55 protein-coding genes (2 of these 55 running past the window's edge) are annotated in these 57,671 nt (G+C 36.0%); 33 read left to right on the forward strand and 22 right to left on the reverse strand.

Features of this window, described 5'->3' with window-relative positions; all coding sequences use genetic code 11:
- Both ACFSQ0_RS09770 and ACFSQ0_RS09775 read left to right on the forward strand, forming a co-directional pair.
- Nucleotides 1–223, forward strand: partial view of a choice-of-anchor J domain-containing protein gene (locus tag ACFSQ0_RS09770; RefSeq protein WP_379047585.1) — the end only. Its footprint begins 1,418 nt before the window's first position; only the last 223 of its 1,641 coding nucleotides appear in the window; the start codon falls outside the window, past its left edge; the stop codon is at nucleotides 221–223.
- A 102-nt stretch (nucleotides 224–325) separates the two neighbouring features.
- Nucleotides 326–766, forward strand: coding sequence for a hypothetical protein (locus tag ACFSQ0_RS09775; protein WP_379047588.1), 441 nt, complete (start codon nucleotides 326–328; stop codon nucleotides 764–766).
- A 47-nt stretch (nucleotides 767–813) separates the two neighbouring features.
- Here ACFSQ0_RS09775 and ACFSQ0_RS09780 read toward each other — a convergent pair whose 3' ends face one another.
- On the reverse strand, nucleotides 814–1,899 hold the full coding sequence (locus tag ACFSQ0_RS09780) for an endonuclease/exonuclease/phosphatase family protein (RefSeq protein WP_379047591.1): 1,086 nt from the start codon (nucleotides 1,897–1,899) through the stop codon (nucleotides 814–816).
- A gap of 128 nt (nucleotides 1,900–2,027) precedes the next feature.
- Between ACFSQ0_RS09780 and ACFSQ0_RS09785 the strand changes: the two genes are divergently transcribed.
- Nucleotides 2,028–4,904: a carboxypeptidase-like regulatory domain-containing protein gene (locus ACFSQ0_RS09785; protein WP_379047594.1), complete on the forward strand. Its 2,877-nt coding sequence runs from the start codon at nucleotides 2,028–2,030 to the stop codon at nucleotides 4,902–4,904.
- A 20-nt stretch (nucleotides 4,905–4,924) separates the two neighbouring features.
- Nucleotides 4,925–6,331 carry a DUF5689 domain-containing protein gene (locus ACFSQ0_RS09790; protein ID WP_379047597.1) on the forward strand — a complete coding sequence of 469 codons (1,407 nt, stop codon included), beginning with the start codon at nucleotides 4,925–4,927 and terminating at the stop codon, nucleotides 6,329–6,331.
- A 50-nt stretch (nucleotides 6,332–6,381) separates the two neighbouring features.
- Here the strand turns inward: ACFSQ0_RS09790 and hflX are convergent, their stop codons facing one another.
- Both hflX and ACFSQ0_RS09800 read right to left on the reverse strand, forming a co-directional pair.
- Nucleotides 6,382–7,605 carry a GTPase HflX gene (gene hflX, locus ACFSQ0_RS09795; RefSeq protein ID WP_379047600.1) on the reverse strand — a complete coding sequence of 408 codons (1,224 nt, stop codon included), beginning with the start codon at nucleotides 7,603–7,605 and terminating at the stop codon, nucleotides 6,382–6,384.
- A 179-nt stretch (nucleotides 7,606–7,784) separates the two neighbouring features.
- Nucleotides 7,785–8,141 (reverse strand): toxin-antitoxin system YwqK family antitoxin, encoded by a 357-nt coding sequence (locus ACFSQ0_RS09800; RefSeq protein WP_379047602.1) that lies wholly within the window; start codon nucleotides 8,139–8,141, stop codon nucleotides 7,785–7,787.
- Nucleotides 8,142–8,352: 211 nt separating this feature from the next.
- Here ACFSQ0_RS09800 and aspS point away from each other — a divergent pair, with 211 nt between their 5' ends.
- The 8 genes from aspS (at nucleotide 8,353) to ACFSQ0_RS09840 (ending at nucleotide 16,296) form a co-directional block, all read left to right on the forward strand.
- Nucleotides 8,353–10,101: an aspartate--tRNA ligase gene (aspS, locus tag ACFSQ0_RS09805; RefSeq protein WP_379047605.1), complete on the forward strand. Its 1,749-nt coding sequence runs from the start codon at nucleotides 8,353–8,355 to the stop codon at nucleotides 10,099–10,101.
- Nucleotides 10,102–10,164: 63 nt separating this feature from the next.
- Nucleotides 10,165–11,934, forward strand: coding sequence for a chloride channel protein (locus ACFSQ0_RS09810; RefSeq protein WP_379047607.1), 1,770 nt, complete (start codon nucleotides 10,165–10,167; stop codon nucleotides 11,932–11,934).
- 7 nt (nucleotides 11,935–11,941) lie between these two features.
- Nucleotides 11,942–12,223, forward strand: coding sequence for a hypothetical protein (locus tag ACFSQ0_RS09815; protein WP_379047610.1), 282 nt, complete (start codon nucleotides 11,942–11,944; stop codon nucleotides 12,221–12,223).
- Nucleotides 12,224–12,284: 61 nt separating this feature from the next.
- On the forward strand, nucleotides 12,285–12,479 hold the full coding sequence (locus tag ACFSQ0_RS09820; protein WP_147862006.1) for a cold-shock protein: 195 nt from the start codon (nucleotides 12,285–12,287) through the stop codon (nucleotides 12,477–12,479).
- A gap of 90 nt (nucleotides 12,480–12,569) precedes the next feature.
- Complete coding sequence (locus ACFSQ0_RS09825; protein WP_147861696.1) at nucleotides 12,570–12,920, forward strand: hypothetical protein; 351 nt, start codon at nucleotides 12,570–12,572, stop codon at nucleotides 12,918–12,920.
- Nucleotide 12,921: 1 nt separating this feature from the next.
- On the forward strand, nucleotides 12,922–15,207 hold the full coding sequence (locus ACFSQ0_RS09830) for a M20/M25/M40 family metallo-hydrolase (protein WP_379047614.1): 2,286 nt from the start codon (nucleotides 12,922–12,924) through the stop codon (nucleotides 15,205–15,207).
- Between the two features lie 4 nt (nucleotides 15,208–15,211).
- Nucleotides 15,212–15,484: a hypothetical protein gene (locus ACFSQ0_RS09835; RefSeq protein WP_379047617.1), complete on the forward strand. Its 273-nt coding sequence runs from the start codon at nucleotides 15,212–15,214 to the stop codon at nucleotides 15,482–15,484.
- Nucleotides 15,481–16,296 (forward strand): SDR family NAD(P)-dependent oxidoreductase, encoded by an 816-nt coding sequence (locus tag ACFSQ0_RS09840; RefSeq protein WP_379047621.1) that lies wholly within the window; start codon nucleotides 15,481–15,483, stop codon nucleotides 16,294–16,296. The genes ACFSQ0_RS09835 and ACFSQ0_RS09840 overlap by 4 nt, the downstream gene beginning before the upstream one ends.
- 85 nt (nucleotides 16,297–16,381) lie before the next feature.
- Here the strand turns inward: ACFSQ0_RS09840 and ACFSQ0_RS09845 are convergent, their stop codons facing one another.
- From ACFSQ0_RS09845 to ACFSQ0_RS09855, 3 genes are read right to left on the reverse strand one after another with little or no spacing between them, the layout of a single operon-like run.
- Nucleotides 16,382–18,451: a M13 family metallopeptidase gene (locus ACFSQ0_RS09845; protein ID WP_379047624.1), complete on the reverse strand. Its 2,070-nt coding sequence runs from the start codon at nucleotides 18,449–18,451 to the stop codon at nucleotides 16,382–16,384.
- Between the two features lie 28 nt (nucleotides 18,452–18,479).
- A complete protein-coding gene (locus tag ACFSQ0_RS09850) occupies nucleotides 18,480–19,007 on the reverse strand; it encodes a nuclear transport factor 2 family protein (RefSeq protein ID WP_379047627.1) in 528 nt (175 codons plus the stop codon).
- A 22-nt stretch (nucleotides 19,008–19,029) separates the two neighbouring features.
- Complete coding sequence (locus ACFSQ0_RS09855; protein WP_379047630.1) at nucleotides 19,030–19,602, reverse strand: hypothetical protein; 573 nt, start codon at nucleotides 19,600–19,602, stop codon at nucleotides 19,030–19,032.
- A gap of 144 nt (nucleotides 19,603–19,746) precedes the next feature.
- Between ACFSQ0_RS09855 and ACFSQ0_RS09860 the strand changes: the two genes are divergently transcribed.
- Nucleotides 19,747–20,691, forward strand: coding sequence for an NAD-dependent epimerase/dehydratase family protein (locus ACFSQ0_RS09860; RefSeq protein ID WP_379047633.1), 945 nt, complete (start codon nucleotides 19,747–19,749; stop codon nucleotides 20,689–20,691).
- A 72-nt stretch (nucleotides 20,692–20,763) separates the two neighbouring features.
- On the opposite strand, the gene ACFSQ0_RS09865 is transcribed toward ACFSQ0_RS09860, so the two are convergent.
- The 5 genes from ACFSQ0_RS09865 to ACFSQ0_RS09885 form a co-directional block, all read right to left on the reverse strand.
- A complete protein-coding gene (locus ACFSQ0_RS09865) occupies nucleotides 20,764–21,510 on the reverse strand; it encodes a succinate dehydrogenase/fumarate reductase iron-sulfur subunit (protein ID WP_147862173.1) in 747 nt (248 codons plus the stop codon).
- Nucleotides 21,511–21,580: 70 nt separating this feature from the next.
- The gene (locus ACFSQ0_RS09870) at nucleotides 21,581–23,584 is read right to left on the reverse strand and encodes a fumarate reductase/succinate dehydrogenase flavoprotein subunit (RefSeq protein ID WP_147862174.1); all 2,004 of its coding nucleotides are present in this window, start codon (nucleotides 23,582–23,584) and stop codon (nucleotides 21,581–21,583) included.
- 12 nt (nucleotides 23,585–23,596) lie between these two features.
- Nucleotides 23,597–24,259 carry a succinate dehydrogenase cytochrome b subunit gene (locus ACFSQ0_RS09875; protein WP_147862175.1) on the reverse strand — a complete coding sequence of 221 codons (663 nt, stop codon included), beginning with the start codon at nucleotides 24,257–24,259 and terminating at the stop codon, nucleotides 23,597–23,599.
- Nucleotides 24,260–24,425: 166 nt separating this feature from the next.
- A complete protein-coding gene (locus ACFSQ0_RS09880) occupies nucleotides 24,426–25,214 on the reverse strand; it encodes a hypothetical protein (protein WP_379047638.1) in 789 nt (262 codons plus the stop codon).
- Nucleotides 25,195–25,758, reverse strand: coding sequence for a hypothetical protein (locus ACFSQ0_RS09885; protein ID WP_379047641.1), 564 nt, complete (start codon nucleotides 25,756–25,758; stop codon nucleotides 25,195–25,197). The genes ACFSQ0_RS09880 and ACFSQ0_RS09885 overlap by 20 nt, the downstream gene beginning before the upstream one ends.
- A gap of 304 nt (nucleotides 25,759–26,062) precedes the next feature.
- Between ACFSQ0_RS09885 and ACFSQ0_RS09890 the strand changes: the two genes are divergently transcribed.
- The gene (locus tag ACFSQ0_RS09890; RefSeq protein ID WP_379047644.1) at nucleotides 26,063–27,355 is read left to right on the forward strand and encodes an aminopeptidase P N-terminal domain-containing protein; all 1,293 of its coding nucleotides are present in this window, start codon (nucleotides 26,063–26,065) and stop codon (nucleotides 27,353–27,355) included.
- 77 nt (nucleotides 27,356–27,432) lie between these two features.
- Here the strand turns inward: ACFSQ0_RS09890 and ACFSQ0_RS09895 are convergent, their stop codons facing one another.
- Entirely contained in the window at nucleotides 27,433–28,983 is a 1,551-nt protein-coding gene (locus ACFSQ0_RS09895) for a serine hydrolase (RefSeq protein WP_379047647.1), read from the reverse strand.
- Between the two features lie 44 nt (nucleotides 28,984–29,027).
- Here ACFSQ0_RS09895 and ACFSQ0_RS09900 point away from each other — a divergent pair, with 44 nt between their 5' ends.
- Entirely contained in the window at nucleotides 29,028–29,813 is a 786-nt protein-coding gene (locus ACFSQ0_RS09900; protein WP_379047650.1) for an alpha/beta fold hydrolase, read from the forward strand.
- A 200-nt stretch (nucleotides 29,814–30,013) separates the two neighbouring features.
- On the opposite strand, the gene ACFSQ0_RS09905 is transcribed toward ACFSQ0_RS09900, so the two are convergent.
- Nucleotides 30,014–31,360 (reverse strand): aspartate kinase, encoded by a 1,347-nt coding sequence (locus ACFSQ0_RS09905; protein ID WP_379047653.1) that lies wholly within the window; start codon nucleotides 31,358–31,360, stop codon nucleotides 30,014–30,016.
- A 101-nt stretch (nucleotides 31,361–31,461) separates the two neighbouring features.
- Between ACFSQ0_RS09905 and ACFSQ0_RS09910 the strand changes: the two genes are divergently transcribed.
- Nucleotides 31,462–32,124 (forward strand): hypothetical protein, encoded by a 663-nt coding sequence (locus tag ACFSQ0_RS09910; protein ID WP_379047656.1) that lies wholly within the window; start codon nucleotides 31,462–31,464, stop codon nucleotides 32,122–32,124.
- 14 nt (nucleotides 32,125–32,138) lie between these two features.
- Entirely contained in the window at nucleotides 32,139–32,327 is a 189-nt protein-coding gene (locus tag ACFSQ0_RS09915) for a hypothetical protein (protein ID WP_379047658.1), read from the forward strand.
- Nucleotides 32,328–32,382: 55 nt separating this feature from the next.
- On the opposite strand, the gene thiL is transcribed toward ACFSQ0_RS09915, so the two are convergent.
- Complete coding sequence (gene thiL, locus ACFSQ0_RS09920; RefSeq protein ID WP_379047661.1) at nucleotides 32,383–33,441, reverse strand: thiamine-phosphate kinase; 1,059 nt, start codon at nucleotides 33,439–33,441, stop codon at nucleotides 32,383–32,385.
- Between the two features lie 332 nt (nucleotides 33,442–33,773).
- Here thiL and ACFSQ0_RS09925 point away from each other — a divergent pair, with 332 nt between their 5' ends.
- From ACFSQ0_RS09925 to ACFSQ0_RS09975, 11 genes are all read left to right on the forward strand, one after another.
- Complete coding sequence (locus ACFSQ0_RS09925; RefSeq protein ID WP_379047663.1) at nucleotides 33,774–34,103, forward strand: HesB/IscA family protein; 330 nt, start codon at nucleotides 33,774–33,776, stop codon at nucleotides 34,101–34,103.
- Nucleotides 34,104–34,332: 229 nt separating this feature from the next.
- On the forward strand, nucleotides 34,333–35,781 hold the full coding sequence (gene sufB, locus ACFSQ0_RS09930; RefSeq protein WP_379047666.1) for a Fe-S cluster assembly protein SufB: 1,449 nt from the start codon (nucleotides 34,333–34,335) through the stop codon (nucleotides 35,779–35,781).
- Between the two features lie 9 nt (nucleotides 35,782–35,790).
- Nucleotides 35,791–36,189: a hypothetical protein gene (locus ACFSQ0_RS09935; RefSeq protein ID WP_379047669.1), complete on the forward strand. Its 399-nt coding sequence runs from the start codon at nucleotides 35,791–35,793 to the stop codon at nucleotides 36,187–36,189.
- A gap of 1 nt (nucleotide 36,190) precedes the next feature.
- On the forward strand, nucleotides 36,191–36,946 hold the full coding sequence (sufC, locus tag ACFSQ0_RS09940; RefSeq protein ID WP_147862186.1) for a Fe-S cluster assembly ATPase SufC: 756 nt from the start codon (nucleotides 36,191–36,193) through the stop codon (nucleotides 36,944–36,946).
- Nucleotides 36,947–36,992: 46 nt separating this feature from the next.
- On the forward strand, nucleotides 36,993–38,306 hold the full coding sequence (gene sufD, locus ACFSQ0_RS09945) for a Fe-S cluster assembly protein SufD (RefSeq protein ID WP_379047672.1): 1,314 nt from the start codon (nucleotides 36,993–36,995) through the stop codon (nucleotides 38,304–38,306).
- Between the two features lie 3 nt (nucleotides 38,307–38,309).
- Entirely contained in the window at nucleotides 38,310–39,530 is a 1,221-nt protein-coding gene (locus ACFSQ0_RS09950; RefSeq protein ID WP_379047675.1) for an aminotransferase class V-fold PLP-dependent enzyme, read from the forward strand.
- Nucleotides 39,527–39,946 carry an META domain-containing protein gene (locus ACFSQ0_RS09955; RefSeq protein WP_379047678.1) on the forward strand — a complete coding sequence of 140 codons (420 nt, stop codon included), beginning with the start codon at nucleotides 39,527–39,529 and terminating at the stop codon, nucleotides 39,944–39,946. The genes ACFSQ0_RS09950 and ACFSQ0_RS09955 overlap by 4 nt, the downstream gene beginning before the upstream one ends.
- 50 nt (nucleotides 39,947–39,996) lie before the next feature.
- Entirely contained in the window at nucleotides 39,997–40,377 is a 381-nt protein-coding gene (locus tag ACFSQ0_RS09960) for a SufE family protein (RefSeq protein WP_379048821.1), read from the forward strand.
- A gap of 4 nt (nucleotides 40,378–40,381) precedes the next feature.
- Complete coding sequence (locus ACFSQ0_RS09965) at nucleotides 40,382–40,711, forward strand: SUF system Fe-S cluster assembly protein (protein ID WP_379047681.1); 330 nt, start codon at nucleotides 40,382–40,384, stop codon at nucleotides 40,709–40,711.
- A gap of 8 nt (nucleotides 40,712–40,719) precedes the next feature.
- A complete protein-coding gene (locus tag ACFSQ0_RS09970) occupies nucleotides 40,720–41,232 on the forward strand; it encodes a DUF2480 family protein (RefSeq protein ID WP_379047684.1) in 513 nt (170 codons plus the stop codon).
- A gap of 72 nt (nucleotides 41,233–41,304) precedes the next feature.
- A complete protein-coding gene (locus tag ACFSQ0_RS09975) occupies nucleotides 41,305–42,234 on the forward strand; it encodes a DUF3078 domain-containing protein (RefSeq protein WP_379047687.1) in 930 nt (309 codons plus the stop codon).
- A 72-nt stretch (nucleotides 42,235–42,306) separates the two neighbouring features.
- On the opposite strand, the gene ACFSQ0_RS09980 is transcribed toward ACFSQ0_RS09975, so the two are convergent.
- Genes ACFSQ0_RS09980 through ACFSQ0_RS09995 form a run of 4 tightly spaced genes read right to left on the reverse strand, consistent with a single transcriptional unit; the run spans nucleotide 42,307 to nucleotide 48,881 of the window.
- Complete coding sequence (locus ACFSQ0_RS09980; RefSeq protein WP_379047690.1) at nucleotides 42,307–45,759, reverse strand: efflux RND transporter permease subunit; 3,453 nt, start codon at nucleotides 45,757–45,759, stop codon at nucleotides 42,307–42,309.
- The gene (locus tag ACFSQ0_RS09985) at nucleotides 45,759–46,919 is read right to left on the reverse strand and encodes an efflux RND transporter periplasmic adaptor subunit (RefSeq protein ID WP_379047693.1); all 1,161 of its coding nucleotides are present in this window, start codon (nucleotides 46,917–46,919) and stop codon (nucleotides 45,759–45,761) included. Before ACFSQ0_RS09985 ends, ACFSQ0_RS09980 begins: the two co-directional genes overlap by 1 nt.
- 1 nt (nucleotide 46,920) lies before the next feature.
- Nucleotides 46,921–48,282: a TolC family protein gene (locus ACFSQ0_RS09990; RefSeq protein WP_379047696.1), complete on the reverse strand. Its 1,362-nt coding sequence runs from the start codon at nucleotides 48,280–48,282 to the stop codon at nucleotides 46,921–46,923.
- The gene (locus ACFSQ0_RS09995) at nucleotides 48,279–48,881 is read right to left on the reverse strand and encodes a TetR/AcrR family transcriptional regulator (protein WP_379047699.1); all 603 of its coding nucleotides are present in this window, start codon (nucleotides 48,879–48,881) and stop codon (nucleotides 48,279–48,281) included. Before ACFSQ0_RS09995 ends, ACFSQ0_RS09990 begins: the two co-directional genes overlap by 4 nt.
- 137 nt (nucleotides 48,882–49,018) lie before the next feature.
- On the opposite strand from ACFSQ0_RS09995, the gene ACFSQ0_RS10000 reads away from it, so the two are divergent.
- The 3 genes from ACFSQ0_RS10000 to odhB all read left to right on the forward strand — a co-directional run bounded on the left by ACFSQ0_RS10000 (nucleotide 49,019) and on the right by odhB (nucleotide 54,223).
- A complete protein-coding gene (locus tag ACFSQ0_RS10000) occupies nucleotides 49,019–49,993 on the forward strand; it encodes a polyprenyl synthetase family protein (RefSeq protein ID WP_379047702.1) in 975 nt (324 codons plus the stop codon).
- A 133-nt stretch (nucleotides 49,994–50,126) separates the two neighbouring features.
- Nucleotides 50,127–52,925 (forward strand): 2-oxoglutarate dehydrogenase E1 component, encoded by a 2,799-nt coding sequence (locus tag ACFSQ0_RS10005; protein ID WP_379047705.1) that lies wholly within the window; start codon nucleotides 50,127–50,129, stop codon nucleotides 52,923–52,925.
- A 32-nt stretch (nucleotides 52,926–52,957) separates the two neighbouring features.
- Nucleotides 52,958–54,223: a 2-oxoglutarate dehydrogenase complex dihydrolipoyllysine-residue succinyltransferase gene (gene odhB / locus ACFSQ0_RS10010; RefSeq protein ID WP_379047708.1), complete on the forward strand. Its 1,266-nt coding sequence runs from the start codon at nucleotides 52,958–52,960 to the stop codon at nucleotides 54,221–54,223.
- 332 nt (nucleotides 54,224–54,555) lie between these two features.
- On the opposite strand, the gene ACFSQ0_RS10015 is transcribed toward odhB, so the two are convergent.
- Nucleotides 54,556–55,188, reverse strand: a complete 633-nt coding sequence (locus ACFSQ0_RS10015; RefSeq protein WP_379047711.1) for a hypothetical protein — start codon at nucleotides 55,186–55,188, stop codon at nucleotides 54,556–54,558.
- A gap of 150 nt (nucleotides 55,189–55,338) precedes the next feature.
- Nucleotides 55,339–55,503 (reverse strand): hypothetical protein, encoded by a 165-nt coding sequence (locus tag ACFSQ0_RS10020; protein ID WP_379047714.1) that lies wholly within the window; start codon nucleotides 55,501–55,503, stop codon nucleotides 55,339–55,341.
- Here ACFSQ0_RS10020 and ACFSQ0_RS10025 point away from each other — a divergent pair.
- Nucleotides 55,502–55,735, forward strand: coding sequence for a hypothetical protein (locus ACFSQ0_RS10025; protein ID WP_379048845.1), 234 nt, complete (start codon nucleotides 55,502–55,504; stop codon nucleotides 55,733–55,735). The two genes, ACFSQ0_RS10020 and ACFSQ0_RS10025, sit on opposite strands and share 2 nt — an antisense overlap.
- Before the next feature lie 72 nt (nucleotides 55,736–55,807).
- Here the strand turns inward: ACFSQ0_RS10025 and ACFSQ0_RS10030 are convergent, their stop codons facing one another.
- Nucleotides 55,808–56,509 (reverse strand): T9SS type A sorting domain-containing protein, encoded by a 702-nt coding sequence (locus ACFSQ0_RS10030; protein WP_379047717.1) that lies wholly within the window; start codon nucleotides 56,507–56,509, stop codon nucleotides 55,808–55,810.
- An 83-nt stretch (nucleotides 56,510–56,592) separates the two neighbouring features.
- Entirely contained in the window at nucleotides 56,593–57,030 is a 438-nt protein-coding gene (locus ACFSQ0_RS10035; protein ID WP_379047720.1) for a retropepsin-like aspartic protease, read from the reverse strand.
- 76 nt (nucleotides 57,031–57,106) lie between these two features.
- Here ACFSQ0_RS10035 and ACFSQ0_RS10040 point away from each other — a divergent pair, with 76 nt between their 5' ends.
- On the forward strand, nucleotides 57,107–57,671 hold the 5' portion of the coding sequence (locus ACFSQ0_RS10040; protein ID WP_379047723.1) for a TatD family hydrolase. The gene runs 212 nt beyond the window's last position; only the first 565 of its 777 coding nucleotides appear in the window; it begins with the start codon at nucleotides 57,107–57,109; its stop codon lies beyond the right edge, outside the window.

The following is a 57,671-nucleotide window of genomic DNA, read 5'->3' on the forward strand; positions in this document are numbered from 1 at the left end:
TAGTGCAGGAAGATATAAAAACTTTGACTTAAGAGAGGGTAATAAAAACTTCTGGACCAATGATATGCTTTTAGAGGCGATAAATGTTGTTTTAAATGACATTAATCCCGACGCCGAAGAAGGTCAAAAATACGCAGTTTCTTATGCATACTACAATGGTAGCTCTGGTGTAGATACTATGTATGTAATCAAAGAAAATGGCGCTTGGGTTTTACAAGAGTAAACCTAAATTGATTTAGCCTATTTTTTTAAATCGGTTCTTTTAGCAATAAAAGAACCGATTCTTTTTTGCCTAAAATTATTCCGTATATTTACAACAAAAACAATGTACACAGGTTTATTTCATTTTCACTCTTTTTGGGCTTATTTGGTATTACTCGTAGTCGGTTTGGCAACGATAAACGCGCTAGCTGGCTATTTTACAAAACGCAGTTATTCGCCCAATGATTTTAGAATTTCTTTATTTGCGCTTATTGCATCACACATTCAATTACTCTTAGGTATTGTTTTGTTTTTTAAATCGCCCAAAATACTTTGGTTTCAAGATAACTTAGACGTGGGAACAATAATGAAAGATCCTTTATTGCGTCTTTATAATGTAGAGCATCCTACGCTTATGATTATTGCCGTTGTTTTAATTACCATGGGTTATTCGAAACATAAAAAGAAGTTATCTTCTACACCCAAATTAAAAACATTAGCTATCTTTTATACGTTAGCTTTGATAGCTATTTTACTGATGATTCCGTGGAATCAATGGTTTTAAAATAAAAAAATCCGGTTTAACCGGATTTTTTTTGCTTAAATTTCTAATTAAAGAGAAGTATCTATTTCCTTGATTAGGTAAACAAATACAGGAAAGTGATCGCTGTAACCACCAGAGAAACCTCCATTAGAGAAACTTCTAAAGGGGTATCCTTTATATTTACCGCGCGGGGTAGCTAGAAAAGGAGGATTAAAAACCCCCGCTTTGTAATATTTATAAGTGCTATAATCTTTATCTAAAAATCCGTGACTTAGTAACATTTGGTCGAATAGATCCCAGCTATCTCGATAAGCAATTGTTCCTATTCCAGATTTTTGCATGTTTTCAAATGGGTTGTAGAATTCTTTTAGCTTAGTATTTTCTTTTTCCGCTTTAGCGCCAAAATTCTCTTTAATACTTTTATTGTATGGGCCATCGTTGAAATCGCCCATGGTAATAATTTTGGCATAGGGGTCTATGGCAAGTAAAGAATCGGCTATTTTTCTGTTTAAATCGGCTGCAGCCTCTCTTAAATAACTGCTTCGTGCTTCGCCACCGCTTCGTGATGGCCAATGATTTACAATAAAGTGCATTTTGTCCCCATTCAAAAAACCGCTTACTACAAGTTGGTCTCGGGTATAAACTTTTTTATCGGGGTTGTCACTTCTAAAAACTTTTAGTTCGTGTGAAACGCTATTAGAAACTTGAAAAAGATCTTTCTGATAAATTAAACCCACATCAATCCCACGACGATCTGGCGACTCATAATGTACAATTTGGTAATTGTAAGGTAATAAATCGGGCTCATTAAGTAAGTCTATTAACACCTTTTTGTTTTCAATCTCACAAACTCCAACTACGGCTGGTGCGTTCTGAGCTACATCGCTACCAATTTGCTTGATAACAGAAGCCATATTCTTTAATTTTTTTTGATAAACGCTTTGCCTTAAGCCCTCGTCCATTTCCATGATTGGAGAATATTCATCATTTTTAGAAGGGTCGTCTTCTGCATCAAAAAGATTTTCTAGATTATAAAATGCAATGGTATTTACTTGATAGCTTTTCTTGGTATTGCTAGTGTTTGTGGTGGTTGCAGTGGGTCCACAACTGATAAGAAAGAGACCTAAAACCAATAAAAGAAACTGCTTTTTCATAATTTTTCGTATTTTAACAAATATTTAAATTTTACGTGTTACGTAGGTTATGCAAGTATTTAATGTAAATTTGCATTTGCTAAATTAGGCACAAATAGTTTAATAATTAAGAAAACTACATTAAGAAAATGAAAAAAGGATTATTTCTTTTTGCTTTAATGATTATTTCTTCTAGTCTATGGGCGCAGACCATAGTTAAGGGGAAAGTTGTTGACGCAATTACCAATGAAGAATTACCCGATGTAGAAGTAAGTGTTGAAGAAACCACACTTAGTTTAAAAACCAATGCAAAGGGAGAATTTATTTTTGACCGTTTTGATTTGCCCTTGGGCGAGCAGGTTATCTCTTTTGAAAAAGAGGGCTACATCAGTAAACGTTTTCCCGTAATCATTAATGAAAACGCTACCTTAGATCTTGAAACCATAAGTTTAAAGGTAGATGTAAATGAGGAAAATTTGCAAATAGGTGTAATTTCACTTAGCGCAAGTGAGTTAGATGAAGACGAAAGTTCAGCTTCAAACTTATCGGGACTTTTACAAGCTTCTCGAGATACTTATCTTAATGCTGCTGCTTTTGATTTTAGTGCAACCTTTTTTAGACCTAGAGGTTTTGATAATGAAAATGGTAAAGTACTAATAAATGGTATCGAAATGAACAAGCAATTTGACGGTAGACCGCAATGGTCAAGCTGGGGCGGACTGAATGATGTACAGCGAAACCAAATTTTCACCATGGGCCTAGAGGCTAATGAGTATACTTTTGGTGGTGTTGCTGGTACAACCAATATGATTATGCGCGCCTCTCAATACAGAAAAGGAGGGCGTGTTTCTTATGCTGCTTCAAACCGTTCTTACCAAGGCAGAGTAATGGCAAGCTACAGTTCTGGTCTTTTAAATAATGGTTGGTCTTATACTTTTTTAGCTTCACGCCGATTTGGTGAGGAAGGCTTTAAAGACGGTACACTTTATGATGCTAATTCATTTTTTGCTGCAGTTGAAAAACAAATTAATCCCAATCATAGCCTAAATTTAACTGCTTTTTTTACGCCTAATAGACGAGGAAAAGCAACGGCTATTACGCAAGAGGTTAAAGACCTAAAGGGTATTGAATACAATCCTTTATGGGGATATCAAGATGGAGAAATTAGAAATTCTAGAGTTAAAGAAATAGAAGAGCCAGTGGTCATGTTAAACCACTACTGGAACATTTCAGATAAATCCAAATTAAATACCAACGTGGCTTTTCAAACCGGTAAAATTGCCAACTCGAGAATTGATAACGGAGGTACGCGTATCGTCGAAAGTAGCGATGGGCAAATAAGCTATGTTGGCGGAAGCAATAACCCTACACCAGAATATTACCAAAATCTACCCAGTTATCATTTGCGTTTTCCTAACCCAGAAGCAAAAGATTATCAAGCTGCATACTTGGCTAGAGAGGCGTTTGTAAATGACGGACAGCTTAATTGGAACCGCTTATATGAGGCCAATGCCATAGCTAGAGCAAAGGGTGGAAATTCTATTTATATTATCCAAAACGACAGACAAGATGATACCCAGTTTACGGCAAATACTATTTTTACCTCAGACGTGAACCAGAATATTACTTTAAACGCCTCTTTAAATTACAGAGGTTTACTCAGTGAGAACTATGCCGAAGTTAAAGATTTATTGGGAGGTACTGGCTATTTAGATGTTGACTTCTTTGCCGAAGAGCCTCAAAATATCGAAACTTCAGGAATCAATGATTTGGCGCAAAGCGATGTTAATAATCCCAATAGAATTGCGAGAGAAGGAGACCGCTATAAATACAATTATGATATTAGAGCTAATGTAGCCACTGCATTTGCACAAGCCCAATTCAAGTACAAAAGGGTAGATGGCTATATCGCCGGAAACGTTTCAAATACAACTTACCAACGTGATGGTAAGTATAAAAACGGTTACTTTTTAGATAATAGTTTTGGCAAAAGTGAGAAATTAGATTTTACTAATTTTGGGGCAAAAGCCGGAGCTACTTATAAAGTTTCAGGTCGTCATCTAGTTAGCGCTAATACAGGATATTACACCACAGCTCCTAGTATAAGAAACTCTTTTAGCAATGCCAGACAAAATAATAATGTTGTAACAGGGCTAGAATCAGAGAAAATTACTTCAGCAGACGTGAGTTATATTTATAGAACTCCTAAAGTGAAAGCAAGATTAACTGGTTTTTACACTGGTTTTCAAGACGGTACAGATATTGGTTTTTACTTTACACAAGATCTTTCTGGTTTTGGTATAGATGAAGGGGATGCCTTTGTACAAGAGGTAGTTACCGGAATAGATAGAAGAAATATGGGGGCAGAGTTTGGTATAGAAGCCCAAGTTACCCCCACCATTAAGCTTAAGGCTGCGGGATCATACGGTCAATATGTCTATACTAATAATCCAGATCTATATTTAACCAGTGATGACTTTAATCCTGCTATGTCAAATGTAAACGAAAATGGAGAAGTACGCTTTGGTGATGGCAAGACAAATTTAAAAGACTATCACGTTGCTGGAGGACCAGAAAAAGCTTTTCAAGTAGGTTTTGAATATAGAGATCCAGACTACTGGTGGATTGGTGTAACGGCAAACTACTTTGACGATGCTTACATTGACATCTCTTCATTGAACAGATCGGCTAACTTCGATTTAGATTATGACGGCTTACCTAGAAATGACTATGATCCTGCCAAAGCAAAACAATTGCTAGCCCAAGAAAACTTTGGCGATTACACTTTAGTAAACATCGTTGGTGGTAAATCTTGGAAAATAAATCAATATTTTGTTGGTTTTTTTGCGACCATAAATAACGTTTTTGATACCGAATATAAAACGGGTGGTTTTGAGCAATCTAGAAATTCTAACTTTACCAATTTAGCCGAAGATAAAGCTCGGGAAAATGGACCAATTTTTGGTAACCGCTACTTTTTTGGTTACGGAACAACCTATTATTTAAATTTATACTTAAGATTTTAATTAGAAAATACAACACGATTATGAAAACCATACCATTCACAAAATTCTTATTCCTTTCGCTATTTTTAGCAGGATTTGCCACTTCGTGTGTGCAAGATGATGATTACGATGTGCCTAATACAGATGTTAAAGATATTGAGATTCCTGGTACAATCGTTTCTATTGAGTCTGTTCTAGGTGAGTTTGCTCAAAACGATAATGAGCAATTTACTTTTTCAGAAACCAACCAATATTTAGAAGGTTACGTGATTTCTTCAGACGAAGCAGGTAACTTTTTTAGAGAGATTATTTTACAGAACAAACCAGAAAACCCAACAGCGGGTATTAAAGTTGCTTTATTTGTAAATTCTTTATTTACCCGTTATCAAGTAGGACAGAAGATTTATGTTGGCCTTGACGGATTTACTATAGGGGTTTCTAACGGTGTGGTAACCTTAGGAGTGCCCGATGGTAATTTTATTGATGAAGCACCTGCTCAGTTTGAAAAGCAAATCATAAGAAGTACAGAAATAGCCGAAATAGTACCCTTGCCAATCAGCATTAATCAATTTTCTGATGCTTATGAGAACTTATTCATCCAATTGGATAATGTGCAGTTTTCCAAAGCACAAATAGATGCAAATTTAAGTTTTGCCTCTGAATCTGAAGATAGTTTTGATGGCGAGCGTATTCTAGAAAGTTGTACAGCAGATGCTACAACCACTTTAAGTACAAGTACTTTTGCCGATTTTAAAGGCTTAAAATTACCTAAAGGTAGTGGTACCTTAAACGGAGTGTTATCTAGGGATTATCGTGATGAAAAATATGTTATCGCTATAAATTCACCGGCAGATTATAATATGAATGCAGAACGTTGCGATCCGCTTACCTATGATTGTGGTATTGCAGCTACTCAAGGAAGTCAAAATATTTTAAATGAAGATTTTGAAGCCCAGGCTAATGGTCTTGCAAATATAAGTGGATGGGTAAACTATGCAGAAGCAGGTTCGCGTTCTTGGGAGGTTTTTACCGATAGCGAAAACGTACCCTCTATGGGTAAAGCTGTTAGAATGCAAGCATTCAACTCGGGTGACCAAAGCAATATTGCATGGTTAATTACTCCGCAAATAGACTTTGATACACAAGACAACGAAACGCTTATGTTTGATACTTCAAATAGTTTTTCAGACGATAGTAACCTAAGAGTGATGTTGTCTACCAACTGGGATGGCGACGTAAATACTATTAATGACGCCGACTGGGGCGAATTGTCTGCGGCCACCGTTGTTGATGATGGCGAATTTTACAAAAATGTAGTAAGCTCTGGGGTTGTAGATCTTTCTTGTATTGAAGGGAAAGCCTATATTGCCTTCAAATATATTGGAAGCACCCAACAAGCTCAAGACGGAACATACGAGCTAAATAACATTACGGTAGATTTTGAATAATTAAAATAGCTACAAGTAAACAATAAAAAAGCGGCCATTTGGCCGCTTTTTTATTGCTCTTCTCCAGTATAGGCATCATATTCAGGATACAAGAAATTGTTATATGGGAAGCGAGTGATATGAATTTCACGAACAGCCTCGTAGACCTTTTTTCTAAACTCCTCTATATTTTCCTTATTTATGGCCGAAATAAAGAGTACGTCATCCCCCACTTTGCTCATCCATGTTCGTTTCCATTCTGCAAGAGAATAATGAGCCTTAGTTTTTTCGGTTATTAAATCATCTTCATCAATGGTTTCTGGTTCATAGGCATCAATCTTATTAAAGACCATAATAGTAGGTTTGTCTTTGCCTTCAATCTCACTTAAAATTTGATTTACCGATTCAATATGATCCTCAAAGTTAGGATGCGATATATCGACAATATGCAATAACAAATCTGCCTCACGCACCTCGTCTAGAGTAGACTTAAAAGATTCAACCAATTGGGTGGGTAGTTTTCTTATAAATCCAACAGTATCAGTTAATAAGAAAGGAAGATTGCGTATTACTACTTTACGTACCGTAGTATCTAAAGTTGCAAACAATTTGTTCTCTGCGAAGACATCACTTTTACTAATTACATTCATTAATGTTGACTTGCCTACATTGGTATACCCAACTAAAGCAACACGAACCAGCTGTCCACGATTGCCACGTTGCACAGACATCTGTTTGTCTATGGTCTTAAGCTTGTCTTTTAATTGCGATATTTTATCGCGCACTATACGTCTATCGGTCTCTATTTCGGTTTCACCGGGTCCGCGCATTCCAATACCTCCTCGCTGTCTTTCTAAGTGTGTCCACAATCCCGCTAGTCGAGGCAACAAATATTCATATTGTGCCAATTCTACCTGCGTACGGGCATAACTGGTTTTGGCACGTTGAGCAAAAATATCAAGAATAAGATAAGTACGATCAACCACCTTACATTTTAAAATTTTCTCAATGTTTTTCTGTTGAGCTGGGCTCAATTCATCATCAAAAATAGCTGTTCCTATATCATTGGCATCTACAAATTGTTTTACTTCTTCCATCTTGCCGGTCCCAATAAACGTTTTTGGATTAGGAACATCTAATTTTTGGGTAAAGCGTTTTAATACTTCTCCGCCAGCTGTGTAAGTCAAAAACTCTAATTCATCAAGATACTCTCGGGATTTTTCTTCGTCTTGATGCTGAGTAATAATCCCAATAAGCACAGATTTTTCATATTCAATATTTTCTTTTTCTAACATAAATCTATTTTCTTAATTCAAAAATACAAAAAGCCAGCTTCCAAACATTGATTTTCTTCACAATACACGTCTAAACCATTTTCATAGTGCGTAAGGATGCATTGGTCTATACCTTTTGTTTTAAATTAGAAAATATCATGCCAAAAAAAAAGCTGCCAATATTGGCAGCCTAAAACTATTTATTTGTTAGATTGGCTGTAAACGATGTTTCTATCTTTCCATTGGCTCACCTCGGCTATCCTATTATCTGTGTAAATTATTTGTGTTAAATCCTGGTCTTGATAGTAAAACCATTGCCCAACTTTCTTACCTTTTTCATAATGGGCGATAGCCATTTTAGATCCATCTGGCGCATACATAACCCATTGCCCATGTAGTTTTCCATTTTTATAAGTCCCTTTTTGTTTTACTGCTCCATCTTCATAATAAAATGTACCTTTTATCACGGTATCCTCTTGTTCGAAATCTGGAGATATTTTTTGCGCAAAAAGTGTTGTTCCTGCCAAGAGAAACGTACCTAAGATTAAATTTTTCATCTGTATTTCTTTTATAACTTATTATCTAAGATAATCATAATTTACAATAAATAAACCATTTGGTAACATAAACTTAACATTGAGTGTTTAAAATACTGAAATTCATAAGGTTGAACTTTTATGTTATTTTAATCTACATACATTTTTATTTTCTAATTTGGTAGCAAGAGATTAAGTTACTTCTTATTTTTGTCAAAAATTTCGGCAAAAAATGTACAGAACACATACAAACGGGTCTTTACGGATTCAAGATAAAGGTCAACAGGTTACACTATCTGGTTGGGTGCAAAAAGTAAGAGATAAAGGATTTATGATTTGGGTTGATTTGCGAGATCGCTATGGACTCACCCAGCTAATTTTTGACGAAGAGCGTACGCCAGAATCTGTGATGGATTTGGCTAAAACCTTAGGGCGCGAATTTGTAATACAAATTAAAGGTCAAGTCATTGAACGAGAATCTAAAAATCCGAACATTCCAACCGGAGAAATAGAGATTTTGGTGCAAGAGTTAGAAGTGTTAAATGCCGCCAAAACTCCACCTTTTACAATTGAGGATGAAACGGATGGAGGAGAAGACTTACGAATGAAATTTCGTTACCTCGATATTAGGCGAAATCCTGTAAAAAATAAATTGGTTTTTCGTCACCAAGTGAGTATGGCGGTAAGAAACTTTTTGGCGAATGAAGGCTTTATAGAGGTAGAAACACCTTATTTAATCAAGTCAACACCAGAGGGAGCACGAGATTTTGTAGTGCCTAGTCGTATGAATGAAGGCGAGTTCTATGCCTTACCACAAAGCCCGCAAACCTTTAAGCAATTGCTAATGGTGGGCGGTTTAGATAAGTACTTTCAAATTGTAAAATGCTTTAGAGATGAAGACTTGCGGGCAGATCGGCAGCCAGAATTCACACAAATTGATTGTGAAATGGCTTTTGTAGAGCAGGAGGATGTTCTTACTATTTTTGAATCGCTTACAAAGCATCTATTAAAAGAAATTAATGGGGTAGACGTTGAGAAATTTCCTAGAATCACCTATGATGAAGCCATGCGCTTATATGGTAATGATAAGCCAGATATTCGGTTTGGAATGCAGTTTGGCGAATTGAATGACGTAGCTAAACATAAAGCGTTTAAAGTATTTAATGATGCCGAATTAGTAGTGGGTATTGCAGTACCAGGTGCCGCCGATTATAGTCGCAAAGAAATTGACAAATTGATTAAATGGGTGCAAAGGCCACAAGTAGGAGCACAAGGAATGGTTTACGTAAAATATAATAAAGATGGTAGCTTTAAGTCTTCTGTAGATAAGTTTTACGATGCATCAGATTTAGAAGCTTGGGCCAAGAAAACCCAGGCAAAACCAGGCGATCTAATATGTATATTGTCTGGAGAAACAGCAAAAGTACGTGCGCAACTCAGTGCCTTACGTATGGAAATGGCCGAACGCTTAGGTCTTAGAAAACCCGATGAATTTGCTCCGTTGTGGGTAATCGATTTTCCATTGCTCGAATGGGATGAAGAAACCAAACGTTACCACGCCATGCACCATCCTTTCACAGCCCCAAAACCGGGCCAATTAGCTTTATTAGCAACAGACCCAGGAGCCGTAAAAGCCAATGCCTATGATCTGGTGCTCAACGGGAATGAAATAGGAGGAGGTTCAATACGAATTTTCGATAAAGAAACACAATCTAAAATGTTTGACTACTTAGGTTTTAGCCCCGAAGAAGCTCAGGCACAATTTGGGTTTTTAATGGATGCTTTTCAGTACGGAGCGCCACCGCATGGTGGTCTAGCTTTTGGCTTAGATCGATTGGTGGCTATTCTAGGTGGACAAGAAAGTATAAGAGACTTTATCGCTTTTCCTAAAAACAATGCTGGCCGAGATGTAATGATAGATGCCCCAGCGCCCTTAGATGAAGAACAACTAAAAGAGTTAAACCTAAAAATAACCCTATAAAAAAAATCCTGCGAAAGCAGGTTTTTTTTGCTATTTTAGGTAAGGCGTTAAATTGTTTAAACCATGCCAAGTAATAAGAAATTCTTTAAGCGCTTTTTAAAATGGCGATATAAAAATATTTCAGATAAGAATTTTATCAATTTCTTGGCTATACTGGTTGGTTTGGCGGCAGGGTTTTCTGCTGTAATACTTAAGAATTTAACGCATTTTATATCTGCAATCTTTGAGTATGGAGTAGTGGCTAGTTACCATCGTTATTGGTATTTTATTTTTCCTTTGATAGGTCTTTTACTTACCTTTTTAGTAAAAAAAATAGTAATCAAGACCAAAGTAGCGCACGGAATACCCATGGCTTTGTTTGCTATGAGCAAAAAGGAGGGTAAAGTAAATCGATCTAATTTATTTACTTCTTTAATTACCGCACCGTTAACAGTAGGTTTTGGTGGTTCTGTGGGGTTAGAGGGCCCATCTGTCGCAACGGGAGCTGCTTTTGGTTCTGGTATAAGTGACCTTTTTCATATGAAAGCTCAAACCAGAAAACTTTTGTTGGTGTGTGCCGCAGCCGGGTCCCTTTCGGCTATTTTTAAAGCCCCTATTGCGGCTATTCTATTTGCTCTTGAAGTTTTTAGTCTAGAATTAACCTTTACTTCTATGTTACCCTTACTTATTGCATCGGTTTCGGCGGTTCTTACAAGATTGCTACTCATAGGAGAGCAGTATATCGTAAACCTCAATGAGATTCAACATTTTGAAATAAGCAACTTACTTTTTTATATTTTTTTAGGCCTTTTTGCCGGAATGGTTTCCATCTATTTTACAATGGTTTATTTTAAAACCGAGAATCAATTCCGTAAAGTACAAAAACCAATATTTCGCGTTATCCTAGCCGGTATAATTTTGGGCGTTTTAACCTATTTGGTTCCACCTTTATATGGTGAAGGTTTTGAGTTTATGAATAATATCATTAGTCAGGATTATGAAACGGCTTTAGACAGCTTTCTTTTTCCAGACCAACAGTCTACTTGGGTGGTATTAAGTTTAATGGCAGGTTTGATATTCTTAAAACCATTAGCAACCGCCGTAACCTTAAGTGGTGGAGGGGTAGGAGGAGTCTTTGCTCCCGTATTGTTTTTAGGAACGGTTTTGGGTAGTTTTTACGTTAATTTCTGCAAACAATTAGGTTTTATCTTACCTAGCAATAATTTTGCTATGTTGGGTATGGCCGGACTTATGGCAGGGGTCTTGCAAGCACCCTTAACAGCAATGTTTTTAATAGCCGAAGTCACTGGCGGTTATCAATTATTTATACCCTTGATGCTTGTTGTGGGTACCGCCTTTATGATTTCAAAATCTTATCAAGAAAGTAATATTTACACTAAAGAACTAAAAGAAAAGAACGCACTGCTAACTTTAGATAAAGATCAATCGGTTTTAACTTTATTGAATTTGGATTCGATTATAGAAACTAATTTCATTATCTTAAAACCTGGGATGACCTTAAAAGATATGCTATTTAAAGCAGTGGTAAAGTCAAAAAGAAACTTGTATCCAGTGGTCGATGAGGATGAAAAATTGATAGGTGTAATTACACTAGATGATATTAGAGACATTATGTTTGATCAAGACAAATATGAATCTGTCTTAGTTGAATTTTTGATGCACGACCCGCCAGATTTTATAGACTATGAGCAAGATCATATGCAACAAATTATGTTGAAATTTCAAAACAGTGCTGCGTGGAATCTTCCTGTTCTTAAACAAGGAAAGTATATAGGATTTGTTTCTAAATCTAAACTCTTAACGGCTTACCGCCGAAAATTAATCACTTATTAATAATCCAATGAAAACAGCAATTAAACTCTTATTTATTTTAATGGTTTCGGGCTTAGCAGCAGGCTTAATTATGCAGCAAAATGAAATAAATGAAAAATTGGCAAATGTTCTAATAGGTTCTTCGCTAGTTTTAGGAATATTTATTGTAATGCCACTTTTTTTGTACCAAAGATCAAAAAGTAGGAGTCTAAAAGATTATATGCTAACCCCTGAAAATATTAAAAAAATGAAAGAAAAAAGGGTTGATGATTTAAAATTCTATAAAAAAGAAGAAAATAATTTGGATTAAAAAAATTGGTTTCTCAATTTATATTGTACTTTTGTGCATTATTAATTATTTTATTTTTACAATGGAAGGTACAGTTAAATTTTTCAACGAATCAAAAGGTTATGGTTTTATTACAAACGAAGATACAGGTAGAGATATCTTTGTGCACGTAACTGGTTTAGAAGGTGACTCTTTGAACGAAGGGGACCGTGTAGAGTACGTTGAAAGTGAAGGAAGAAAAGGAATGACTGCGACAGAAGTTCGCGTGATTGAATAATATTTATTATTTTAAGTTTTCTTAAAGCACCATTTTTATGGTGCTTTTTTTATGCGTTGTTTTTGCTTTAAAAATTAGTATATTTAAACTATGCAAAAACAATGTGTAGAGTGTGGTGAGGCAATGCGCGGCCGCGCAGATAAAAAATTTTGTGGTGATTACTGCAGAAACGCCTATAATAATCGGCTTAATAAAGACGCTAATAACCTTATGCGTAATGTAAACAATAGGTTACGTAAGAACTACCGAATACTACAGCGCTTAAATCCCGAAAAGAAATCTAAAACCACCAAGCAGAAACTAGAAAACTTAGGCTTCGATTTTACTTATTTTACTAGTATTTATACTACAAAGAAAGGAACGGTTTATTATTTTGTCTATGATCAAGGTTATTTGCCTCTTGAAAATGATTATTTTGCTTTGGTAAAAAACAACTCTTGATATGAAAAATAAAATCAGCAGCCTGTTGGTATACTTACTCTTTGTTGGAGTTTGTTTTTATAGTTTTTATAGCCTTACTCCAAAAAATGATAGTCAGCTAGAGCATTTCGATTTAGAGAAGGCTAAACAACATATAAAGATAATTGCTAAAGAGCCGCATAGTATCGGAACTTCTTACCACGGTCAAGTAAAAAAATATATAGTAGAGCAATTACAATCTTTAGGTCTAAGTGTTCATACACAAAAAGATTATACCTTAAATGAAGTTGGTCAGTTTACGGCTCCAGAAAATATAATTACTCGAATAGAGGGTAGTGAACCAGATAGAAAGGCTCTTCTAGTTATGACGCACTATGATAGTGCCGTGCACTCTTCATTTGGCGCTAGTGATGCCGCATCTGGAGTAGCAACAATTTTAGAGGTTTTGAGGAATTTTTTGGCTCAAGAAAATAAGCCTAAAAATGATATCATTATTTTATTTACCGATGCAGAAGAGGTAGGCTTAAACGGAGCTGCCCTATTTGTTGATGATCATCCTTGGGCAGATGAGATTGGGCTAGTGCTTAATTTTGAAGCTAGAGGAAGCGGGGGTCCCTCAAATACTATAATAGAAAGTAATAGTGGTAACAAAACTTTAATAAGTGAGTTCTCAAAGGCTAAAACAAAATACCCATTAGCAAACTCACTAATGTATAGTGTTTATAAAAAACTACCCAACGATACTGATGCAACTGTTTTTAGAGAACAAAAAGATATACCTAGTTTTTTCTTTGCTTTTATTGATGATCATTTTGATTATCACACGGCAAATGACACGGCAAAGAATTTAGATGATACTTCTTTGTTGCATCAAGCTAGTTATTTGGAACAACTTTTACCGCACTTTGCAGAGATTGACTTGGCGACATTACCAAGTGAGGAAGATATGGTTTACTTTGATCTTCCTGTTGTTGATATGGTTTACTTTCCATTTGCTTATATTTTACCCTTATTAATTTTGGGTTGGATAGTATTAATCGCCTTATGCCTTTACGGATTTAGGCAAAAATTAATTTCTTTTGCAGAGGTAGCAAAATCATTCAAGAGCTTACTACTTTTTTTGATATTAGGTCTAGGTTTTTCTTGGCTCATATGGTTTGTTTCTAAACTAATTTACCCCAGTGTTCAAGAAAATTTAAACGGTTTTACTTATAATGGACATTGGTATATTTTGGCTATTAGTGCCCTGAGTTTGGCTTTAGCTCATTTTTTATCTTATCCTAAAAAAAGCTCAAATTTTAATCAGCGCACCAGCACACTTTTACCAGGAATTGTGTTGATTTTATTGATTTGTACTTTAATAGCTTTTATATTACCCGGAGCGTTTTATTTTATTTTTGCATTTTACTTTGCTTTGGCAGCCTTCGGTTTGCGTCTTTTTCAAATTAAAAACCTATTTCTCTTAGCTCTTTTTGGCCTTCCTTCACTTTTAATTTTTGCGCCTTTAGTTCAATTTTTTCCAGTCGGATTAGGGTTAAATGTGCTGCCTGTAAGTGCCTTACTTATATATTTTATCTTTGTCGGGTTGCAAGCTTCGTGGTTAGAATTAGAGTATAAAAAACCGGTAGGTTTTGCTTTTATTTTTATCGGATTGTTGGCTATAATTGTTATTCACTTAAAAAGTGACTTTAATGAACTACGACCTAAACCCAATAGTTTGCTTTATGTTTTTGATGTAAATGAAAATCAGGCTAACTGGTACAGTTATGACGAGCATCTTGATAGTTTTACTCAGCAAATTTTTGATGCTCAAGATCGCATACAAAAAGCCAGTTTGTTTGATAGTAAATACCAAATGCCTTTTACTTTTGAAAAACAAGCGCCCATTCTCCCATTTAAACCCGCCCAAGTAAGCATAAAAAGTAAAGATTCAAATTCAATCAGTACAAGATATAAACTAACTATTACACCTCAGCGTGACCTTAATCGAATTGAGATTACTAAGCCTAAAGATCTTGAGGTTTTAAGTCTTAAAATAAATGAAAAAACGATTAAAAATTCCGCTTTAGCGTACTATAAAAATAAACGAGAGTCTTTATTAACCTACTATTTGGTAGATAACGACACGTTGCGAATAGAAATTGAATTACCCAAAGACAAGGCGGCTCAATTAACGCTGTTTGAGGCTAGTAATAACCTGTTAAGTCAGCAAAAATTTACGATTAAACCACGAAGTACAGACCAAATGCCAAAGCCTTTTATTTTAAATGATGCCATCATAACCCAACAAATTATAGAATTAAAATAAACTTATGTCAAAGGATTTTAAGAAACGAATAGCGCAATGGGAGAAAAAGCGACAGTCGCCCAGATACTATGTTTTTCTTTACGGATTTTTGATCTTTGCCCTTCCAGTATCCACTTTTATTGAATTGGTAAATGCTAATTTTCAAATGAGTGAACTCAATGCATTGCGTTGGTTCTTTTTTTTGCTAACCCATAGCCTTTTTGGTTGTTTGGTAGCTTTTTTTGATTTTAAACGCAAAGACAAAGAGTATTTAGAGTTTAAAAATAAACAAAAATGAAAGAAAAACCGGTAATAGGAATATTAGGTTGTGGCTGGTTAGGCCTTCCCTTGGCCAAAGAACTTTTGCGATTGGGTTATCGAGTAAAAGGTACAACTACTCGAAAAAGTAAAATAAATAAGCTGCGAGATATTGGTATTTCAGCTCACGTTGTGAAACTTACCGAAGATTCGATTATAGGCGAGGTAGATGAGTTTTTACAGGACATTAATTGTCTAATTATAGATGTGCCTCCAGGCTTGCGAAAAAACCCAAACAATAGCTTCGTGAGTAAATTAAGGCTGCTTATTCCTATGCTTAAACAGGCACATTTAAAGCGTATTTTTTTTGTAAGCTCTATCAGCGTATTTCTGGATACCTCACCACCCAGTAGTTATACAGAAACATCAATCCCTAACGCCACAAGCAGAAATGGGTTGGAGTTAATTCGGGCTGAAGAGTTATTATTGGGGCAAACGGCTTTTGATACTAAAATTATTCGTTTTGGAGGGCTAATCGGTCCCGACCGCCATCCTATTCATTTTTTAGCAGGAAGAAAAGATTTGCTAAATGGTCAAGCACCAGTCAACTTGATTCAGCAACAAGACTGCATAAGACTGCTTATAGCCTGTTTAGAGAAACAAGTGGAGGCACAAATATTTCACGGTGTTTTTCCTTCACACCCGAGTAAGGAGCAATATTATAATGCTAAAGCCAAAGAGTTGCGGTTAACGTCTCCCCGCTTTAGCAGTTCAGCAGTTTCTGCAGGTAAATACGTTTCATCAGAAGAGACAAGACGCATATTAGAAATTGATTTCTTACAACAACCTTAGGCTTAATTTAGTTACTAATAAATAAAATGGGTGGTTTGATTTTCAAACCACCCATTTTATTATAATAGCTGTTAGGAGATCTTTTTTACCAGATTCTCACGCGATTTGATGGAGCAACATACATAGAATCGCCTTCTTTTATGTCGAATGCTTCGTAAAATGCATCAACATTTTGCAAAGGTACGTAAGCTCTATATTGCCCTGGAGAATGCGGATCTGTCTTTATTTGTGAACGTAAGGCTTCTTCACGAGATTTGGTTCTCCAAACAGTAGCCCAGGATAAGAAAAAGCGTTGTTCGGGAGTAAATCCATCGATATTCTCGGGTCTACCATGCTCTTTAAAGTGGCGTTGTAATCCGTCATAAGCTCCTAAAACGCCGCCTAGGTCGCCAATGTTTTCACCTAACGTAAATTTACCGTTGATATATACGCTGTCTAAAACTTCGATTGCGCTGTATTGTTCGGCCAATTGGTTTCCTCGCTTTGTGAATTCTTCTAAATCTTTATCTGTCCACCAGTTGTTTAAATTTCCTTCGGCGTCAAAGCGTGCACCACTGTCATCAAAAGCATGTGAAATTTCATGACCTATTACTGCCCCGATTCCACCATAATTTACTGCAGCATCTGCTTTGTAATTATAAAATGGGGGTTGTAAAATCGCCGCAGGAAATACAATTTCGTTAAACATAGGGTTAAAGTAAGCATTCACTGTTTGAGGAGACATTCCCCATTTACTTTTGTCTACAGGCTCATAAATTTCGGCCAAATTATCTTGCATAGCCCATTGAGATATGGCTTGCATATTGGCATAGTAACTATTGTCTTGTGTTACGTTTAAATCAGAGTAATCTTCCCACTGATCTGGATATCCGATTTTAACCGTAAATTTGTCTAGCTTCTCAATAGCTTTCTTCTTGGTTTCTGCACTCATCCAGTCTAATTGCTCAATTCGGTCTTGGTAGGCTGTAATTACGTTGTCTATCATTTCTTTAGCCTTTGCTTTTGCTTCTGGCGGAAACTTTTCATCTACATACAATTGGCCTAGGGCTTCGCCGATAGCGTTATTTACAGTCGCTAAAGCACGCTCTCTAGCAGGTCTCATTTTCTGAGCACCATTTAAACGTTTGCTGTAAAACTCCCAGCTGGCTTGCTCTAAATCTGTACTTAATTGACTAGAAGCATTGTTTAGAGTTGCCCAACGCATTAAGGTTTTAATTTCTTTTAGGTTTTCTGGTTGTAATACTTGTTGTACGGTAGCCATGTATTTAGGTTGCATAACCAGTACAGTGTCTAATTCTTTTTCAACTCCAAGTTCTGTAAAGTATTTTCTCCAATCTATAGCCGGAACCATTTGCTGCAATTCCTCTATTGAGGTGGGATTGTTAAAGTTTCTAAAGTCGCGGCTTTGTACCTTATCTAATCTAGGCTCGGCGAGTTTGGTTTCCCAAGCTAAAATAGTTTCTGCTTGAGCTTTAGCGCTTTCTTCGTCCTCACCTATCATAACTAACATTTTAGCAATATAGGCTTTGTAATCTTCTCGAATAGCTTTTGAGTCTGCATCATCTTTGACGTAATAATCTCTATCGGGTAAACCAAGACCATCAGGGGCGAGATAGGCAGCATTAATATTTGAATTTGAAGGGTTGGCATAAGCTCCTAAACTAAAAAATGGAGCCGAAACTGCTGTAGGATTCTTTGCTAATACTTCTTGTAATTCTGCAATGCTTTGTATCTTCTCTATTTGCTCAAGTACTGGCTCAATAGGAGTAATACCAGCCTCATTTCGTGCAAGGGTGTCTAGTTTAGATTTAAACAAAAATAGAGCCTTAGCTTGATCGGTGTCTGGAGTATAGGTTTCGTTTTCAATCGCTTTGTCGATTATTGCCAATACATCGTTGTCTGTACTTTGCCTTAATACTTGGAAACCTCCCCAAGAAGTTCTGTCCTCCGGGATTTTAGTTTCTCGTAGCCAAGTTCCGTTTACATATTGATAAAAGTTATCTTTTGGGCTTACCAAGGTATCCATATATTGCAATTCGATACCGGGTGTGGCATTTTCTGTCGATTGTGCTAGTTGTTGAGTATTTTCTTTGCAAGAAAATAATGCTAAACCACCAGCTAAAACCAACAAATGGGGTTTTAATCTTGTTTTCATTAGTATTGTTGTTATTGATCTTTATCTATTAGTTATTGGTTTCTAGATTTGTTACAGACTTTTTAAAGTTTTCTTTTAAAAAAATGCTGTCTTTTTCTTTTTTAAATAAAACAACTTGTTTACCCAAAGCATTGGGTATGGTGTATGAAAGAACATACTGCTTTATTAAAAAACCATCTTCGGTTTTTATGATAACGCCAGAGCCACGGCAAACTCCCATAGCTGTCTTTAAAAGTTCGTGAAACCAATATGTATTTTGGTTTCCATTTATTTTTCTGTTAAAAGCTTCAAAGTGCCAAGCTTTTCCTGTGCGAAAATGCGGTGCGGCATAGCGCATAAAAGCTTGCTTGTCCCAAATCTCATCGGCTTGTGTACCAATGAAGGTGGCCTCTTTATGCATTTTATCAAAATAACTGTCAAATTGAGCATTTGCTGCAGCCAAGTGCCAAGCATCTATAAAATTATTTAAAGCTGCTTTGGTAGAATCTTTTACTTGTGCTCTTCCAGCTACTGAAAAAAATCCGATAAGGAGAAAAAAAAGACAAAGCTTATTCATTTGTTTTCTTATTTACAGGTCATTATTCTTTTGTTGCTACAGAATCTTCAGATTTTATAGATTCTAGAAGTTCTGCTTCAAATTCTTCTATGCTCGGTAAAAAAACTTCATTGAGTTGTACCTTTAAATTGTTGAAAGCGATGATGACCTTTTCTAAATTGTTTTTCAATAAAGTGGTGTCTTTCACTTGGCGCTGACTCACTTGCTCTAACATTTTGGTATGGGTATAAAGAACATTTAACCTTGCGGCTATTGCATTTTCGTTAAAAACAGGAGGTATACTGTCGTTTAATTGTTTGGTTATTTTGGCTAGATTGGAGGCGTTTTCTACCAAATCTTGGTAATGCGATGATTTTAAATTATCAAGCTCATTTTCAAAGGTCTTATAATCGGCCCATGTATTGGCAATATCTTGTGTTTTTTGGCTCAGTTGTAATTGGACTGAAGTGGGTAAAACAATATCTTTTTGTAAAATGCTAGTTTGGTTTTCTAGGAAAGAATTCTCTGTGGCTTTTTCAGATTTATTTTGGCATGAAATCACACCTATTAAAACTGAAAAGATGATCAAGAAAGGCAGGGAAAAAATCCTTTTCATATAAGAGTTTTTAGGTGCGAAAGATACAATTTTTTAAAAGAATAATCTTTTTTGGGAGTCAATTTACGTGTAGGAAAGTTTTGTAATGCGCTTAAAAAATCGTTTTTTTGAGGTGCTATTAAAGCCTCATAAATAAATGACTGAATGGGAAATAAAATATTAATTATCGGAGCCTGCGGGCAGATAGGAACAGAGTTAACCCTTACTTTGAGAGAGAAATTTGGGAATGAAAATGTAGTTGCCAGTGATATTAGAGAAGGCAACGAACAACTGATGCAAACTGGCCCTTTTGAAATTTTAGATGCGACCAATTATAAGGCAATTGAAGATATTGTCATGCATTATGAAATTGATGAGGTTTATTTGATGGCCGCAATGCTAAGTGCTACCGCCGAAAAATTCCCCATGCGCGGTTGGGAGTTGAATATGAATTCTCTTTTTAATGTTTTAAACCTAGCCAAAGACAAAAAGATTAGCAAATTATTTTGGCCCTCAAGTATTGCTGTGTTTGGACCTACTACACCAAAGCTAAACACGCCACAAACAACGGTAATGGAGCCTACTACTGTTTACGGAATTAGCAAGCAAACAGGAGAGCGCTGGTGCGAATATTATCACGAAAAATATGGTGTAGATGTACGAAGCATTCGGTACCCTGGCTTAATCAGCTATAAAACCGCTCCGGGTGGTGGAACAACTGATTATGCAGTAGAGATTTTTCACGAAGCTTTAAACAAACAATCTTACACCAGTTTTTTAAGTGAAGATACTGCTTTACCTATGATGTTTATGGATGATGCCATTGAGGCAACTATACGTTTAATGGATGCTGATAAGGAATCTTTAAGCATCAAATCCTCTTATAACTTGGGTGGTATTAGTTTTACGCCTAAAGAAATTGCCGAAAGCATTAAAAAGCATATTCCTAACTTTAAAATAGATTACGCGCCAGATTTTAGGCAGGCTATAGCCGATTCTTGGCCTTCAAGTATTGATGATAGCCAGGCGCAAAAAGACTGGGGATGGAAACACCAATTTGATTTAGGTAAAATGACGAAAGCGATGCTCGAAGGATTGCGAAACTTGTAATTCTTTGTGAACTTAAAAAAAAATCCTTTTCAATGAAAAGGATTTTTTAATGATTATAAGTAAAGTTAATTCCTAACCTTTAGCATTTGCACTAAGGTATTCACGATTCATACGTGCGATATTTTCGAGAGAAATACCTTTAGGGCATTCAAGTTCACATGCACCTGTATTCGAGCAATTTCCAAAACCTTCTTCATCCATTTGGCGTACCATAGCTTGAACACGGTCTACTGCTTCTACACGACCTTGTGGTAATAAGGCGTATTGAGAAACTTTAGCAGAAGTGAAAAGCATTGCACTTGCATTTTTACAAGCTGCTACACAGGCCCCACAGCCTATACAAGTGGCTGCATTAAAAGAATCATCAGCGTTATGCTTATTTACCGGAATAGAATTAGCATCTATTGTGTTCCCCGATGTGTTTACCGATACGTAACCGCCTGCTTGCTGAATGCGGTCGAAAGCTGTTCTGTCTACAATTAAATCTTTAATTACAGGAAATGCATTGGCTCTAAAAGGCTCTATGGTAATGGTATCTCCATCATTAAAAGAGCGCATGTGTAATTGACAAGTAGTAATTAAACGGTCTGGACCGTGAGGCTCTCCGTTAATTTGTAGCGAACAAGATCCGCAAATACCTTCTCGGCAATCGTGATCAAACTCTACTGGTTCTTCTCCTTTGGCCACTAATTCTTCATTCAATACATCTAGCATTTCTAGAAAAGACATATCTCCTTCTATACCATCAATGGGATAGTCGACCATTTTTCCTTTGGTGTTAGCACCGTCTTGGCGCCATATTTTAAGTGTAAGTTTCATAATCCTAATTTGAAGATTGAAAAATTTAAAAGTTTCGCTAGTGAGGCGAGCTGCTTTTCAATTTCTCAAATTATTTATAACTCCTTGTTTTTAATTCGATATTATCAAATACTAAATCTTCTTTGTGCAATTTGGCTTCGCGCGGATCGCCGGTATATTCCCAAGCGGCAACATATTTAAAGTTCTCATCATCTCGTAATGCTTCCCCTTCTTCGGTTTGATACTCTTCTCTAAAGTGGCCTCCACAAGACTCATTTCTGTGTAGAGCATCTTTAGCAAACAGTTCACCTAACTCAAGAAAATCTGCCACTCTTCCCGCTTTTTCAAGTTCTGCATTTTTGGTTTCAGCCTTTCCAGTCACCTTTACATTCTTCCAAAAATCTTCACGTAAAGCTTTAATTTCTTCTAAAGCCTCTTGTAAGCCTTGAGCGTTTCTAGCCATACCACATTTGTTCCACATAATTTTACCTAATTTCTTGTGGTAATGATCTACTGAGTGTTTGCCACTGGCTTTCATCAAACGATCAATTTTATCTTTTACATTTTTTTCGGCTTCGGCAAACTCTGGTAAATCTGTTGAGATAGCTCCTGTTCTAATGTCATTAGATAAATAATCTCCAATGGTGTAAGGCAGAACAAAATATCCATCGGCTAAACCTTGCATAAGGGCCGAAGCTCCCAATCGGTTTGCACCGTGATCAGAGAAATTGGCCTCTCCTGCAGCATAACAACCAGGAATAGTGGTTTGTAAATTATAATCAACCCATAAACCACCCATTGTATAATGTACCGCAGGATAAATCATCATAGGTGTTTCATACGGATTTTGATCAACAATTTTTTGATACATCTGGAAAAGGTTACCATATTTTGCTTCGACAACTTCTTTTCCTAAACGAGTAATTTCTTCTTTTGAAGCATTTTTATGACCCGAGGTAAAAGCTTTTTCCTTACCATAACGCTCGATTGCACTTGCAAAATCTAAGAATACAGCCTCACCTGTTTTATTTACTCCAAACCCAGCATCGCAACGCTCTTTTGCTGCTCTTGAAGCTACATCTCGTGGTACTAAGTTACCAAATGCAGGGTATCTGCGCTCCAAATAATAATCGCGTTCTTCTTCACTTAAATCAGTTGGTTTTAGTCGGCCTTCGCGAATAGCTATAGCATCTTCTTTCTTTTTGGGCACCCAAATACGTCCATCGTTTCGTAAAGACTCAGACATCAGCGTAAGCTTAGACTGGTGGTCTCCCGATACGGGTATACAAGTAGGGTGAATTTGGGTATAACAAGGGTTGGCAAAATAAGCACCGCGCTTATGTGCTCTCCAGGCTGCCATCACGTTACTTCCCATTGCATTAGTCGATAAGAAGAAAACATTACCGTAACCCCCTGAAGCTAAGACTACAGCGTGTGCAGAATGTCTTTGAATTTCTCCAGTTACCATATCTCGAGCAATAATTCCTCTCGCTTTGCCGTCAACCAAAACTAAATCCATCATCTCATGACGGGTAAAAGATTGAATCTTCCCTCGATTGATTTGCCTGTTCATCGCCGAGTAAGCTCCTAATAAAAGTTGCTGCCCCGTTTGACCTTTGGCGTAGAAAGTACGCGAAACCAGTACCCCTCCAAATGAGCGGTTGTCTAATAATCCGCCATATTCTCTTGCAAAAGGAACTCCTTGTGCCACACATTGGTCGATGATATTACCCGATACCTCGGCTAAGCGATATACGTTGGCTTCTCGTGAACGATAGTCACCTCCTTTTACCGTGTCATAAAATAAACGATAATCAGAATCGCCATCACCCTGGTAGTTTTTTGAAGCATTTATCCCGCCTTGCGCTGCAATTGAGTGTGCTCTTCGCGGTGAATCTTGGTAGCAGAAAGTCTTTACATTATATCCTAGTTCGGCAAGGGTAGCAGCTGCACTACCGCCGGCAAGACCAGTACCAACTACAATCACATCTATGTTTCTTTTGTTGGCTGGGTTTACTAAGTTTATTTCGTTTTTATGTTTTGTCCATTTATCGGCTAATGGTCCTGATGGTATTTTTGAATCTAAAACTGACATAAATCTTTCGTATTACAAGTGATTAATATAGTGATAAACGGCTATAAAAATAAACCCTAATGGGATTAAGATTGCGAAGGCTTTTGTGAAACCTTGCAAGCCTTTTGAATATTTGTTGTTAAATCCAACCGATTGAAATGAAGAAGCAAAACCATGCAATAAGTGAAGCATTAAGAAAACAAATGAAATCACATAAACACCTACGCGTATAGGATTCTCAAATTTAGCGATGGTTTCTTCATAATAGCGTGTTGGGTCTTCTGGGTGACTTTCAATATACTTGTGCATAATTTCTGGGAACCAAAAATCGTAAAAATGCAAGCCTAAAAAGGCTAAGATAACCGCTCCAGAAAAAATCATGTTTCTAGACATCCAGCTAGAATTAGCAGAGCCCTTATAATTGGCATAACCTATGCTTCTAGCATTTCGGTTTTGAATTTCAAGCACAAACCCCATAATAAAATGAAAAATCACCCCAAAAATTAAGATGGGTTGCAAGATGGCTTGCACTAAAAAATTAGTACCCATAAAATGAGATATCTCATTGAATACATCGGGGCTGATAACCGATATAAAGTTTATGGTAAAATGTTGTAGTAAAAATAGAACTAGGAATAAACCTGACAGAGCCATAGCAAATTTTTTTGCTACAGACGATTTTAATAATCCACCCATTGGTTGTAATGATTTTTTTTATGAATTTAGCACAAAAATAAGCTATCCTATATCATTTACAAAGTTTCTAAAGAACAAGCTTCTTATTTAGAATAAATATTAACAAAGCATTTCGTTTTGTTTCTATTTTTATTGCAATAATACTTGATGATATTTGACTTATTTATCAAAAAAGATCCCTACTCGGTATAATTTTAAGACCAAATAAGATATAATTTCCAGTTACATGGTGTTTTGTGACTGTGTTTTCAGAAACCCTTAAATTTTCAGTAGTCACAACCTTAGTAAATAAATTTTTAGGTTGGTAATGATAGGTAATAAAAGGTTGTAATAATAAAGGTTTTGTTTTAATGTTAAAACCCAAAGAGAGGTTGGCTCCAAAAAATGTTGTTGCATTATAATCGCTTACCGAGGTATATCCCACTGCTCGTTCATCATCTGTAATTGCTATTGTTGTTCCATAAATTTTTCGGGCTAAGGTAAGTTCGGGTCCTACACTAATATTAACGATAGTGATATTGAAAAGATTAAAATAATATTGCACTTCTGTATTCAATTTGTATTCAAAATACGGTCCTATTTTTAGCCATCCGGCAATGTCTATTGGATAGCCAGAATCTTCTTTTTTTAAATTACTATAATTTGTTAAGTTGTAAGTTCGATAAATGGCACTAACCGAAAAGTTTAATTTTTCGTATTGTAAAAAATTATACGTTAATCCAATTTCAAAAGTGCGTGGCTTTTCAAATTCTAAAAGCATTCCATTTGGTTCATTGTCTACATAAAGGCTACTAATACCAGTGTGTAGACCAATTTTTTGGTATTTCTTAAAAATTTTTTCTGCGATATGCCCTTGATAAAAATTTTCTTTTTGTTGCCCAAAACTTAAAGAGAGAGAAAATATGGCAAGCACTAAACTTGCCATATTTAACTTATTATTGTACTTCGCCATCATAGAAATCTAAAGTTTTAATGTAATCGTATCGTTTATGTACCCCAAATACGTGATTATGTACAATTTTAGGTTCTTTTTGTCCGTCGAAATTAAAATGTTGCGGAAGCCATTGCGCTTTTACTTTGGTTCTATAACCAGAAGAAGTTCTTGATGAAGGGTAAAAACCTTGACCGCAATCTAAGCCGCCGATAGCAGCTACTTTAGCATAAATTTGAGAAGGTCCGGAAATCCAACCTACTAGCCATGCATCATTATAATGCTTTGTTTTCGCCTTCACTTTTGCATTTCCAAATGGAGTATCACCTCTAAATTTAACGGTGGTTTTTATTCTTTTTTCACCGTGAACAGGTTGAAAATATTTTACGTGCCTTTTTCGGTCCAAACAATAGCCATAATCTATATTTATAGCATATACACTCGTAGTTGATTCGGGTTTATAATTTAAGGTTTCTGATGTTTTGTTTTCTTCTACCACCTCCTTTTCGCAAGAATGTAAAAATAGGATAGAAAAACAAAGTGTTATATATAAGTTATGTTTGCTCATTTGTATTAATTTTAATCGTTAATAATCTGTTATAGGCTTGTTTTTTAAGGTGGTTGTTTTGTGCCTATCTTTCCACCTTAAGTGTGGAAAAGATTAAAAACCTTTAAAATTACATACGAGTGCAGCAAACTTGGATAGCCCTTTGCTTTTTGCTTTTTGCTTTTTCAGAATAACACTATTGAATATGAATTTTTAAATGTAATAAAAATGTTAATACTATGCTAATTTTTTTAAAATATTAAATTTTGAACAAGCGGTCTTTATTGTTTTATAGATTGCTTATTTTTGAAAAAATTCAAGTTTTATGAGATATCAAGCTATAAACAACGACTTATTTATTGAAAACAGAAAGAACTTTATGGCGCAAATGCGTCCTTCTAGTTTGGCTGTTTTTAACTCCAATGATATTTATCCAACAGGGGCAGATAGCACCATGCCTTTTCAGCAAGATAAAAACATTTTTTATCTAAGTGGGGTAGATCAAGACCAGAGTATTTTAGTGCTTTTCCCCGATGCACCAAAACCAGAGCATAGAGAAATACTTTTTCTTACCGAAACCAATGAGCATATCGCCGTTTGGGAGGGGGAGAAATTAGACAAGGAAAAAGCGCTTGAAGCTTCTGGAGTGAAAACCGTTTACTGGTTAAAAGATTTTAAGAAAGTTTTTCACGAATTAATGGCTCAATGCGATACCATTTACATCAATACCAATGAACATTACCGTGCCAATGTAGAAACCGAAACAAGAGAAGCGCGTTTCAATAAATGGGTAACAGAAGCCTACCCCGCTCATCAAAGAGCTAAAAGTAACCCCATTTTACAGCGACTGCGTGCGGTGAAACACAGCTTGGAGTTAGAAGTAATGCAAGCGGCTTGTAAAATTACCGAAAAAGGATTTAAACGTATTTTAGACTTTGTAAAACCTGGTGTATGGGAATATGAAATAGAAGCAGAATTTATGCACGAATTCTTGCGTAACCGTTCACGCGGCTTTGCCTACACGCCTATTGTGGCTTCGGGTAACAACGCTAATGTTTTGCATTATATAGAAAATAAAGCGCAATGCAAGGCGGGTGAACTTATCTTGCTGGATGTTGGTGCAGAGTATGCTAATTACTCTAGCGATATGTCTCGAACTATTCCCGTTTCAGGGAAATTTACAAAAAGACAAAAAGAGGTGTATAATTCGGTTAATAAAGTGAAAGATTTGGCCACTCAACTATTGGTGCCAGGAGCAGATTGGACCGAGTACCATAAAGAAGTAGGTAAGTTGATGACATCAGAACTACTTGACTTGAAATTGTTAGATAAAGCTGATGTGCAAAATGAAAACCCGGAATGGCCAGCGTATAAAAAATATTTTATGCACGGTACCTCACATAATATCGGTTTAGACACGCACGATTATGGTTTATTGTATGAGCCCTTAAAAGCGAATATGGTGTTTACTGTAGAACCAGGAATTTATATTCCCGATGAAGGTTTTGGTATTCGATTAGAAGATGATGTGGTTATTCAGGAACAAGGAGAGCCCTTTAATTTAATGGCTGATATTCCTATTGAAGCTGATGAAATTGAAGATTTAATGAATAAATAAATGCAATGCCTTTTCGAGGTTATAATTTTTAAAAAAAGGAAGCTCAACGAGCTTCCTTTTTTTTGTTCATAAAAGACCTAGTCTTTAATCCGCTTTAGCTTTAAGTCGCCAAAGTCGAAACTAAAATCGGTAATAGGAGCAATATATTGCATACGCGCTTGTTGGGCAATTGCGTTTTCATCAAGACTAAAAATCACAAAAACATCGGCATCAAAGCTTCTGTTATCCCACTTGGCAACATAAGTGGTAGCGTTATAAGGTAATAAATCGCCCACCAGTTGAGAAGATCTAAAAGAAGCTATGCGTAATTTACCTTTATCTTGATAGATTTTAAAGGTTCCCATCCAATTGTCTTTGTATTCTCCAATTATTTGTTTTGGAGTAATAATTTGTGGATTTTCTTTGGCTAAATCCACTTGATGGTAAACCGCTTGTTTTATACTATCATTTTTGGCTAGCCAATCTTGGTTTTGCTTATCATAACGTGATAACCAATCTCTATTTTTATACCCTAGGTAACTATCTTTAATCGTATTAGTAATGGTTTTAAAAGCATTACCATTCATTTGATTGGTGAGAACCACAATACCAAGGTCTAATTCTGGAATTAGGGTAAATTGAGTTACGGTTCCTAGTAAACCGCCGGTATGTGTTACTTCTTTATAGCCAGCAACATCTTTAACAAACCAACCTAAAGCATAGCCAAAAAAATGCGTGTTATAATCGTTTTTTGGGCTTACCGGTAGTGGAGTTTGCAATTGCCAAAGTTGGTGCAATTGCTTGGCAGGTAACAATTGTATGCCGTTTTTGGTTTGAGCATTATTCATTAAAAATTGAGCCCATGTAAGCATATCGGGAATATTGCTCATAATTCCTCCTGCGGGATTGGCGGTTTCGCTCCAGTCGTGCGGTATTTGAATCACTTTACCTTCGGTGCGGGTATGCGCCGCTATACTATTGCTTTTATCGCTTACTCGATTGTAGGCTGCCTTACTGTTTTTCATGCCTACCGGTTGCATAATACGCTGCTCGATAAATTCCTCCCAACTGAGTCCGCTTAAACGTTCAATTACTTCACCGGCAACAATATACATATTATTGTTATAAGCAAACTCACTTCTCAAAGAGCTAGTTGGCGTTATATGTTTTAAATTGGTTACAATTTCTTGGGCGCTAAAGTCATTTCCTTCAGGGAAAAACATCAAATCTCCTGCTCCTAAACCAAGACCGCTATTATGGGTGAGTAAATCTTTAATGCGCATATTTTCGGTGGCATAAGCATCTTGTAACCGGAATTCTGGCAGGTGATCACGCACTTTGTCATCCCATTTTACCAAACCATCTTCAACCAGCATGGCCAGAGCAAAAGCAGTAAAACCTTTTGAGTTAGAGGCAACCCCCACTAATGTTTTCTCGTTCATTGGTAATTTAGATTGTAATGAACGTAAACCGTGACCTTTGGCATAAACTACCTTCCCGTCTTTTACAATACCAACAGAAATACCAGGCACTTCAAAAGTTGTTAAGGTGTTTTTAACCAAATCATCAATTTGTTTTTCGCTAAGTTGTGCCTGGGAAATGGCGGTACAAAGCATGAATAAAAATAAAAGGTACGGACTAATTTTCATAAGTAGTTAGACTTTTTAAGGAGTGAACATTGTATTTTTGCGCTATGCAAAATTTCATCAAATACAAAAATATACAAATTGCCTATACAGACACGGGGCGAGGTGAGGTAATTGTACTTTTACACGGTTTTTTAGAAAACCTCAGCATGTGGGAGGCTATACTGCCAGAATTGCCTAAAAAAAAGCGCTTTATTTGTGTAGATTTATTGGGGCATGGCAGTTCGCAGCGCTTGGGTTATATTCATACTATGGAAGAGATGGCACAATCAATTAACCATTTGCTCAATCAACTAAATATAAAACAAGCTACTTTTTTAGGACATTCAATGGGAGGTTATGTTACACTGGCTTTCGCGGAATTATTTCCGTTTAGGATAAAAAAAATGTTGCTTTTAAATTCAACACCGCTAGCCGATTCCTCCGAACGTGTTGTCAATAGAAATCGAGCCATTCGCCTGGTAAAGCAAAACAAGAATGCTTTTGTGCGGATGGCAATCACTAATCTATTCGGAAAAGAAGGTGGAGAGCAATCACAAGAACACATCAACACGCTCGTTGAACAGGCGCAGCAAATGCCAGCAGAAAACATTGTAGCGGCCATAGAAGGTCTGAAATCTAGAAAGGATAGAACCCATATTTTGAACAATTTTACTGGAGAGAAAATATTCTTGGCAGGTGAAGAAGATGAAATTGTTCCTTTAGAAAGCTTACGGCAACTCGCCAAAGCAACCCAAACTCAACTTATAACCTTTAAAGGCGGACATATGACACATTTAGAAGCTAAAGAAGAATTGTTGGGGTTTTTTAAAAATTCGATTAAAATCAAATAAATTAGATTAATTTTTTCTTCTTAAAACTTTGTTAAGTTGTGTTTTTTTTTTTTTTTTGCCGCCGTGTTTGGCCAGGGAATCTAATGATTTATATAATTCCAATTTTTTAAAATAAGAATTAATTAAAAAAACCAGCTCCTAAAAGCTGGTTTTTTCGGTTTAACAAAATAAATACTTAGGGTAACCGAATATGAATTTTGTTATTCAACCAATTCAGGCAGTTCTTTTTTTGGGGTGCGAAACACATAGTGGTTAAGTTTATTTAAAACTGCCTTTTTGGCTGAAGTATTTACCAATAAAGATATATTGTTGTTGCTGCCACCGTATGCAATCATACGTAAATTTACATCTTGCATTATTTGAAAAAGTCTTGAGGTATCTGGATGATTAACAATAGAATTACCAACTAAGCAAATAATACTCATTTCTTGTTCTATTTGAACGCGAGAAAACACCGATAACTCATGGGTTATTGGTTCTAAATAAGTGTCGTTGTCTATGGTTAACGAGATGGCAATTTCAGAAGTAGTTATCATATCTATGGATGTTTGATAACGTTCAAAAATGTCAAAAACCTTTTTTAAAAATCCGTGAGCCAGCAGCATGCGTTCAGATTTTATTTTTATAACGGTAATGCCATCTTTGGCAGCAATGGCCTTGATCCCGGTCTTACAGGTTTTTTGTGTGATTAAGCTCCCTTTCGCTTCTGGTTGCATGGTGTTTTTTAAACGTACAGGTATGCCTAGGTTTTTAACAGGCAATACCGTTGCCGGATGCAGGATTTTTGCGCCAAAATAAGCCAGCTCAGCCGCCTCATCAAAAGATAATTCTGCTAGTGGTTTGGTGGGCGTTACATACCTAGGATCATTATTGTGAAAGCCGTCAATATCACTCCAAATTTGAACCTCTTCTGCTTCTAAACAAGCACCAATAATCGTGGCGGTATAATCGCTCCCGCCACGACCTAAATTGGCAATTTCACCCTTGGCATCTAAACAAATAAAACCTTGGGTAATCCATATAGGATTATTGGGGTAACCTATACAATGTTGTTTAAGCTGTTGCTTGATATAAAAATAATCGGGTTCACCGTCTTTATCGGTGCGCATAAAATCTAGAGCAGGTAAGTATATATGCTCAATTTGTTGTGATTTAAAATACAAACTTATTAATCGACTAGAAAACAATTCTCCTTGAGCAATAATCTCATTTTTTAAGCTTTCGCTGAAGGGCTTTTGGAAACATCCTGCCAACCAGGCAGCTAGTAAATCAACATATTCTAGGGCTACCTGAAGTTGCTCAGGATGCTTTTCCAATAGATCACAACTAAATTTTCTAAAGTGATGCGTAATTTGTTCGATTAACTCATTAGTGGCTTTAAAATTTTCCTGCGCCAAGCAATCGGCAAACAGTGTCAACTGGTTGGTGCTGCCGCTCAATGCCGAAAAGACCATAAATTTTGATCCTGGCCTTTGAGCTATATGGGCAATTTGTGCAATGTTATTTGCACAGCTTACAGAGGTACCACCGAATTTTAAAACTTTCATATTGGTTTAATCTGAGTTCAAATGTATAAGTACATTTGAATCATTCCATTTTTTTATAAAAAATTGACTAATTTTACACAGTTTGTTAAATATATAACATTATGAAGACCGTAGCACAGGCTGTTGGAGAAGTGGTGAAAGGGCAACACTTTTTAGAAGAAGCTTTAGCTCGAGGTATTGTAAATTATAGTGCTTTGGCAAGTGATTTACAGCCTAAAATTAGCGATTTGCTTAGAAAACCTGTAAAGACCGGAGCTATTATGATGGCGTTGCGTAGATATCCTATCCCACCGCATATTCATCAATCTGGGCAAATAAAAAATAGCCTACGGCTTTTGGGGGATATAACCTTAAAATCAGATATTGTGGCTTATACATTTGAGAATTCTGCCACTTTAATTCCATCTCAAGTAAAGTTACTCGATAAAATAAACCATCGAGAGCAACTTTTTTATGCGTTTACCCGAGGTATAACTGAGAGTAATTTAATGATTTCTGGTGCACAGAAAGATTTAGTGAGTAGTTATTTTAAACGAGAAAGGCAAATGCATTTTCGGGCAAAATTATCCGCTATAAGCGTAAAACTACCACAAGATAATTATAAGATTACCGGATTGTACTATCAAATTTTTAAGGATTTAGCCTGGAACGGTATTGCGGTTTATGATGTGGTATCAACCACCAATGAATTTATAGCCTTGGTAGATGATGCGCTGGTTGAAAAAGCTTTCACTGTTATAAAACGTCTAAAATCAAACCATTAAATAATTTATATTAAATGAAGAAAAGGTTACTCGCTATTCTAGTCCCTGTTGTGTTTTTAAATGCAATTGTTTTATGGCAATTGTTGAATCAAATAATAAATTATGAAGATCAGCTTTGGAGGTTATTAGCACTTTTGGGAGGTTTTTTGTTAATAACTCCGTTCTCCATGTGGATTATATTAAAGTTGATGAAATCAAAATAAATCCATTAAAAATCCCGCTTATTGGCGGGATTTTTAATGGATAAATGCTTACGTTTTATTCTTTATCATTTGCATCTTCAAAAGAATTCCATCCTCTTGCTTTAATAGGTATTTTTTGGTTCGCACGAGTTATTAAGTGCATACCTTCTTTTTCTTCGGTCATATGGCCAATGACGGTTAAATTTGGGTTGCCCTTAATCTTATCGTAATCGTTTTGATCTATGGTAAACAATAATTCATAATCTTCGCCACCACTCAAAGCAATGGTTGTACTGTCTATATTAAATTCTTCGCATACCGAGATAACAGCTGGGTCTAACGGAATTTTTTCTTCAAACAAATTTGCTCCAACCTTAGCATTTCTGCATAAATGTATTATTTCAGAAGAAAGACCATCGCTAATATCTATCATACTGGTAGGTTTTACTTTGAGCGCCTCTAGAAGTTGAGGAATGTCTTTTCTAGCTTCAGGCTTTAATTGGCGTTCAACAAGATAGGCATAAGGTTCTAAATCGGGTTGCGCGTTAGGGTTTACTTTAAACACCTCATTTTCTCGTTCTAAGACTTTAAGTCCCATAAATGCAGCGCCAAGATCACCCGTTACTACCAATAGGTCATTCGGTTTTGCTCCACTTCTATAGGTAACTTTATCGGTTTGCACTTGTCCAATCGCGGTAATGCTAATTACAAGACCACTTCGTGATGAGGTAGTGTCGCCGCCTATCAAATCAACTTTATAAGTGTCGCAAGCTAAAGTAATACCAGCATATAATTCTTCAAGCGCCTCTACAGGAAAACGGTTGGATACCGCTATAGAAACGGTAATTTGTGAGGCTTGAGCGTTCATGGCATACACATCAGATAAATTTACCATCACGGCTTTGTAGCCTAAGTGTTTCAATGGGGTGTAGGCCAAATCAAAATGAACCCCTTCAATCAGCATATCGGTGGTGATAACACTTTGCTCTTTTTCGTGATTAATCACTGCTGCATCATCGCCAATGCCTTTATGGGTGGTTGGCTGGTGGGTTTTTACAAAGCGAGTAAGGTGATCTATAAGTCCAAATTCGCCTAATTCAGATAAGCTGGTTTTGGGTAAATTGTCTTCAAACATAAGTGAATTTTCCAATATTTATAAAATGCAAAATTAGTAGAATAATGACTAACAGGAGGCATATTAGTAAAAATTTATCGCTTCCGCGGAAGCGATTCTAGATTTAAAATTTAAAAAGGATGCCTGGCACTTGCTGTTCAATCCTATGCTGCTTTTTGCTATTTGTAAACTATTTATTTTTAGGTGTTTATGGTAGATATAATATAAAATAGAAAGGGATTATGCCTTATAATTTAAACCTATGCCTAAATAAATAAAATAACTGAAGTCGCTATGGGATTAAGCAGGCTATATTGTATCTTTGTGGGCAATATAGTTTAAATAAAATTGAGATGATAAAAGTAAGTGAACAAGCTAGGCAAAAACTTTCTGGATTAATGGCAGAAGAAGGTTTTGATGCCCAACAAGATTTTGTGCGCGTAGGAGTAAAAAGCGGCGGGTGTTCTGGTCTTTCTTACGACTTAAAATTTGATAAAACTAAGCAAGACGAGGATAAGATTTTTGAAGATAATGGCGTAAAGCTAATCGTAGATAAAAAAAGTTTTTTGTACTTGTTGGGTACCACCTTAGAGTATAGTGGTGGGCTTAACGGCAGAGGATTTGTTTTTAATAATCCCAACGCGCAACGCACCTGTGGTTGCGGAGAGTCTTTTTCGCTTTAATTATTTGCGAAAAAAAGCTTAATACGGGTTTGTAATAACGACAAAATTTAAGAGCCGTAAAAATGGTTTGCTTTTTATCAACCAAACAGCCTTAGGGCACAGTAGAAAAATAAAAAATTTCAAATTTTGAAAATAAAAGTTAATGAAGCAATAACGGTTTTTAGTGTTACAAAAGAATAAAAGCTTGAGACTAAATGCCAGTAGCGGAGTTAACCTTAAACTTGATTAAATGAATAAATTTACCGAAGACGACTTAAGAGAAGAGTTGAAAACCAAAGAGTATGAGTATGGTTTTTACACCGATATTGAGTCTGATACATTTCCAGTAGGACTAAACGAGGACGTAGTACGCGCCATTTCAAAAAAGAAAGAGGAGCCAGAATGGATGACCGAGTGGCGATTAGAAGCCTTTAGAATTTGGCAAGAAATGGAAGAGCCAGAATGGGCAAATGTGAAATATGAAAAGCCTGATTTTCAAAATATCTCTTATTACTCGGCTCCCAATAAAAAGCCAAAGTACGAAAGTTTAGATGAGGTAGATCCTGAACTATTAGATACATTTAAAAAACTAGGTATTTCACTTGATGAACAAAAGAAATTGGCTGGTGTAGCTGTAGACGTTGTAATGGATTCAGTTTCGGTAACTACTACATTTAAGAAAACTTTAGCCGAAAAGGGTATTATATTTTGCTCTATGTCTGAAGCGATTCAAGAACACCCAGAATTAGTAAGAAAATACATCGGGACGGTGGTGCCTAAAAAAGATAATTTTTATGCGGCCTTAAATTCAGCCGTGTTTAGTGATGGTTCTTTTTGCTATATCCCTAAAGGGGTAAGGTGTCCTATGGAACTTTCTACTTATTTCAGGATTAATCAGGCTGGTACAGGGCAATTTGAACGCACCTTGGTGGTTGCTGACAAAGGAAGTTACGTAAGTTACTTAGAAGGGTGTACAGCGCCACAACGGGATGAAAACCAGTTACACGCCGCAGTGGTAGAACTCATCGCGCTCGACGATGCCGAAATTAAATACAGCACCGTGCAAAATTGGTACCCTGGTAATGCCGAAGGAAAAGGAGGGGTGTTTAATTTTGTAACCAAACGAGGCCTTTGCGAAACCAATGCCAAAATAAGCTGGACTCAAGTGGAGACAGGAAGTGCCGTAACTTGGAAATACCCAAGCTGTGTGTTAAAAGGAGATAACAGTATAGGTGAGTTTTACTCGGTTGCTGTAACCAACAACCACCAACAAGCTGATACCGGTACAAAAATGATTCATTTAGGTAAAAATACCAAGAGTACCATCATTTCAAAAGGAATCTCTGCTGGTCAGTCGCAAAATTCTTACCGCGGTTTGGTGCAAATTAGCAAAAGAGCCGAAAATGCACGTAACTTCTCAGAGTGTGATTCTTTATTGATGGGTAATGAGTGTGGAGCGCATACTTTCCCTTATATAGAAACCAAAAATAAATCGGCACAAGTAGAGCACGAGGCAACGACAAGTAAAATTGGTGAAGATCAAATTTTTTATTGCAACCAGCGGGGTATAGATACAGAAAAAGCCATAGCGCTAATAGTAAATGGTTTTAGTAAAGAGGTGTTAAACAAACTACCGATGGAGTTTGCCGTTGAAGCGCAAAAATTACTAGAAATATCTTTAGAAGGTTCTGTAGGATAAAAAATAAATATGAGAAAAATAGCGCTTATTTTTATAGTGGCAAGTTTGTTAATTGCTTGTAACGATAATAAAAAAGAAGGCCAAAAAGAGGCTGAGTCAATTACAACTACAGAACAAGAAGATGGTTTAGTAGTATTAAATGGAGAGTTTATTTATTTAAACGAGGCCGCCGTTTTAAAAGGCGATAGCTTTTTGTATGCGGTAGAGCAAGATAGTATGATGCGTGTATTAGATAAACAAGCAAAAGTGCTAAAACGCGATAAATTTGACATGATTCCTGTTGAGGTAAAAGCAAGCGTAAAACCAAATCCTGTTAAAGGAGGTTGGGAACAAATTATAGAAATAAAAGAAATAATAAAGGTATCACCGCCTACACAAGAAGGTGTAATTAAAGTTAAAGCAAATTAATATGTTAAAGATAAAAAATTTACACGCCAACGTAGAAGGCAAGGAGATTTTAAAAGGAATTAATTTAGAGATTAAAGCCGGAGAAGTTCATGCTATAATGGGACCAAACGGTTCGGGTAAAAGTACATTGGCTTCTGTTATTGCAGGTAAAGAAGAATACGAGCAAACAGAGGGTGAGATTATTTTAGAGAACGAAGAGATATCAGAACTAGAGGCCGATGAGCGTGCGCGAAAAGGAGTGTTTTTATCCTTCCAATATCCAGTTGAAATCCCTGGTGTTTCGGTGACCAATTTTATTAAAACTGCAATAAACGAAACAAGAAAAGCTCAAGGTCTTGAAGAGATGCCCGCTAAAGACATGTTGAAAAAGATTAAAGAAAAATCTGAATTACTCGAAATTAAGAGAGGATTTTTGTCGCGCTCTTTAAATGAAGGCTTCTCTGGTGGAGAGAAAAAAAGAAATGAAATCTTTCAAATGGCTATGCTCGAGCCCAAATTTGCTATGCTTGATGAAACCGACTCAGGATTAGATATCGATGCGTTACGTATTGTTTCAAATGGTGTAAATAAATTAAAAACTAAAGATAATGCGGTTATGGTAATCACCCACTACCAACGCTTATTAAATTATATAGTTCCTGATTTTGTTCATGTTTTGATGGATGGGAAAATTGTAAAGTCTGGAGGTAAAGAGTTAGCACATAAATTAGAGGAGCACGGTTACGACTGGATTAAAGAAGAAATGAAAATGGCCTAAACGTAGTGCTTTTGAGAATTATTAATGAACGACTGAATTAAGATCTATGGATTTAAAAGATAAATTAATATCTTCTTTTTATGCCTATGAAGACCATCTACAAGTTACCGATCAGGTTCACGATGTAAAGGTTCAGGCAATAAAAGATTTTGAAACACTAGGTTTTCCTAAGAAAAAAGAAGAAGCCTGGAAATACACCTCCTTAAACAAATTACTTAAGCAGGACTATAATTTGTTTGCTCAAGTTGAAGATGCGTTAGACTATAAAGAAGTAAAAAAATACTTTATACACGAGATTGACACGTATACCATTGTGTTTATTGATGGCGTGTATGCTTCTCAACTATCTAGCACAACACACGATAAGATTGATGCTTGTTTGATGTCTTCGGCAATGGAGAAGGAAAAATATGCTGATTTGCTTGAGAAATACTTTAATAAAATTGCACCAAAATCCGGTTTAAACGCCCTAAATACTGCGTTCGCCAGACAAGGGGCCTTTATTAACATTCCTAAGAATACCGTAGCAGATAAACCCATACAAATTATCAACTTCTCTACGGGTAAAGAAAATAATCTTATGATTCAGCCCCGAAATTTAATTGTGGTAGGGGAGAACGCCCAGGTAGAAATTATTGAGCGTCACCAGAGTTTAACCGAAAATCCTGTTTTTACCAATTCGGTTACAGAAATCTTTGTGGACAAACGCGGTATGCTTGATTTCTATAAAATTCAAAACGATACGCACCATGCCTCTTTGATTGATAACACTTTTATCAAGCAAATGGCAGAAACGCATTGCTCGGTACATACCTTTTCGCTAGGAGGAGCTTTAACTAGAAATAACCTAGAGTTTTACCAAAAAGGAGAGCACTCTAACTCTATTCTTAAAGGTGTAACTTTAATCGAAGGTAAACAACACGTAGATCATAATACCCTAGTGCACCATACTCAACCTAATTGTGAGAGTCATCAAGATTATAAAGGTATATATGATGAAAAATCGGTTGGCGTATTTAATGGTAAAGTTTTGGTTGAAAAGATTGCCCAGAAAATTAACGCTTACCAAAGTAATAACAATATTTTGGCCCACGATGATGCCACTATCAACTCTAAACCGCAATTGGAGATTTTTGCAGATGATGTAGCTTGTAGTCACGGTTGTACCATTGGGCAATTAGATGAAGAAGCATTATTTTATCTTAAATCTAGAGGAATACCGGCCAAAGAAGCTCGTGCTTTATTAACCTATGCATTTGCCAACAATGTCTTAGAAAGTGTAAAAATTGGAGCCATCAAAAAACGGATTAATAAATTAATAGCCAATAAATTAAATGTAAATTTAGGCTTTGACTTATAAATTATGACAAATTTCCCCATAGATAAAATTCGTCTAGATTTTCCAATCCTACAGCGAAAGGTAAATGGAAAACCTTTGGTGTATCTTGATAATGCAGCCACATCGCAAACCCCTAAACAGGTAATAGATTGTATAGTAGAGTACTACTCGCTTTACAATGCCAATATCCACAGGGGGGTGCATACGCTATCTCAAGAAGCCACAGATGCGTATGAAGCTGCTCGGGAAAAAATTAGAGTTCATTTTAATGCAAAACATCGAGAAGAAATAATATTTACTTCGGGAACCACCGAGGGAATCAATTTGGTGGCGCACGGTTTTTCAAAACGATTGAAAAAAGGAGATGAGGTTATTGTTTCGGCTTTAGAGCATCATTCCAATATTGTGCCGTGGCAAATGATGTGTGAAGAAACAGGGGCTAAATTGCGGGTTCTTCCTATGTTGCCTAATGGCGAATTAGATATGAACGCTTACGCGGATTTGGTCAATGCCAATACGAAATTGGTTTTTGTAAATCATATTTCAAACGCTTTGGGTACCATTAATCCAATAAAACAAATTATTGAAAAGGCAAAAAAGGTGGGAGCCGCTGTCTTAATAGATGGAGCCCAAGCTGCACCCCATATCAAAGCCGATGTTCAAGACTTAGACGTAGATTTTTATGTTGTTTCTGCACATAAAATGTGCGGTCCTACGGGCGTTGGGGTATTATTTGGTAAAAAAACTTGGTTAGAAAAACTTCACCCTTATCAAGGCGGTGGAGAAATGATAGACCAGGTGAGTTTTGAGCAAACAACTTACGCTGGTTTACCTCATAAATTTGAGGCCGGAACACCAAATATTTGTGGAGGTATAGCCTTTGGTGCCGCCATTGATTATATGAATACAATTGGCTTTGAGGCTATAGCGCAATATGAGCATGACTTATTAGTAAAGGCAACACAAGCTTTATTTGAAATTGATGGCCTTAAAATTTATGGTACGGCAAAAGAAAAAACTTCGGTAATTTCATTTAATATAGAAGGAATACATCCGTATGATATAGGTACTATCGTTGATAAATTGGGTATTGCCGTTAGAACAGGGCACCATTGTGCTAAACCTATTATGGATTATTACAAGATTCCGGGTACGGTTAGAGCCTCATTCGCATTTTATAACACCTTTGAAGAAGTAGAAGCCTTAGTGCAGGCAGTTAAAAAAGCTAAAGAAATGCTATCATGAAAAGAATACTAAGTTTAATGACGGTACTGCTATTGTTTGTGGGCTGCCAAGAAAAGCAATCCGATAAGCAAAAGATGGATGCGCTCAAGCAGCTTGAAAGTGGTGCCTATGATATTGAGTACATAGACGATAAAGATGTAACACCAAAAAAGATAAACCTTATTGCTATGCTTGAAGAGATGCAATTGGTGGGCAATGTAGTTTGTAATAAATATACTACTAGCTTTAAATTAGAAGATGATTTTGGAATATTTGTAAAACCCGCAGGAGTAACTCAAGCGGCTTGCGAAGACCAGGATCTAGAAAGAGAGTACTTAGAAAGACTGGCGAAAGTTCGGTTTTATGCCTACGATGGTGAACAGCTGATCTTGAAAGATGAGAATAAGAAAGAATTAATGCGCGGAAAAAAGAATTGATTGTGAATACGATTAAAGAGATACAAGAAGAAATAGTAGATGAGTTTTCTATGTTCGACGATTGGATGCAGCGCTATGAATATATGATTGAGCTGGGAAAATCATTGCCACTTATCGAAGAACAATATAAAACCGATGATTACAAAATTAAAGGCTGTCAAAGTCAAGTATGGGTCCATGCCGACTTTCAAGACGGTCAAGTGGTATTTACTGCCGACAGTGATGCTATAATTACCAAAGGTATTATAGCTCTTTTGGTGCGTTCATTTTCGCATCAAAAACCAGAGGATATTATAGCTGCAGACACCCAATTTATAGATGAAATTGGTTTAAAAGAGCATTTATCTCCAACCCGAGCAAACGGTTTGGTTAGCATGATAAAACAATTAAAAATGTATGCAATAGCTTATCAAGCTAAAGCAAATAATTAAAACTATGGGTAAATTAGAAGATATAGATGTAAATGAACTGGGTGAGAAAGTTGTAAAGGTAATCAAGACCATTTATGACCCAGAAATACCTGTTGATATTTATGAACTAGGACTTATTTATGACGTTTTTGTGAATGAAGATTATGAAGTTAAAGTGTTGATGACACTTACCACTCCTAATTGTCCGGTTGCAGAAAGTTTACCTCAAGAGGTAGAAGAAAAAATTAAGAGTATTGACTTGGTGAAAGATGCAGAAGTAGAAATAACTTTTGACCCGCCGTGGTCCCAGGATTTGATGAGCGAAGAGGCCAAACTTGAACTCGGTATGCTTTAATTGTAGATATGAAAAATGAGCCTATCATAAATAGAGTAGCGAATAGTGCATTAGTAACCATAGATTTAGAAGATTTATATCAACCTGGCCCAAGGCTAGGAATTGATTTATCACAATGGTTACTAGAAGGTATAGTCTTGCGTGAGAAAGACTTCCGTAAAGCTGTAAATAGTCAAGATTGGCAAAAATATCAAGGAGCCTATGTTTATCTATTTTGCAGTACAGATGCTATCTTACCCGGTTGGGCGTATATGTTTGTAAGTCTACAATTAGGTGATTTTGCCAAAAAAGTAGTGATGGGTGATGAATTTACATTAGAAAACACCTTGTTTACTGAAGCAGTTAGAGATTTTGATGCTTCCATTTATCAAGATAAGCCGGTTATTATAAAAGGCTGCGCTAAACGTGAAATTCCACCCAATGCTTATGTGCTGTTGGCTCAAAAACTCCAAGCTTATGCTAAAAGTATTATGTATGGTGAGGCTTGTTCGGCCGTGCCAATGTTTAAACGCAAAAAGTAGTGACTAAACTATTGTTGGCGATGAGTTAGATTGTTATATTTTTGTGATTGATAAAAAATAACAAATCAATTCATGAAAAAAATTACAATCACTTTACTTTTGTTACTAATTGCGCAAATGGGATTTGCCCAAGAAGAGAATCAAGAACAATCAGGATGGTTGGGTACAGGAACATTATCACTGCTATTTAATCAAGCTGCTTTCAATGCCGAATGGCAAGGAGGAGGTACTTCTAACTATGCCGGTAGTCTTAATTTTAATTACGATTTAAACTATAAAAAAGGCGATCTTACCTGGGATAATAAATTTATTGCTGATTTTGGTTTAACGAAGGTCAAAGATCAAGAGTTCACGCGTAAAACAAATGATCGGCTTGAAATCAATTCGATATTGGGTAAACAACTGCAAGAATCTAACTGGTATTACTCCTTCTTTTTAAATTTTAGAACCCAATTTGCAAAAGGCTATGAGTATAGCGAAGCCGATGTGATTGATCCTATCACCAATGATGTAATTGGGGTAGAAACTGTACGAACAGAAACAACTCACTTTTTATCGCCAGGTTATTTACAAGCAGGTCCAGGTATGTTATGGAAGAAAAGCGACAAAATAAAAGTGAACATCGCTCCTGCAACAGCAAGATTGATATTTGTAGATGATGCTTTTACCAGCGTAGCAGGTTACACAGATGGTGGCTATTTTGGTGTAGACCAGGGAGAGTCTACTCGATTTGAATTTGGAGCTTCTTTAAATGCATTTGCTAGTTTTGAGTTGGTTAAAAATGTAAGTTTAGATAATATATTAAGCTTATATACCAATTATTTAGAAGATCCTCAAAACGTTGATTTAGATTATACTGCAACGCTAAATATGAAAATCAATGATTATTTAACTACCAGCTTTATTTTTCAAGCAATATATGATGATAACGCTATAAGCGGATTTCAAATTAGAGAGGTGTTAGGAGTAGGATTTACTTATAAACTTAATCCTCAAGAATAAAACAAGCTTTTTTTAAGGACAAAAAAAGGAAATCTATAAAATGATTTCCTTTTTTATTTTTCAAGATAAATTTTAAGCCACTGCTTTTTTCTTAAATCTTATTTTGGCACGGTTACTAAGGTAGAACATAATAGGCACAATAATTAAAGTTAAGAAGGTGGCAAATATGAGCCCGAATATCACTGTCCAGGCCAAGGGTCCCCAAAAAATAACATTGTCTCCACCAATATACACACGTGGGTCATAGTCTGTAAATAAACTAAAGAAATCTATATTTAAACCAACTGCGAGCGGAATTAAACCTAAAACCGTGGTTATAGCAGTTAACAAAACAGGTCTCAATCTTGATTTTCCTCCCGCAACAATAACTTCAAAATACTGTTTTTTGCTAAGTAGTTGGTCTGAGTCTATTTTCAATTGTTCTTTTTTACGGTCAATTAGAATTTGGGTATAATCGATAAGGACAATAGCATTGTTTACCACAATTCCGGCCAAAGAAATTATACCCATCATGGTCATGATAATGATAAAATCCATCTGAAAAACAATTAAACCATATAAAACCCCTACAAGACTTAAAATTACTGCCATTAAAATAATTATGGGTTTAGAGATAGAATTAAATTGGGCCACTAAAATCAATAGGATACCTCCAAGTGCAATTAGCAGTGCTTTCACTAAGAAGCTCATATTTTTTTCTTGTTCTTCTTGCTCTCCAGTAAATTTAAAATTAACATCTTTAGGAAGCTCGTAGCCTTTTAGCTCTGATTTTAATTTATTAACGATTTCGGTAGGATTATATCCCGTAAGAACGTTTGAGTACACGGTAACCACCCTTTTTAAATCTTTTCTTTTAATTGCACTAAAGGCAGCCGATTCTCTTTTATTTACGAGTGTTGAGATAGGAATTTGCATAATTTCACCCGTATTTTGGTTTTTAAAAGTAATGGGCTGATTGAACAATGCACTTTCATCAAATCGTTTACTTTCGTCAAATCTTATATTGATTTCGTAATCATCGTCACCTTCTTTATAAGTAGAAATCTCTTCGCCATAAATGGCTCTTCTAAGCGTTTGACCTATCTGAGCAGTACTTACTCCAAGTCTTCCCGCTTTTTTCCGATCAACACTTACATTGAGTTCTGGTTTAGCTTTGTTAACATCAATTTTAAGCTCCTCTATACCTTCAAGCTTTAAATCATTGATATAAGCACGCATTTGTTCGGCTTCGTGAAGTAATTCGTTATAATCTTCTCCTGTAACTTCTATATTTATTGGATAGCCCGTAGGAGGTCCTGCTTGGTCTTTTTCAACGATGATAGAAACACCGGGAAAACCTTTTACCGCCTCACGTACTTCAGATAAAACCGTACTACTTTTTACTCCTCTACGAAGGTTAAACTCACGCATTGAGAGAGTAATTTTTGCTTTATGAGGCATTTCATTCTGTTGGCCTCCATCGGTTTGTGGGTTTCCAGCTCCCTGACCCACTTGAGAAATTCCAGATTCGACCATATAGTTGTAACCGTCTGCATCTTCGTATTTTTTAATACTATTAAAAATACGCTCTTCTATTTGCTTTGTGAGTGCGTTGGTTTTTTCTATAGCCGTACCTTCGGGGTATTCGATATAGGTGATTATCTGGTTAGGTTCGTTTTCAGGGAAAAACAAAACTTTTGGTTGAACCACACCAAGTAGAGCAAAACTGGAGATCAAAAGACCTAAAGTTCCAAAGAAAAACAAATAAGCCCGTTTTCCGCGTAAAGCGAACTTTAGAGTTTTTTCATAGAAATTTTCTAATTTTTTTAGTGATTTATATTGAAAATAATCAACTGCTTTAACCAAAAATAGGCGGTATACCCATATTAAAATAAAAATTAGAATAGCTAGGTTTCCTAAACCACGCAGTAATCCAGAATCGGCTACAAAGCCTAAAATCAGGAGGATTAATCCGAATATTGCAACAATAGCGGTTATAAAGATTATACGTTTGCGACTTACTTGTTTTTCCTGAACCAGCATATACTTAGAGGTAAGCATAGAATTGATGATCAAGGCTACGAAAAGCGATGACCCCAATACTACCGACAAGGTAATGGGAAATATAACCATAAATTTACCAATGGTTCCTGGCCAAAGTCCAAGGGGGAAGAAAGCTGCTAGGGTGGTAGCTGTACTAGCGATGATAGGCCAAGCAATTTCTCCTAATCCTTGTTTGGCTGCTTTAATTCGTGGCATGCCTTCGCTCATTAGCGTATAAACATTTTCAACAACTACAATACCATTGTCTACCAACATACCCAGACCCATTACCAAAGCAAAAAGCACCATGGTGTTTAAGGTAAAGCCCATACTAGACAAGATGATAAACGACAAGAACATAGAGAGCGGTATGGCGATTCCTACAAATAATGCATTCCTAAATCCTAAGAAAAACATAAGAACCCCAACCACTAAAATAACTCCAAAAATAATGTTGTTTACCAAGTCATCAACTTGGCTTTCGGTTTTTATAGATTGGTCGTTGGTTAAGCTAATATGTAGTTGCTCTGGCAGGTAATTTTCTTGTTCATTTTTAATGATATCCTTGATGCTTTCTACCGCCTCAATCATATTTTTACCTGCTCTTTTTTTAATGTCAAGCATTACCACAGGTTGCCCATATTCTCGTGCAAAGGTGCTAGCATCTTTCTCAGAAAAATTAACTTTTGCTACGTCTCGTAAATAAACAAGCCCCCCTTCACGTTTTATGATTACATCTTCAATTTCTTTTGGGTTCTCAAACTCCCCAACAACCCGAATATTTTTTTCGACTCCATTTGTGGTTACATTACCTCCCGAGATAGTTTTATTTTCAAAATTTACAGCGTTTATAATATCATCAAAACTCACCTTAGAAGCGGTCATTTTATAAAGGTCTACTGCAATTTCTACTTCTTTTTCTTCGGCACCTCGTATGGTTGCTTCTTTAATTTGTGGTAAAATTTCAATCTTATCTTGCAGATACTCGGCGTAATCTTTAAGCTGAGGCACTGTGAAGTTTCCCGTTAAATTTACATTCAAGATTGGCATCTCTTCAGAGATATTTAAATCGAAAACGTTAGGTTCTACTTTGGCGCCATTGTCTAGTGTTGGCCAAGTAGTTTCAGCTTTCACCAGATCAACTTTATCTTTTACTTTTACTTTAGCATCTGAAACCGAAACGTCTTCTTCAAATTCTACGATTACCATTGAGTAATCTTGTAAGGTGCTTGAGCTTATTTCTTTAACCCCAGCTATGTTGTTAAATTCTTCCTCAAGAGGTTCGGTGATAAATTTTTCTACATCCTCTGCAGCGTTACCCGGATTAATAGAACTAACATAAATCTTGGTTTCTACTACCTCTGGGAAAGCCTCTCGGGGCATACTGTAGTAACTTAAAAGGCCTCCTAACAAAACGATACTAATGATAACAAAAACAGTCATGCTGTTTTCTATCGCCCAAGTAGATATAGAAAAATCTTTATAGGTATTTTTATTTGCCATTATGCTTTGGTTTTCACTTTTTGTTGATCGCGCATGCTTCGAGCCCCTTCAATAATTATTATTTCTCCGGCTTTCAATCCTGCTTTAATTTCGATTTTATTGTCGTAAGTTAAGCCCGTTTTTACTTCGCGTTTGTGTGCTACGCCTTTATTGTTTTCTGTAGGTTTGAAAACATAGGCTATATGTTCTCCAGCAGCGTTTTCCTGTAAAATGCTTTGCGGAATAACAATCGCATTTTGAGCAGTATAATCGTTTATTTTTAAAGTAGCAATTTGGTTAGGTTTTATGCCTTGAGTTTTTGCTGGTAAATTTATCTTAACTTCAAAACTACGGTTATTAGGATTAATATAATTGGCTACTTGATCTATGCTGCCAGCTATAGATTTGTCTAAAGCAGCAAATTGAATTTGTACCTCTGTGCCTTTATTAATTTTACCCAAATAACTTTCGGGAACCTCTGCGGTAATATACATTTCATCTAGATTAACCAGTCTAAAAAGAGCGTTTTGTCCTGGATTTACCACTTGACCTTCGTCGGCAATAACCTGGTCTATGGTGCCCGAAAATGGTGCCCGTACAATCGTTTTAGCCAATTGAGCACGTAATTGCTTGGCTGAATTTTGAACGGACTCAAAGTTTGATTTAGCCTCTAAAAATTGTATTTCGCTACCTATCTTTTGTTTCCATAGACGTTCTTGACGTTCAAAAGTGGTTTTTGCCAATGATAATTGGGTCTCTATTTGAGCAAGTTGACTACTCAAACCGCCATCATCTATACGCGCTAAAATTTGACCTGCACGAACTTGATCACCTTCCTTTACGGATATGCTTTTTAGAATTCCACTATATTCTGGATATATTACGATATTTTTATCGGTGTCAACATCTCCTTGAATTTCTAGATAATGCTTGAATAAGGTGTCATTTAATTCAAGTGTAGTGACTAAGCTACTTTGGTCTGTGGTATCTAACTTCTGTAACTTTTGATTTATTTTGGTTAAATCATCTTTGATTTGCATCTGTTGTTGTGAAAGTTGTGATTTCATTTCGCGTAAGCGCTCCATATCATTACTTTCTAACACTTCTTCAATATTGGCCTGTTTATTTGAACAGCTCCAAAGACTAATGAATATAATTAATAAGCTAATTGATTTTTTCATACTAGTTGTTACTTAGAGTTATATTGGGTGTGTTTAATAAGGTTTCTAATGCCGCCTTTGCATTCAAGACATTCACCATAGATTCTAAAAATTCTTGTTGGGTGGTGTATAATTGGGTTTGAGCTTGTCTTAATTCAAAACTAGAAGCTAATCCTTCTTGAAACTTTATTTGATTTTTCTTTTCAATGCGTTCTGCTAAATTTAGATTACGCTTAGCGGTTTGGTAATTTTCAATGGCAAATTGGTAGTCATTACGAGCTTTCTCCACCGCTAGCCGAATTTGCTCTTGAGCTTGTGTAAATTGCGTTTCGGCTTGCTCTAATGCAATTCTGGCTTGAGCAGATTTAGCACTACGCTTTAATGAACTGAATATAGGAATAGAAAGATTTACGCCCCACATAGAAGATTGAAACCAATTTTGGTCGCTGTCTAAAAAACTAAATTCTTGACTAAAAGCAGCTGTACCGTAGTTTAAAAAAGTGGTTAATCGTGGTAAAGCTTTGGCTTTTTCTAGGTTATATTCGTGGGTGCGTTGCTCGATTAAATTTTGCGCTAATTGGTATTCTATTGTATTTTCTAGAATTAAATTTTCATTCATCAAGCCTAGACTAATATTTTCTTCGGTGAGATCGTTTAAATCTTCAGCTAAATTTACCTGATGTTCTAAAGGAATACCTAAGGTTAGGTTGAGCATATCTTTTGTAACTTTTACCAAGCGTTTTGCATTATTCAACTGGTTATTCACTTGTGAATAAGTAATCTCTAACTGCTCTACAGCTTCTTCTTCTTGTAGACCATTTTCATATATAGCTTTTGTTTCTCTATAATTCTTTTCTAGAGTAGCTAAATTACTTTTAAGAATCTCAACGCTTTCTTTGGCCAATAGTACATTCCCGTAAGAATCGATTACGTCTTGCCTAATTTCTAAAGCTGTTTTTCTTGCGTTGGTATTGGTGTATTTTAGATAGGTTTTTGCTGCCCGTACCGCTACAATATAAGAACCGTCAAAAAGTAATTGTGAAGCGGTAGCGGTGGCATTCATATTCTGTTTGGTCCCAAACACTACTGGGATAAATGTACCCGGTTGCCCGCCCGCAAGTTCTGCAGGAAGTAAATTTACAGGTTGTTTTATATTGTTTTGGTAAGCAATGTCTGCATTAATTTGAGGTAAACCATCGGCGGTAGTTTCCCACTTTCGTTTCATAGCTTTTGTAATATCTCGCTTTGCATTGATTGCTGTGTAGCTGCTGTCTAACGCAAATTGAATAGCTTCTTCTAAGGTGAAAGTGTACGATTTTGCCAACTCTTGTGCTTGAGTAATGCAAGTGCATAAAACCAGGCAAAATGTGACTATTTGTTTCATGAATTTGAAGTTTTAAGAGATTTTAAGTGTTTTAACCCAAGCGGACTTACTATTGCTCTCAGGTGATAATCAAGAAAATTATATATAATAGTGTTTATGCTTAAGTGATCTGTTAAAAGATTTTTATTGTTACGGATTCCTTCAATCAAGGTGCGATAAAATTCTGCTACCATTTTTGGATTTAAATCTTCACGATAGCAACCTGACTCCATTCCTTTTTCTAGATTATTTTGTATTACCAACAACATCTTTTTACTCTTTTTTTCTTTTAAAGACTTATAGACGCTGGGGTAATAACGATTGAGTTGGTATTGAACCGAAGTTTTTTCTTCCCGTAAAGAATTGATGATAAATTGATGAATGGCAATCATTTCATCTATAGCATTTAAATTCTGATCAAGAATAGCGTTTATACCCGTACTAATTTGGCAAAATAAATAATGCGAGCATGAATCTACAAGTTCGTTTTTGTTGGTGTAATAGGTGTAGATGGTTTTCTTAGATATGGCTAGATTTTGGGCGATCGCATCCATGGTTACATTTTTAAAACCAAAGCTTAAAAATAAATCGGTAGCCGTTTTTAGAATCTTGTCTTTCACACTGCAAAATTAAGCAAAGAAACTTTTTATACTATTGTAGTTTCTTTGTTTTTTTCTGTTAAACTTTAGTTAAGCGATAAAACTGATGATGTTTCTGTAAAAATTAATATTTTAGCCCATATTTTAGATATTATATCATGGTAGAAGTTGAGAAGTATAGAGAGCACTTTTTAAAATATATGAATGAGAAGGTGGACCTAAAGGAACCTAAGAATTTATATGAACCAATTTTATACATTTTAAACTTAGGTGGTAAACGACTTCGACCTATTTTAACGCTTCTGGCAACAGATGCTTTTGAAGGCGATGTTGAAAAAGCCTTAGATGCCGCATTGGCTATAGAGATATTTCATAATTTTTCGTTAGTGCACGATGATATTATGGACGATGCTCCTTTGCGCAGAGGTAAGGATACTGTTCATGAAAAGTGGGATATCAATACAGGAATCCTTTCTGGCGATGCCATGTTAATCAATGCGTATCAACTGTTTGAGAATTACGATAGTGATACTTTTAAGCAGTTAGCCCAGTTATTTACAAAAACGGCCATAGAGGTTTGTGAGGGTCAGCAATATGACGTCGATTACGAAGAGAGTGATTTAGTAAGTATTCCAGAATACCTTCAAATGATTAAATACAAAACCGCTGTATTGGTGGGGGCAGCACTTCAAATGGGGGCTATAATTGCTAATGCAAGTAAAAAAGATGAACAACTTATTTATGATTTCGGCTGCAATCTAGGTCTAGCCTTTCAATTGCAAGATGATTATCTTGACGTCTTCGGCAACCCAGAAACCTTTGGTAAGCAAATTGGGGGAGATATTATAGAGAATAAAAAAACATTTTTGTACCTAAAATCACTTGAACTATTAGATCAAGACGAAAGTGAACAATTAAAGCATTTATATTCAATAAGTCCCTTAAATCCTGCCCAGAAAATAGAAACCGTAAGAGGGTTGTTTGTAAAAAGTGGGGCAGCTGGGTTAGCCAAACAAGAAATAGAAAAATACACCAGTACTGCATTAAAACACCTGCAAGATTTAGAAATGAAACCAGAAAAAAAGCAAAGGTTTACAACTTTCGCTAATGATTTAATGACCCGTAATGTATAAGTTTGTTTATGTAGAAGTTCTACTTTGCAATTTAAATAGGACTATAACATAAATTTATGTTTATAAACTGGTCATGTATATGAAATGTTGTATTTTTGAAATGTTTATAAAAACATAAGATTAGCATCCAAACATGGACCAATTTTCATTTCTAAATGCGGCACATACCGCATACTTTGCAGAGCTATACGATCAATACCTGCAACATCCCGATAGCGTAGAACCTAGTTGGAGGGCTTTTTTTCAAGGTTTCGACTTTGGAGTAAAAGAGTCTCAAGAAGAGCAAGAGCTTCGGCCTGTTCCTAATTCACAAGCGGTACAATCCAATAATGCCAGTCCCTCAGTAGCACCAGTTGAGCTTCCTGAAGAGCTTAAGAAAGAGTTTAAGGTAGTTCAATTAATTGATGCTTACCGAACGCGCGGGCATTTGTTTACAAAAACAAATCCGGTAAGGGAGCGCAGAAAATACGCACCTACTTTAGATATCGATAATTTCGGGCTGAGTCAAGCCGATCTAGAAATGACTTTCTCTGCGGGAGAAATTTTAGACCTGGGCAAGACCACTTTAAAAAATATAATAGATCATTTGCAAAAAGTATATTGTGCTTCAATTGGAGTAGAATATATGCATATGCGCAAGCCAGAGGAAATTAAATGGATTCAAAACTGGCTCAACGTTAACGAAAACAAACCGCAGTTTACACCAAAACAAAAGAAACAAATTTTAAATAAACTTACCCAAGCCGTAGGTTTTGAGTCGTTTTTGCATACAAAATTTGTAGGTCAAAAACGCTTTTCGCTTGAAGGTGGCGAGAGTTTAATTCCGGGTTTAGATGCTTTAATAGAAAAAGCAGCAGAAAAAGGGGTTAAAGAATTTGTTATGGGTATGGCTCATAGAGGTCGCCTAAATACGCTTACCAATATATTTGGTAAAGCACCCAAAGATATTTTTAGCGAGTTTGAAGGAAAAGATTACGAACAAGAAATTTTTGATGGCGATGTAAAATACCATTTGGGATGGACATCTTGCCGTAAAACCGATAGCGGTAAAGGTATTACTTTAAACATTGCACCAAATCCATCACACCTAGAGACAGTAGGGCCTGTAGTAGAGGGAATTACCCGATCAAAACAAGATAGACATTATTTAGATACACCAAAAGCAGTCTTACCTATAGTAGTTCATGGTGATGCTGCAATTGCTGGACAAGGAGTGGTTTATGAAACCATTCAAATGGCTCAGCTTGACGGTTATAAAACGCAAGGAACCATTCACGTAGTAGTAAACAACCAAATTGGGTTTACCACAAACTATCTCGATGCGCGATCTTCAACTTATTGTACAGACGTAGCAAAGGTAACCCTTTCGCCTGTTTTACACGTTAATGCAGATGATACCGAAGCGGTTGTACACGCCATGTTGTTTGCTTTAGATTATCGAATGGAGTTTGGTAAAGACGTGTTTATTGATTTATTAGGCTATAGAAAATACGGACATAACGAAGGAGATGAGCCGCGTTTTACACAACCTAAACTTTATAAAGCCATTGCTAAGCATAAAAATCCTAAAGAGATTTATAAAGAACAACTGCTCAGCCAAGGCGTTATAGATCAAGCTTACGCTGAAGAGCTTGAAAAAGAATACAAAGCTTTCTTAGAACAAGATTTTGAAAGTTCTAAAAAAGAAGATACTACCATTATTACTCCTATAATGCAAGAGGAGTGGGAAGGCCTTAGCTATGGTTCTGAAACAGAAATGATGCAGAAGGTAGACACTAGCTATGACCAAGAGAAATTAGATCGTGTTGCCAAAAGGATTACACAATTACCTGAAGGTAAAAAATTCTTAAAGAAGATTACTAGACTTATTAAAGCTAGGGAAAATATGTACTTTGAGAAAAACCAATTAGATTGGGGATTGGCAGAGCTATTAGCTTATGGTAGTTTATTAGAAGAGGGCCATGACGTGCGTATGACAGGGCAGGATGTTGAAAGAGGTACCTTTTCACATAGACACGCTGTTTTAAAAGTTGAGGAAAGTGAAGAAGAAATTATTCTTCATAATAAAATAAGCGAAGATCAAGGTGAGCTATATATCTACAATAGTTTATTGTCTGAATATGCCGTGTTAGGCTTCGATTATGGTTATGCCATGGCAGATCCTAATGTATTGACCATTTGGGAAGCTCAGTTTGGAGACTTTAGCAACGGAGCTCAAATTGTAATCGACCAATATATCTCATCAGCCGAAGATAAATGGAAACTGCAAAATGGTCTTGTAATGCTGTTGCCTCACGGGTATGAAGGTCAAGGTGCCGAGCACTCATCTTCACGTATGGAACGTTACTTGCAACTTTGTGCAAAAGACAATATGTACGTAGCAAACTGTACTACACCAGCTAACTTTTTTCATTTGCTCAGAAGGCAAATTAAATCTAACTTTAGAAAGCCTTTAATTGTTTTTACACCAAAAAGTTTATTGAGACACCCCAAAGTAGTGTCTACTAAACAAGAGTTAGCTGAGGGAAGTTTTAAACCGCTTATCGATGATGAGGTGGAAAACCCTAAAAACATAAAATCTTTAGTGTTTTGTATGGGTAAATTCTATTACGATTTATTAGAGCGTAAAGAGAAAGAAGGTAGAGATGACGTAGCTTTGGTGAGGTTAGAACAACTTTTCCCACTACCGATAAATGAAATTAAAGAAACAATTGCCAAATATAATAACGCCGAAGAAGTAGTTTGGGCTCAAGAAGAACCGAGAAACATGGGAGCTTGGAGTCATTTGCTTCTACACCTTGAGGAGGCTAAATCATTTAGAGTAGCAAGCCGTAAATTTTATGGTGCGCCAGCCGCTGGTAGTGCGACAAGATTTAAGAAAAGACACAATAAGGTGATAGATATTGTATTTGACAAATCACAAGATAAATAAAAAATAAAACCGATACCGAAATAATAGAAATTATGGCTTTAGAAATGAAAGTCCCTTCACCGGGAGAGTCAATCACAGAAGTTGAAATTGCAGAATGGCTTGTATCAGACGGCGATTATGTAGAAAAAGATCAAGCTATTGCAGAAGTAGATAGTGATAAAGCAACCCTAGAATTACCTGCCGAAGCAAGTGGTATTATTACGCTCAAAGCGGAAGAAGGTGATGCCGTTCAAGTAGGTGAGGTGGTTTGCTTAATTGATACCGATGCCAAGAAACCAGGCGGTGATGATAAAAGCGCAGAAGAAGAGGAGAAAAAAAGACAAGAATCAGCTGGCAGCAAAACCGATAGCGAAAAAGCAGAAGCAAAGACAGAGGAGCCTTCAAAACCTTCTACACCGGCACAACAGCAAGATGATAATTATGCTAGTGGTACACCTTCTCCAGCCGCTAGAAAAATAATGGATGAAAAAGGCGTTGATGCTAGTAGCGTTAAGGGTACTGGTAAAAACGGACGTATAACCAAAGAAGATGCTGTCAAGGCAAAACCTTCTATGGGAACTCCAGGTCCAGGAAGTAGAGGTGAAAAGCGCACAAAAATGTCTATGCTTAGACGTAAAGTAGCAGAAAGGTTAGTAGGAGCTAAAAATGAAACCGCAATGCTTACTACCTTTAACGAGGCAGATATGTCGCCAATTTTTGATTTGCGTAAACAATATAAAGAGGCTTTTAAAGACAAACACGGAGTTAGTCTTGGTTTTATGTCTTTTTTCACTTTAGCTGTAGTGCGTGCTCTAGATATGTATCCTGCCGTTAACAGTATGATTGATGGTAAAGAAATGATAACCTATGATTTTAAAGACATTAGTATAGCTGTATCTGGACCAAAAGGTTTAATGGTTCCGGTAATTAGAAATGCAGAAAACCTAAGCTTTAGAGGAGTAGAGGCAGAAGTAAAGCGTCTTGCTTTACGTGCTCGTGATGGGAAGATTACCGTAGATGAAATGACAGGTGGTACCTTTACTATATCTAATGGTGGTGTATTTGGTAGTATGCTATCTACCCCAATTATCAATCCACCTCAAAGTGGTATTTTAGGAATGCACAATATCATAGAGCGTCCTGTAGCAATCGACGGAAAGGTAGAAATAAGACCTATGATGTATTTAGCACTATCTTATGATCATAGAATTATAGATGGTAAAGAATCTGTCGGATTCTTAGTGGCTATTAAAGAGGCTTTAGAAAATCCTGTAGAGCTACTGATGAATGGAGATATTAAAAAGGCCTTAGAGTTGTAATCTCATAATGTACACATAAAAAACCTGCAATTTTGCAGGTTTTTTTTATAAAAAGAATTTAAACGAATAGCCTTTTACGCTTATTGCAAATCACAAAAAGTAATATATCTAAAAACTTTACATGTTAAGACTTGCATCTTTTTTCTTTAGAATGCTACATGGTATTATTATGATAAGGGGTAGAATATGTCTTATTCGCTGTCAAGGGGCTTAAACAGTAAGCAAATTTCAATTTTGGGTATATAGATAATTGTTTTTAGGTTTTAATAACATCCTCATAAAAAAAGGCGACCCAAAACGGGGCGCCCGCAAAAAATTTTATTTTATAGCTTTTATAAAGTTGCTTTAATTTCAAGAGCAACATCTTCCCAAGTTTTACTCACGCCATCTCCTCCTTTATGTAAATCAAAACAAGCTTCGTTTAATGAAGCTAGTGCTTTCAAGGCATCCCAATCTTCTAAATGCATTGTTCCAGTTAAGGTTACAACATTTTTATCAGAAATACTGTAATTTAGTGGTAAATCGTGGGTTTGATTATTCATTTTAATCTGTGCCTTCAACTCCTCGTTTTCTAACTTTATTTTTCCTGTAATTAGGTCGGTGTTATCCATCTTTTCAAAAAAGAAAGCTAATATTTTTGGATCTCTAGTACCCGTTGCGTCATTGGTAAATAAGCTTGAAACAGGAATGCTAAAGTCTAATTCTTGAAATAATTCTTTAGGATCTTTTCCTTCACGATTTTCGAATTTCAAGGTTTTAAAAGTGCCTTTCACCGGCATTTTATCGGTAGTTTTATAGGCTGTCCAAGTTAGAGTGGTTTTGTCTGGGGTTAATTGATAAACTACCTCTTGCGTTTTGGTTTGTTCTACTTGATTGGCAATGGTCTCATCTTGCTTGGAATTTTCTTTGCAACTAAAGTTGATTAATAACAAGCTAAGCATTAAAAAGAGCGAAGTTTTTCTCATGGTTTAAATTTTAAAATATGGCCATAAAGCTAAACATATACTTGCATCTTAGCAATTTTTAGTTCTATTAATTATTTGTTTAAACCATAAAAGGTGGTTAGACATCCTGGAATTGATGTTTAAATGATTTTGGTTTTAACAGACTTAAAATTACTGAAGTTTTAAAAACATCGATTGTGTTTCATAGTCTATAACGGCATTCGTAGCTAGTAGAATATCTGCACCGATTATACCATGAATCTGTTCAGATTCATATTGCTCTAAGGCTAAATTTACATGGCTTAAATCAAATAGAACCAACTCTATTTCTTTCATGCTCCAGGAGCCTATCTGTAAATTATTGTCTTTTGAAATTTCGGTTAACATATCTGTTGCTCCAGCCCCAGCAGCTTTTACATCGCTTTCTTGTGCTAAAACCTTAAAATGTTCTTCATATTTAAAATCTATGCAAGAATCTGTTGGTTTCTTAGTGGCTATTAAAGAAGCCTTAGAAAGTCCTGAAGAATTATTGATGGATAATGATGTTAAAAAAGCGTTAGAGCTTTAATTGAATGGCATATATAAATTTTAAAAAATAAAAAGCCCTTGAAAATTTCAAAGGCTTTTTATTTTTTAAAATTTATTGTTTTACAATTTTCTTAATACTCTTTCCTCCTTCAATTTCAATTTCTACAAAATAAACTCCTTTAGCAAGTTGCGAAATATCATAAATAGCTTGAGCCTTTTTAAAGCTTAACACTTCTTTTCCGTTAATGGAAAAAACACTGATAGAGTTTATTTCTTTACCTGAATCTATTTCCAACTCAAAGCTGTTTGTCACAGGATTAGGATATAGTTGAATCGCTACTTTTTCTTTGCTCACCACCCCTAGTTGTTGACTCTGGTAAAACGCTTGATCTCCAGTACTAGTGTTTGTAATTACTAAAAAATTTAGACTACCTTGCTGCGATACCGTATAGGTGTAAGTACTTGTATGATTCTGAAGCTCAAAAAAATCACTAAAATATAATTGTTCAAAATTTCCCATATTTATATTGAAGCAGAATTCACTAAAAAACAAACTTTGATCTATTACAAAAGAATTTGATAAATCATCATGAATGATTTCTGTAGAAGCACCACTACAACAGTCAATTATAAGTTTGTCTAAAGGAGCCACTATTTCATAGATGAATATTGTCGATTGCAAATCATCAGGCGTAAAAATAATGGTATTGTTGATATCTATTTTTTCTAAATACCATTTACCATATAAATAATTAGTTTGTGCAAAACTGTTTAGGCTAAAAAAAATACAGCATATATATAAGATTTTTTTCATAATTTGTTAGTTTAGTTGATGTTATAAAGCTACGATTAAAATATCCCTAATGCAAAAAATTACTTAAACCGTAAAATAAAAATTTATTTCAAATACAAACAATTGTTTTTATAATCGATCACGGCTTTTCCTTTTTTTAGTATATCTGCACCAATAATGCCGTGTACTTTTTCTGCATTATGATTTTCTAAAGCTTGGTTTACATGACTTAGATCGAACAATACCAAGCTTACTTTTTTCTTTTTCCAACCCTTAATCTTTAGTTCATTTTTTAAGGAAACTTGCGTTAGCATATCGGTAGCTCCAGCTCCAGCAGCTTTTACATCGCTGTCTTCGGCAAACAAATTAAAATATTCGGCGGTGTCAAGTCCAACACAAGAACTAGAGGCACCGGTATCTAAAATAAAATTACCTTCTACTTTATTTATCTTGGCTTTTAACTCTAAATGATTGGTGACAGTGGTTTTTAATTTAATGCGGGTGTAACCTTTTTCTTTCATTAATTTTCGTAGCGTAGACATTCTTTCATTTTTTGGCAAAGATAGCCGAAGAATTTAAATTAGTTTTGCAACATCAAATTACCTAAAAAAAACATTCATGCAATTTGTAGATTCTCATACGCACTTATACAGTGAGGCCTTTAATGAAGATCAGGATCAAGTGATACGTCGTGCTTTAGATGCAGGAGTAAAATCTTTTTATTTACCGGCTATAGATTCTGAAACCACACAGGCGATGTATGAGCTTGAGAAGCGGTACCCCAATGAGATGCACTTAATGATGGGCTTGCACCCCACCTCGGTCAAACCGGAATCTTATAAAGCTGAATTGGCACATGTGAAAAATCAACTTGAAAAGCGTGATTTTTGTGCCGTAGGTGAGATAGGAGTAGATTTATATTGGGATAAGTCAACTTGTAGTTTGCAACAAGAATGTTTTCGTACTCAAATACAATGGGCTAAAGAAAAAAAAATGCCTATTATTATTCATTGTCGAGATGCTTTTGATGAGGTTTTTGAGGTGTTAGAAGAAGAAAAGTCTGAAAATCTTTACGGAATTTTTCATTGCTTTACTGGCACTTTGGAGCAAGCAAAACGGGCAATTTCTTATAATATGAAGCTTGGAATAGGTGGAGTGCTTACTTTTAAAAATGGAAAAATTG

The organism is Mesonia sediminis (assembly GCF_042684705.1).
In the GTDB taxonomy this organism is placed as follows: Bacteria; Bacteroidota; Bacteroidia; order Flavobacteriales; family Flavobacteriaceae; genus Mesonia; species Mesonia sediminis.

Bases quoted from the DNA above. Each gene is read 5' to 3' on its own strand.
- ACFSQ0_RS09860 (WP_379047633.1), top strand. From the start codon at position 19,747: ATGGGAAATAAAATATTAATTATCGGAGCCTGCGGGCAGATAGGAACA.
- sufD (WP_379047672.1), top strand. From the start codon at position 36,993: ATGGATTTAAAAGATAAATTAATATCTTCTTTTTATGCCTATGAAGAC.
- ACFSQ0_RS09845 (WP_379047624.1), bottom strand. From the start codon at position 18,451: ATGAAAACAAGATTAAAACCCCATTTGTTGGTTTTAGCTGGTGGTTTA.
- aspS (WP_379047605.1), top strand. From the start codon at position 8,353: ATGTACAGAACACATACAAACGGGTCTTTACGGATTCAAGATAAAGGT.
- ACFSQ0_RS09935 (WP_379047669.1), top strand. From the start codon at position 35,791: ATGAGAAAAATAGCGCTTATTTTTATAGTGGCAAGTTTGTTAATTGCT.
- hflX (WP_379047600.1), bottom strand. From the start codon at position 7,605: ATGTTAGAAAAAGAAAATATTGAATATGAAAAATCTGTGCTTATTGGG.
- ACFSQ0_RS09975 (WP_379047687.1), top strand. From the start codon at position 41,305: ATGAAAAAAATTACAATCACTTTACTTTTGTTACTAATTGCGCAAATG.
- ACFSQ0_RS10005 (WP_379047705.1), top strand. From the start codon at position 50,127: ATGGACCAATTTTCATTTCTAAATGCGGCACATACCGCATACTTTGCA.
- ACFSQ0_RS09880 (WP_379047638.1), bottom strand. From the start codon at position 25,214: ATGATGGCGAAGTACAATAATAAGTTAAATATGGCAAGTTTAGTGCTT.
- ACFSQ0_RS09810 (WP_379047607.1), top strand. From the start codon at position 10,165: ATGCCAAGTAATAAGAAATTCTTTAAGCGCTTTTTAAAATGGCGATAT.
- ACFSQ0_RS09875 (WP_147862175.1), bottom strand. From the start codon at position 24,259: ATGGGTGGATTATTAAAATCGTCTGTAGCAAAAAAATTTGCTATGGCT.
- ACFSQ0_RS09985 (WP_379047693.1), bottom strand. From the start codon at position 46,919: ATGAAAAAATCAATTAGCTTATTAATTATATTCATTAGTCTTTGGAGC.
- ACFSQ0_RS09915 (WP_379047658.1), top strand. From the start codon at position 32,139: ATGAAGAAAAGGTTACTCGCTATTCTAGTCCCTGTTGTGTTTTTAAAT.
- ACFSQ0_RS09790 (WP_379047597.1), top strand. From the start codon at position 4,925: ATGAAAACCATACCATTCACAAAATTCTTATTCCTTTCGCTATTTTTA.
- ACFSQ0_RS09895 (WP_379047647.1), bottom strand. From the start codon at position 28,983: ATGAAAATTAGTCCGTACCTTTTATTTTTATTCATGCTTTGTACCGCC.
- odhB (WP_379047708.1), top strand. From the start codon at position 52,958: ATGGCTTTAGAAATGAAAGTCCCTTCACCGGGAGAGTCAATCACAGAA.
- ACFSQ0_RS10020 (WP_379047714.1), bottom strand. From the start codon at position 55,503: ATGAAAGAAATAGAGTTGGTTCTATTTGATTTAAGCCATGTAAATTTA.
- ACFSQ0_RS10025 (WP_379048845.1), top strand. From the start codon at position 55,502: ATGCTCCAGGAGCCTATCTGTAAATTATTGTCTTTTGAAATTTCGGTT.
- ACFSQ0_RS09815 (WP_379047610.1), top strand. From the start codon at position 11,942: ATGAAAACAGCAATTAAACTCTTATTTATTTTAATGGTTTCGGGCTTA.
- ACFSQ0_RS09870 (WP_147862174.1), bottom strand. From the start codon at position 23,584: ATGTCAGTTTTAGATTCAAAAATACCATCAGGACCATTAGCCGATAAA.
- ACFSQ0_RS09835 (WP_379047617.1), top strand. From the start codon at position 15,212: ATGTCAAAGGATTTTAAGAAACGAATAGCGCAATGGGAGAAAAAGCGA.
- ACFSQ0_RS09855 (WP_379047630.1), bottom strand. From the start codon at position 19,602: ATGAAAAGGATTTTTTCCCTGCCTTTCTTGATCATCTTTTCAGTTTTA.
- ACFSQ0_RS09850 (WP_379047627.1), bottom strand. From the start codon at position 19,007: ATGAATAAGCTTTGTCTTTTTTTTCTCCTTATCGGATTTTTTTCAGTA.
- ACFSQ0_RS09785 (WP_379047594.1), top strand. From the start codon at position 2,028: ATGAAAAAAGGATTATTTCTTTTTGCTTTAATGATTATTTCTTCTAGT.
- ACFSQ0_RS09950 (WP_379047675.1), top strand. From the start codon at position 38,310: ATGACAAATTTCCCCATAGATAAAATTCGTCTAGATTTTCCAATCCTA.
- ACFSQ0_RS09905 (WP_379047653.1), bottom strand. From the start codon at position 31,360: ATGAAAGTTTTAAAATTCGGTGGTACCTCTGTAAGCTGTGCAAATAAC.
- ACFSQ0_RS09970 (WP_379047684.1), top strand. From the start codon at position 40,720: ATGAAAAATGAGCCTATCATAAATAGAGTAGCGAATAGTGCATTAGTA.
- thiL (WP_379047661.1), bottom strand. From the start codon at position 33,441: ATGTTTGAAGACAATTTACCCAAAACCAGCTTATCTGAATTAGGCGAA.
- ACFSQ0_RS09990 (WP_379047696.1), bottom strand. From the start codon at position 48,282: ATGAAACAAATAGTCACATTTTGCCTGGTTTTATGCACTTGCATTACT.
- ACFSQ0_RS10000 (WP_379047702.1), top strand. From the start codon at position 49,019: ATGGTAGAAGTTGAGAAGTATAGAGAGCACTTTTTAAAATATATGAAT.
- ACFSQ0_RS09980 (WP_379047690.1), bottom strand. From the start codon at position 45,759: ATGGCAAATAAAAATACCTATAAAGATTTTTCTATATCTACTTGGGCG.
- ACFSQ0_RS09925 (WP_379047663.1), top strand. From the start codon at position 33,774: ATGATAAAAGTAAGTGAACAAGCTAGGCAAAAACTTTCTGGATTAATG.
- ACFSQ0_RS09780 (WP_379047591.1), bottom strand. From the start codon at position 1,899: ATGAAAAAGCAGTTTCTTTTATTGGTTTTAGGTCTCTTTCTTATCAGT.
- ACFSQ0_RS09900 (WP_379047650.1), top strand. From the start codon at position 29,028: ATGCAAAATTTCATCAAATACAAAAATATACAAATTGCCTATACAGAC.
- ACFSQ0_RS09800 (WP_379047602.1), bottom strand. From the start codon at position 8,141: ATGAAAAATTTAATCTTAGGTACGTTTCTCTTGGCAGGAACAACACTT.
- ACFSQ0_RS09960 (WP_379048821.1), top strand. From the start codon at position 39,997: ATGTTCGACGATTGGATGCAGCGCTATGAATATATGATTGAGCTGGGA.
- ACFSQ0_RS09965 (WP_379047681.1), top strand. From the start codon at position 40,382: ATGGGTAAATTAGAAGATATAGATGTAAATGAACTGGGTGAGAAAGTT.
- ACFSQ0_RS10035 (WP_379047720.1), bottom strand. From the start codon at position 57,030: ATGTCTACGCTACGAAAATTAATGAAAGAAAAAGGTTACACCCGCATT.
- ACFSQ0_RS10015 (WP_379047711.1), bottom strand. From the start codon at position 55,188: ATGAGAAAAACTTCGCTCTTTTTAATGCTTAGCTTGTTATTAATCAAC.
- ACFSQ0_RS09775 (WP_379047588.1), top strand. From the start codon at position 326: ATGTACACAGGTTTATTTCATTTTCACTCTTTTTGGGCTTATTTGGTA.
- ACFSQ0_RS09910 (WP_379047656.1), top strand. From the start codon at position 31,462: ATGAAGACCGTAGCACAGGCTGTTGGAGAAGTGGTGAAAGGGCAACAC.
- sufC (WP_147862186.1), top strand. From the start codon at position 36,191: ATGTTAAAGATAAAAAATTTACACGCCAACGTAGAAGGCAAGGAGATT.
- sufB (WP_379047666.1), top strand. From the start codon at position 34,333: ATGAATAAATTTACCGAAGACGACTTAAGAGAAGAGTTGAAAACCAAA.
- ACFSQ0_RS10030 (WP_379047717.1), bottom strand. From the start codon at position 56,509: ATGAAAAAAATCTTATATATATGCTGTATTTTTTTTAGCCTAAACAGT.
- ACFSQ0_RS09885 (WP_379047641.1), bottom strand. From the start codon at position 25,758: ATGAGCAAACATAACTTATATATAACACTTTGTTTTTCTATCCTATTT.
- ACFSQ0_RS09840 (WP_379047621.1), top strand. From the start codon at position 15,481: ATGAAAGAAAAACCGGTAATAGGAATATTAGGTTGTGGCTGGTTAGGC.
- ACFSQ0_RS09825 (WP_147861696.1), top strand. From the start codon at position 12,570: ATGCAAAAACAATGTGTAGAGTGTGGTGAGGCAATGCGCGGCCGCGCA.
- ACFSQ0_RS09890 (WP_379047644.1), top strand. From the start codon at position 26,063: ATGAGATATCAAGCTATAAACAACGACTTATTTATTGAAAACAGAAAG.
- ACFSQ0_RS09865 (WP_147862173.1), bottom strand. From the start codon at position 21,510: ATGAAACTTACACTTAAAATATGGCGCCAAGACGGTGCTAACACCAAA.
- ACFSQ0_RS09955 (WP_379047678.1), top strand. From the start codon at position 39,527: ATGAAAAGAATACTAAGTTTAATGACGGTACTGCTATTGTTTGTGGGC.
- ACFSQ0_RS09820 (WP_147862006.1), top strand. From the start codon at position 12,285: ATGGAAGGTACAGTTAAATTTTTCAACGAATCAAAAGGTTATGGTTTT.
- ACFSQ0_RS09830 (WP_379047614.1), top strand. From the start codon at position 12,922: ATGAAAAATAAAATCAGCAGCCTGTTGGTATACTTACTCTTTGTTGGA.